The organism is uncultured Agrobacterium sp. (genome assembly GCA_913777615.1).
Taxonomy (GTDB): domain Bacteria; phylum Pseudomonadota; class Alphaproteobacteria; order Rhizobiales; family Rhizobiaceae; genus Agrobacterium.
Genome location: CAJYTK010000006.1, coordinates 1 through 57,671, shown reverse-complemented (window position 1 = coordinate 57,671; position 57,671 = coordinate 1). Strand labels below are relative to the sequence as shown.

Genomic DNA, 57,671 nt, shown 5'->3' with positions numbered 1-57,671 from the left:
GTGTTCGGGCCATTAACCGCGATACGGTGATCGTGCCTCGCGGTGAAATAGTGCGCGCAGTCGAGAAACTGCCGATATCCCTGTTGAGGCTCTCCGACAAGATCGTCCAGGATCTCCGTGTTCTTGGCTTCCATTCGATAGGCGAACTCGCGAACACGCCGCGTGCGCCGCTGGCGCTTCGTTTCGGACCGGAAGTCGGCAGGAGACTGGACCAGATGTTTGGTCGAGTGTCGGAGCCGATCGACCCCATAAGGACAGCGGACCTTGTCGAGGTCTCCCGTTCTTTCCAGGAGCCGATCGGAGCGGCGGAAACGATCGATAAGTACGTCGGTAGGTTGGTGGTCCAACTTGTGGCAGAACTAGAGAAGCGCGGACTTGGCGCGCGACGAACCGATCTCATCGTCCACAAGGTAGACAACACCATACAGGCGATCCGGGCCGGCACGGCGAAGCCCGCACGCGACGTCGGCTGGCTGACGAAACTCTTCAAGGACCGGACCGAGAAGATCGAGCCGGGATTCGGTATCGAGAGACTTGTTCTTGTCGCCGTCGCGGCCGAACCATTAGTGGAGGAGCAGAAGGAATCGTCGCTCGTCGAGGAGGAGCATGGCGACATCACTCCGCTGATCGACATCTTCGCGAACCGTGGACAACGGGTATATCGCTTGGCGCCCGTTGCATCCGATGTTCCTGAGAGGAGTGTCCAGCGGGTCCCGGCTATTGCGGACGCTGTGGAGACTGCATGGGTAAGCCATTGGCGCAGACCCGTGCGGTTGTTCGACCGACCGGAGCAGATCCAGGCGATTGCTCTCATGCCCGACTATCCGCCCGCAAGCGTGACGTGGCGCGGGAAGCGTCACCGCGTGAAGCGAGCCGACGGTCCAGAACGCATTTTCGGCGAATGGTGGATGCGGCCCACGGAACTGGAGGCCGTGCGGGACTACTTCGTCATAGAAAATGATGACGGCGAGCGCTTCTGGATTTTTCGCTCCGGAGACGGGATCGACCCGGAAACGGGCTCGCATAAGTGGTTCATGCATGGGATTTTCGCATGAAGTACGCGGAACTTCAGGTCACGACTCATTTCAGCTTCCTGCGCGGAGCGTCGTCGGCGCAGGAACTGTTCGCGACGGCGAAGGAGCTCGGCATCGAAGCCCTCGGTATCGTCGATCGCAACAGCCTCGCCGGAATCGTGCGAGCACTAGAGGCATCGCGCGACACTGGAGTGCGGCTGGTCGTCGGCTGTCGGCTCGATCTGCAGGATAAGATTTCGATCCTCGTCTATCCGACGGACAAAGCGGCATATTCGCGGCTCACCCGCCTGATCACTTTGGGGAAGGGCAGAGGCGGGAAGGACAACTGCATCCTTCATCTGGATGACCTTGCCGTTTACGCAGAAGGGATGGTCGGCATCCTCGTGCCGGACCTCGCCGACGAGGTCTGTGCCGTCCAACTCAGGAAGATGAACGAGATTTTCGGCCGGCGAGCTCACGTGGCGCTCAGTCTTCGGCGACGACCCAACGACCAAATGCGGCTCCACGAGCTTTCAAATATGGCGGCAAAGTTCAGGGTGAAGACGGTCGTCACCAACGACGTTCTCTTCCATGAGGCGTCTCGCCGTCAATTGCAGGATATCGTCACGTGCATCCGCACCAACACGACTATCGACGACGTGGGTTTCGACAGAGAGCGACATGCCGATCGCTACCTCAAGCCCCCGGAGGAAATGGAGCGGTTGTTTCCGAGATACCCCGAAGCACTTGCTCGGACGATGGAGATCGTAAGCCAGTGTACCTTTAGCTTGGAGGAACTGACGTATGAATATCCTGAGGAAGCGCTGATTGACGGCATGGACGCGCAGCAGTCGCTGGAGCATTGCGTCCGCGAGTGCATCCCCGACCGATACCCGGAGGGACTGCCACAGAGTGTCCTACGAGCGGTTAGACATGAGTTGGATCTGATCAAGGAGATGGGGTACGCGCCCTATTTCCTCACGGTTTACAGCATCGTTCGCTTTGCTCGTTCACGAGGAATCCTTTGCCAGGGGAGGGGATCCGCCGCAAACTCTGCGATCTGCTACATCCTCGGCGTCACGAGCATCGACCCCGAAACCAACGATCTGTTGTTCGAGCGGTTCGTCAGCAAGGAGCGCAACGAACCGCCAGACATCGACGTCGATTTCGAACACGAGCGTCGGGAGGAGGTTATCCAGTGGATCTACAAGACCTACGGCCGCGATCGTGCGGCGCTGGTTTGTACGGTCACGCGTTATCGAGCCAAGGGTGCGATCCGCGACGTCGGCAAGGCTATGGGTTTACCGGAGGACGTGACCAAAGCCCTCTCGTCTGGGCTGTGGTCATGGTCGGAGGAGGTAACGGAGCGCAATGTGCGCGAGCTGAACCTCAATCCCGAAGACTACCGTCTTGTGATGACGCTTCGTCTTGCTCGCGATCTAATGGGTGCTCCTCGACATCTCGGCCAGCATGTCGGTGGCTTCGTGCTGACGCGCTCACGCCTGGATGATCTCGTTCCAATCGAGCCGGCGGCGATGGAAGACCGGCAGGTGATCGAGTGGGACAAGGACGACGTCGAAGCCCTGCGAATGATGAAGGTCGATGTCCTGGCGCTCGGTATGCTCACATGCATGCAAAAGGCCTTTGACCTAATCCGAGAGCACAAGCACGAGGACCTCGATCTCTCCAAGGTCCGGCAGGAAGACGGGGCGACATATGCAATGATCCGCAAGGCCGACACCCTCGGCACATTCCAGGTCGAAAGCCGGGCGCAGATGGCGATGCTGCCGAGGCTGAAACCCCGCACGTTTTATGACTTGGTCGTGCAGGTGGCCATCGTTCGGCCAGGGCCGATCCAAGGCGACATGGTTCATCCGTATCTCCGACGCCGGGAGGGAAAAGAAGCTGTGGAGTATCCGACGCCGGAGCTGGAGGCGGTGCTCGGCAAGACGTTGGGCGTGCCCCTGTTTCAGGAGAGCGCGATGCGCGTCGCTATGGTTTGCGCAGGTTTCACCGCCGGCGAAGCTGACCAGCTCCGAAAAAGTATGGCGACTTTCAAGTTCACTGGAGGCGTATCGCGGTTTCAGACCAAGCTAATCGATGGAATGGTCAATAACGGCTACAGTCGCGAATTCGCGCAGAAGACCTTCTCACAGCTTGAAGGGTTCGGCAGCTATGGTTTTCCTGAAAGCCACGCTGCATCGTTCGCGCTCATTGCGTACGCAAGCTGCTTCATCAAGTGCCATTACCCGGACGCCTTCGCGGCAGCGCTCATCAATTCGCAGCCGATGGGCTTTTACGCCCCGGCACAGATCATCGGCGACGCGCAGAAGCATGGCGTCGAGGTTCGACCGATCTCCATCCAACATTCACGCTGGGACTGCACACTCGAGGAAATCCCCGGCAGCAACCGACACGCCATCCGGCTGGGTATGCGCCAGGTTGCTGGGCTGGCAGCTCGGGACGCCGCCAGAATTGTCGCAGCAAGGATCGAACGGCCGTTCGAGAGCGTCGACGACGTATGGCGTCGATCGGAAGTCCCATCGGAAGCGCTTGTACAGCTCGCCGAGGCCGACGCCTTCAGACCGGCATTCAACATCGAGCGGCGTGATGCACTCTGGGCGATCAAAGCATTACGAGACGAGCCGCTTCCACTGTTCGTGGCGGCGGCAGAGCGAGAGATGAAAACGGTCGCCGAGCAGCAGGAGCCGCAAGTTGAACTCAGGCAGATGACCGAGGGCCACAACGTGGTCGAGGACTATCAACACGTCGGCCTGACTCTTCGTGCGCATCCTTTGTCATTCCTGCGACAGGATCTCACCGCTCGCCGGATCGTCACATGTACAGATGCGATGAATGCCCGTGATAAGAGCTGGCTCTGCGTTGCTGGGCTAGTGCTCGTGAGGCAGAAACCCGGATCCGCGAAGGGCGTCATGTTCATCACCATCGAGGATGAGACCGGACCAGCGAACATCGTCGTGTGGCCGTCGCTTTTCGAGAAACAGCGTCGGATCGTGTTAAGCTCAAGCATGATGGCGATCCACGGGAAAATCCAGCGGGAAGGGGACGTCGTTCACTTGATCGCGCGGCAGCTTTACGACCTCTCTGCCGATCTGTCATCTCTGTCGGACCGCGACACCGAGTTTCGGAATCCGAGTGGGCGTGGCGATGAGTTCGCGCATGGCTCTCATGGCGGCGGCGATGTCCGCGATAGGCCGAAGCCGAACAAGGTTCGTGACATCTATATCCCAGACCTTCACATCGACACTCTTAAGGTCAAGAGCCGAAATTTCCAGTAGGGTGATCTAGCCGTTTAATTATCAGCCTAGTGAAGATGTCCACTGGGTCGGCGGTCCGGGCGTCTTTCCGTCCGGTAGCAGTCGGTGCAGGTGATCGTGAACGACGTCTGCACTGAATGGCTTTCTCCCGAAGGTTGCATCTTCCGGGAGATATCCTCCTTGGGCACGATCTGTCCCGATGCGACTACGATCTCAAATTCCGGACAGGACCCTGCACATTTTTGGGCGAGAAAAGCCGTCGAGCTTGCTCGGCGGCATCTGCGCGTCGGTAAAAGGAGTTTTACGCTGGCGCACGCTGCTCCAGGATCGATATAGCTTGATCGAGCGTAGCCGCCTCCAGCACTCGAAATCCAGCGTCTTCGAGAATATCCGAAGCGTCCGTTCTTACAAGCGCATCGTCGTGATGACCACAGGCGTTCGTGCTAACGCGTGCTGCATGTACGAGGAGACATGTTCTGCCAGCCAGACCGCTCATAGGCCCGCCGGCAGAAAAGGCGCGCATCACGCGCCTTGATTTCGAGACCCGCCCATATGTGCGCGCGGGACAAGATCAGTTCCCACTGGGGCTCTACTGAAGCGGTCGCGGTTGTTATCGAGGGGCGCGCGCGGTTCAGGCAGATGCGGCAAGCTGCGAGGCAAACTCGCGATAGCTATGCAGCGGGCGGCCCAGGATTTGCGTCAGCCGCTCGACATCGCCAGCGTTTGGAACCATGCCGTGGCTGACGTAGCGCTCAGCCATCAGGCGCATTTCATAGGCCATCCACTTAGGCATGATACTGGCGAGGTTTTGTTCGAAGCCGGATGGATCATCGCCGCCATAGACGACAGGGCGGTCCAGAACATCAGACCAGATGGCTGCGAGTTCCAAGCCAGTCAGCGTCTCCGGGCCGACCAGATTGATCGTCTCGCTCGGCAGTTTTTCCGCGGCGCGGTCGAGACGAAGGAGCTCGGACGCAGCAACTTCTGCAATATCTCTGGTGTCGACCATGGCAACACCCTTGCTCCCGATCGGCATCGGGTAGACAGCGTAATTGAAGATGACGTCTTTGATCATGACTTCGTTGTCGATGAAGTATGCCGGCCTCAGGATCGTGGCGCTAAAGCCCATCGCCTCCAGCATGCGTTCGGCGCCAAACTTGACGGCGAAGTGCGGCACATTCACTGCTCGGTCGGCATCGAACACCGAGAGGTAGACGACACGTTCGACGCCGGCTTCGCGCGCAACGTTCAAAGCGATGATGGCCTGGGTGAATTCATCGCCAGCGACCGCGTTCAGCAGGAACAGCGTGCGGACTCCATTGAAGGCGCGGCGGAGCGCGTCGATATCGAGCATGTCTCCCTGCACAACATCGACGTTCGAGGCAAAATTGGCCTTGGCGGGATCACGCACGAGGACACGGACATCCGCATTGCGTGCGATGAGCTGGTCAACGACATGGCGGCCGACACGGCCAGTGGCACCGGTTACAAGAATGGTCATTGGGGTTCTCCTTAGTTTACTGTGAACGACTTCGGTTTCGAAGACACCTCGACTATGGCTGGTTCACATTCAACCCAATAGACGCTAAAAATAGACACATCGTCTCACTGGTGGAACACTCATGGATTTGGCTGCCCTTGTTGATTTTGTCACCGTTGCCCGGCATGGCGGCTTCGGCCGCGCTGCCCGCGCTTCCGGTCGGCCGAAGGCAACGCTTTCGCGCCGGGTCGCTGAACTGGAAGCGAGCCTTGGCCTACGGCTGTTCGAACGCGGCTCACGGATGCTCAAGCTGACGGAGGAGGGGCGGGCGCTTCAAGAGCGGGCGGGTGCTCTGCTGATCGAACTGGAAGAGACTGCTGCCGCCATAGCGTCTGGCGGAGACAGGCCGCGTGGCAGGTTGCGGATCAGCGCGCCATTGCTGTTCTCCCAAACTGCCATGGGCAAGCTGGCTGCCGGCTTCTCCCTCAAGTATCCGGAGGTGCGCATGGAGGTGACGACCGAAGATCGCCCTGTCGATATGGTGGAGGAGGGATACGACCTCGTTATCAGGGTGAACCCCGATCCAGACGAGAGCCTGTTGGGCCGCGCCTTCCTGCGTGACGGGTTGGTGGTCGTGGCGGCACCACAGCTCGCATACGACAGCAGAGCCACTGTGCCAGTCGTCATACGCGGCACGCCGGGTCAAACGAGGTCATGGACAATGAACACACCGACAGGGCGGCTCAGTCTTCAAATCGATCCCGTGCTCAGCCTTTCCTCTATGACCATGGTCCGCGATGCGGTGCGCATGGGCGTCGGCGCGGCGCGCCTTCCCCTGTCTTTGGTAAGCCACGATCTCGCTGAGGGGCGGTTGGTTCGTTGGGGAGATGTCGAAGGGCCGGAAACGGTGCTGTGGGCGCTCTACCCATCACGTCGTCTCCTCAGCGCGAGAGTGTCTGCATTCCTTGACTATCTCAAGCAAGCCTTTCCTCTGGGGACGGCCGATGAGCTAGCAGCCTATGTCGAGGAATAACTTTGAAGGCGTGACGCTTCTCGCCGGGGCGACATCAAAGGATCCGAGGTCGCGCTCTGGGCGCTTTATCCGTCGCGGCTTCTCTTGAGCGCGCGGGTCTCTGCCTTGCTTGATTTCCTGATGCAGGCTTTCCCCAAGGGAACACCTGAAGAGCTGGCCGCCTATATCGGTGGGTAAGGGTCGGACGCGTTAGGCCGCAGCAGCAACTGCGCGTGAATACGCCCCAGGCGGCATTCCCACATGCCGATTGAAGGCGACGCTGAATGCGCTGGTCGATCCATAGCCAACGCGCTGGGCGATGTCGGCCATGGCAACATCTTCGCGGAGATACTCTTTCGCGAGCGCCATACGCCATGCGGTCGCATACTCCATCGGCGCAACCCCTACTTCATTGCGGAAACGATCAAAGAAGGTCGAACGAGACATGGCAGCCTCCTGGGCAAGCGTCTCCACCGTCATGCTTCGACCCGGATCTGCGTGGATGCGTCGCAGGATCGGCGCCAGCAGTGGATCGGCCATGCCACGCAGGAGACCCGGCGGTGCCTTGGCGCTTGCGGCCGATCGTAGTGCATCGATGAACAACACTTCGAGCAAACGGTGAAGCACCATTTCGCGCGCGGCACGATCAGCCCTCGTCTCCTCGTTGATCATGCCGACAAGCGCCATCAGTCGCTCTTCACCATGAACATGGATGACCTCCGGCAGCAGCGATACGAGAAGAGCCTTGTCATCCGAGCCGAAAGCACAATGCCCGACCAGTGCCTTGATCTCAGCCGGCGCTTCCGGGTCGCCCAGGCGAAAGACGCCGGGGCTGGTTTCCAGACGTTGGGGAAGTGCGCCGCGTGGCGGCGGCTCCATGCTGCTCATCGTGAACGAGAAGATCTTGGGGACCAGGACAAAGTCACCCGTAGTGAGCAGCAATGGCTCACGACCGGCAATCGTCATCAGGCAACGTCCTTCGACCACTGCGCAATAGAACGGGCTTCCGAGCTCCGTGCGCTCAACCAGCCACCGACCGCCGCCCGTCACAAGCTTTGAGATCGACGGGCTCGGCTTCAACAAGGAAACAACTTCGGCAACCGGATCGGCCATCAATTCGGACTTCCGCTAAACAGTCTCGGATGTATGCATATAGCACGTCCGGGTGATCAGGTCCATCTTCAGTCTCTTTAAATGTCAGGAGACGGAACATGCCAAAGATCCTCATTACCGGTTGCTCGTCCGGTTTCGGCCTCGCCATCGCACAGAAATTCTTGGACGCCGGGTGGGACGTTGTCGCAACCATGCGCACGCCGCGAAACGACCTGCTTCCTTCGAACGACAGGCTCGAAATCCTGCCGTTGGATGTCACCAGCGCGGACAGCATTGCTGAGGCCGTCGAAGCCGCCGGCACGATCGATGCTCTGGTGAACAATGCCGGCGTCGGCATGCTCAATGTGCTCGAAGGTTCGGAGATGTCGAAGGTTCGCGAACTGTTCGAGACAAATGTCTTCGGCGCGATGGCGATGACAAAGGCTGTCCTTCCGCAGATGCGGGTCCGTCGCTCGGGCGTCATCGTCAACGTCAGCTCCGCCGTCACGATAAAGCCTTTACCGGCGCTCTCAGTCTATAGCGCCAGCAAAGCGGCCCTTAACGCTTTTACGGAGAGCCTCGCGCTGGAAGCATCGCTGTTCGGCATCCGTGCTAAACTTGTCCTACCTGGCTCTGCACCGACGACGGGCTTCGGCAAGAATGCTGTCTCGCGCATGGGCATGGAAATTCCCGAGCCATATGCCGCCTTCGTCGACGACTACATGACGAAGCTGCGTTCGGGCGCGCAAGTCACCACTGCGGAGGCGGTTGCAGAGGCCGTCTGGCGGTCTGTGACAGAGATCGACGCGCCGATGAAGATCCCCGCGGGGGCCGACGCGGAAACCTCATTTCGCGAAGCCGGTCATTTGCTCGCCTGATCATCGCCAATCGAAATCTACCTTTGAAGGTCTGGACCCATGAACAATCTGATCAATCTCGCAAAGCATATTCCGACGCCTGATGCCACTCTCACCGTGGCCTACACGCCGATCCGTCTTTCGATGTCGGGCCGCCAGCCGTTGGAACTGCGTCTGACCGCGCCCGCAAGCGGCGACAAGCTGCCGATCGTGCTGCTGTCGCATGGTTACGGCCCTTCCAACTATATCCCGTCAAAGGACGGCTATGCTCCCCTTGTCCAGTTCTGGGCGGAAAGAGGGTTCGTCGTGATCCAGCCGACGCATGCGAGTTCTCGGGTCGGCGGCCTGCCGTCAGATGGACCCGGCGCGCCTTTCTTCTGGCGTGAGCGTGTCGAGGAGATGAAGGCGATCCTGGACCAACTGCCGGAGATCGAGAGACAGGCGCCGGCCGTTGCTGGGCGGATGGATCATGCACGCATCGGCGCGGTGGGTCATTCCTTTGGCGGCCACACCGTCGGGCTCCTGCTCGGCGCACAGGTGAATGGTGAGGATTTTTCCGATCCACGCATCTCGGCGGGCGTTCTCCTGACAACACCAGGACGCGGCGGCAAGGACATGACGCCTGAGAGTGCTGCCCGGTTTCCGTTCTTCGACGTCAATTTCTCGACCCTGACGACACTCAGCCTCGTCGTTTGCGGTGATATGGACAATCCGCATTTTACCACCCGCGGTCCTGAGTGGCATGCAGATGCATTCCACGATGCACCGGGCGCTGAGGCAATGCTGATGATGCACGGGGTCGGACATGGCCTTGGTGGGATCGCAGCGCTCGACGCGAAGGAGACAGAGACTGAAGCACCGGATGTGCTGGAAGCGACACGGCGTCTGACGCTCGCGTGGCTTCAAAATGCGCTTGGCGCCGACAAGGGCGCTTGGCCGAGCGCGCGCCTCGCACTAGAAAGCGAAGCCGCCCCGCTTGCGACGGTCACCGACAAGCAGATGTAGCCGCGGATGCAGGCGGCTCGGTCAAAACCGAGCCCATCATCAGACACCGGGCGCCACGTGCTGGCGCTCGATGCACTCGACAACCCGAGCCTCCCGGTCCCGATCTACCCAACGCCGATCGAGGTTGAGGGGGAGGTAAGCCTCTCCCTCATCTCGCTCTGATCAAACCTAGACTGATCTGGAATGCCCCGCGCGCCATTGCGCGGCTCTCCAGGGGTCACTTGTTCAGTGCATCCTTGAGCGCCTTGGCAGGCGCGAAGGTCAGCTTGTTGGAAGCCGCGATCTTCATGGCTTCGCCAGTTGCAGGATTGCGCCCTTCGCGCTCAGGCGATGCCTTCACTTTGAACTTTCCGAAGCCAGGGATCGAGGTTTCCGCGCCGGAGCTTGCTGCGTCGGCAATAGCGCGAAAAACGGCTTCGACGATTGCCTTGCCCTGAACCTTTGTCAGGCCGTTGTCGGCGGCGATCTTGTCGGCAATTTCATTGGTGGTAGTCATGGAAATATCCTCGAAAGTGAAACAATACCAAATCCGTGTCAGTTTCTGGCCTGCCTGTCATCAGGGACGAGGGCGGCATCGCTTACATCAGGTGGCTGTCCACAACTCGTTCCGATTTTTATCCGCCTGCGGTGTCTGCGAAGGACATTGAGGAACAGGCATACGGTCTCGCTTTCACTGTCGAAGAGATGGACCATCTGCTGTCCACTCGTTCGATCTCTCGCTCCCCAAGGCCGCATAAGCGCGTCCTCTTCCAGACAGTGTCGGCTGGACAGTCACCGCGTAAATCCGGGCTTCTTTTGATGGGCGTTGCGCTTAACATCATGGTAACAGTGCCGTTCAAGCCTTCACTGCGGAATGGCTGATGAGCATCTTTCTTGTTCGTCGCGGCGAATCGATTGGCAACCTGGATGAACAGACTTCCGGCCAGTTTGGCGATCACATGGTGCTCAGGCCTGTTTTTTCGCTCGTGGCGTTATTTGTCGGAGGACCGGCGCAAATCGGGCCGCGATAAGGCGGTGCGTCTCAGCGTCGGGGTGCAGTCGATCCGGCAGCGGCAGACGCTCATGGTCCAACGCCCCGTATAGCTGCAGCCCATCGAAATAGTACATATTGGCGTCATCGCGAACCCGTTGCTCGACGATGGCTTTGAGATGTTCGCGCACAATGCTCAGATTGAGCTTGCCGGCGCGCGTTTCCTCCGGCTTGCCGAGGGCGACAAACGTCGTCTCGCCCTTGGCCAGGGCGTCGAGGTCAAACGTTCCTGGCCCTGGCGTCATCTCATGAATAGGACAATAAATCGGAGACACAACCAGGAGCGGCGTTTCGGGGTGTCCGTCCCTGATGGTATCGAGAAAGCCGTGCACTGCAGGGACGAAGGCACGAACACGCATCAGGTCAGCGTTGACAAGGTTGATGCCAATCTTGAGGCTGATGATGTCCGCCGGTCGGTCTCGTATGGCTCGGGCCGTGAAGGGATCGAGAAGGGCATTGCCGCCAAACCCCATATTCATCAGATCGAAGCCTGCGGCGGACGCGGCGATCGCCGGCCATATCCCGGTGGGCGAAGCAGCGTTCGATCCATGGCTGATCGAGCTGCCGTGGTGAACCCAGACGGGCTTTTCCGGGCTTTTTGACGGGACGATAGGAGCATTTGCTCTAAGCGCCCCGAGTTCGGTGACTTCGTTATAGGGCAGCCAGATTTCGACGCGCTTTTCTGTGCTTGGCAAATCTTCGAACCGTAGGGTCTGAGCACCCGCCGGTTCCCGAACCGTGGTTCCAGAAGCCATATCAAGGCGCAGGATAGCCGCGTCCCTGACGGATTGCTGGCAGTAAAGGTGACCATCAACACACAGGTCATAAATGCCCACCGGGCGAGGTGGCACGCCCACAATCTGTCGCCGCAAGGTCATGACGTCGAGCTCGATGGCGGTCGCTGCGGTGTCAAAAACCAGCCGGACGCCCGACGGCTCGGCTTCTACCATCGCCAGCGTGGAGTCTGAGCATTGCGCACGGGCCCGGGCGGGAAGCCGGTGAGGGAGCAGTCCGAACTCGGTGTGTTCAAGCTGAACGAAGCCGCGCAGAAGGGAAGGTTCTATTGGCACCGACGTGGTGAGTTCCGAGTTTGTCATCTTTCAAATGCTTTCAGCTATGTTTCTTTGGCCCGCCCAGCTTTGGAGCAGGCCATCGAGACCTTCGACGTCGCGCTTCCATGAGAGTTCGGGCTCAGGGTCGCTGTGACTGAAGCTTCCGGCCAACTCTAGAAGGGAAAAGCCCAGGACGAACGAACCGATCAACCGGGTGGCGTGCACGCGATCCTCATCCCTCAACGAGTATCCGCGCAGCATCGCGTGATTGACCCGGGCTAGGCGCGCCCCGCCGCTGAGGGCCGCGCTTTGCGCATCGAGTGGATAGCGCGAGGCCTGGAACAGCCCTGGGTGCTGTCGCGCAAAGTCGCGATGTGTGTTGACGAGAGCAACCAGGGCATCCTTGCCCGCGCGGCCCGCTATCGCCTCTTCTGTCCTCTCGGCCAGAGAGTCGAGCGCTAAAAGGCCAACACCCTTTTTGAGCTCGTGTAGATTTGCCACATGTCCGTAGAGACTAGGTAGCCGGACGTCGAAGATTCGGGCAACGGCCGCTAGTGTGAGGCTTTCGAAGCCCTCGTCATCTGCAAGCCGACCCGCCGCGGCGATGATCTTGTCTTTGTTCAAACCGGCTCTCGCCACCATAACCTCTAAAACTAATGCTGTTTGTTTATTTCCTAATATCATTAGTTTTGGCGTTGTGAAGCATGAAGTTTGTGGATTGCCGCATAACGGCGGCGTTTTTGGCTTCAAAAGGCCGGCGGGAACGTCAAGTGAGGTCAGATACAGCCCTAGCCGCCAATCGTGTGCCATTTGGGCAACCCAGAGGGCAATTTGCCCCGGAGCGTATGACATGCTTAACGGCGTTTCTAGTAAGGCGGAGGAGCTCTCGCTGAGAAGGTCGCCGGTGTGACACTGCCGAAATAGCCGAAGGCTTTCTTGGCCGCCGACGTTCGCCGTGATTAGTCCGGAGACTTCGTCCTGATTCAAAAACTTTACGGTGACTTTAGCCACAGCGATCGATTTTGGTTTTTGGAGCTAATTCCATACCTGCTCGGCGAGAGCCCGCGACGGCGGCGCTACGCCAGGCGGTTTAGGGGTGAGTGAGTTCCCAACCGTATCCAACTCTCGAGTAGGTTGCGATATGGGCATTGTTGCGCGGAAATCGCGAAACATGACATTGGCGAGGAACTATTCCGCGCGGCGCCCATTCCGTTTTGTGAGGAGAGTGTCGCATTTCTATCCGGCCCAACTGTCGCATTACTAAATGGGCGCTACAAAGTTATATCGCATAACATTTATTATGGAACAAATTCAATGCGTTAGCTGGAATTCCGTTTGCGAAACTTTCCTGGTAACAAGCTTCTTGCTCATCTATCGGGATCGACAGTATGGATCGAAAGCTACCAACACGGAAGATTACCGTAATGACGACATTGTTAGAATGTCCAGCCGAAGAGGAAAAGAATAGTCGTGCGTATCCCTGCGATGAGCATGGACAGTATCGCTGATTTCATCCTCATCGTGGTCCGGGTACGGCGAGATGGATTTTCACACGACCTCAGAGTGGCTTCTCATGTACGAGAAGAAGATAAAGAGCGAAGCATTGACAACCCCGCACCTAGTTATAATGTTTTTGCAAATTCATTATAACTGGATCGATAATGAAACAGATTGACCTCGTTTACAGAACGGCATTCGCTGAACTCGCGCAGCGAACCTTCGATGCTCAGTTTAGGGCAGACTTCCCCCTTGAAGGTCGGTTTGTCTCCGTTCCGGTCAAGGGCCGTAATTACTGGTATTTTGATCTTCCTACCCCTGAAGGCAAGGACAAGCGGACATATGTCGGCCCAGAGGATGATGCAGACATCACTAAACGGGTGCAAGCCCACAAGGAAGTGAAAGACGATATCCGGGAGCGGCGCAAGCTCGTCACTATGCTCCTGCGCAGCGGCGGGTTGTCAGCGCCGGATCGGTTCGCAGGTGAGGTGACCAAAGTCCTTGCCGATGCGGGATTATTCCGTTTAAGAGCGCTCGTCGTCGGTTCCGTGGCTTTCAGTTGCTATGCCGGCCTTCTTGGTGTTCGACTCCCAAGTACCTCTATGCAAACAGGTGACGCTGACTTCGCGCAGGACTTCGCCATCTCGGCCGAAGTCGAGGACAGCCTGCCTCCGATCCTCGACCTCTTGAGATCGATAGACAGCACGTTCCGGGCAGTCCCCCACCACGCCGACAAGGCAAAAATCGTTTCGTTTTCGAATTCGGTTAACTACCGGGTCGAGTTCCTGACGACGAACCGTGGATCGGATGACTACACGGGCAAGCCATCCCCTATGCCTGCACTTGGAGGCGCCTCTGCCGAAAACTTGCGGTTCTTGGACTTCCTGATTTACGAGCCCGTGCGGACCGTCTTGCTCCACCGGGAGGGCGTGAGCGTAAATATCCCTTCTCCCGAGCGGTATGCCGTGCACAAGTTGATCGTGGCGTCTAGGAGGCGCACAGACGTCCTTGGGCGTGCCAAGAGGGACAAGGACCTCGTACAGGCTTCTTTACTGTCTGAGGCGCTTGCCGAAACGCGGCAAAGCTATTTGCTAGCTGACGCGTACCACGAGGCGTGGGGGCGTGGAGAAGCGTGGCAGGAGGCTATCCGGTCGGGCCTTAGGTTAATGCCGGACCACGGCAGGCTGGTGTTGGCAGATGCCCTCGGAGTCACAGTAGATCAACTCGGTAACGGGTAAGTGAATCTAAGTCCACGTCTGCAAACCATTGCCGCCATCACCCGGTAGCCGACGAAAGCCATGGCGTGGTTGATAGCGAAACGGAGAAGGCGACGACTTCGCCGTCAGGCACGAAATGGTGTCAGCTATCCTTCCCCAAGAACGTAGGGTTTTGATGGTGCTGGATCGGCGATACGATAGCGCCGTGTCCTGCCGGCGTACATACTTCCGGGGAGGTACTGGAATTTGCAGTTTTGTTCGACCATAACGCGTCCGCCACACTTACTGCCAATCCTTCAAATCAGGTGTCGCTCTTTTGCTGCCGCTGTTGCTTGAGCGAGAGATACGGCTCCCAGTGCCTCTTTCGCGTTTTGAATGACGAACCGCACGCCTCCATAGGAAAGGCCTTCCAGATCAGCTACGACAGAAATACTCTTGCCTTCGGCGATCCAACGCAGGCACCTTGTTTCTTTTGGATTTAGGCTTGCAGTCGTTTGCGTCCGCGCGTGTTTCAGGCGGACGTGAAGTTGCGCTACCGCTGTCGCTGCTAGAACCGGATCGGTACCAGAGATGTCTGCTGGCACCTCGGATGGTGAATAAAGCGAAAAGATCGCTTGGTGACCAAAACCGGTCGCAATCGGTACGGTCACTCCACTTCGGATACCCAATTTTCTCGACACCTTTCGCATTGATTTCGTCGTCTCGGATGGATTTTTCTGTTTCTCCTGTTCCGGCCATGAATAGATCACGCGTCGCCGCCGTGCATTTATGACCTCTGGGGCTTGGAGTATTCGTCTCTCCCTCAGGAATGTCTCTTGCCACTCAAGAGGCAGATTCGTTTGGTAGTCGATGATTTCGCACTTGAGCTTAAGGTAACAAAAATATGCGAAGCCCCCTTCCTGGGTAAGTTGATCCAGCCTTTCGCATATCTGTTCTACGTCACCTGGCAGCGCAGTCAGGTCGAGAAGCTTGGTGAACCATGCATTCATGCCATGGGTCTCCTCAGACTGTGAAGTGATGTTCTCATGACGCATGCTGAATGGCTGGAGTCAGCACTTTGCTATAGCTTCGCAGAGTCGTCGAACGTCCACTTCGTCATGGGACGCAGTAAGACACACTCGAACCCCTGCCCTCCCCTTGGCAACTGTGGGAAAGAATATCGCGGAGGTGTAAAAATCATCATCCAGCAACTGCCGCACGACGGACACCGCCCGATCTTCCGAACCCAGTTGGATCGTCCGGATGGGGAGCAATGCCCCTCTTTGCTCCGTGTGCACCAGGTCGTCGAAGATTGCGAGATTGGCTTGGAGGATAGCTTGTCGATGGGCCAACACATCCGTCTGATGAAGCAGAGCCGAAGCATTCGCCGCGCCAATCGCTGCGACATTGAGCGAGGCTGAAAAAGCATGCGCTATTGAGTATCGTCGGAACAGCTCTTCCTGCCGAGCTGTCGAGAGCATCAGAAGCCCTCCTGAAGCGCCGAAACCTTTGCCTAGAGACGCCGCTATGATTGTTCGTTCGTGCAGTTGTCCTGCCAACTGCGATCGTGCGAAACCTTCACCGCTTTTGCCCCAAATTGAAACTCCGTGGGCGTCGTCAATATAGAGGAACAGGCCGTATCGATCTTGGAGCGTTCTCAGGTCAGCAATCGGAGCGCTACCGCCCATCGAATAGACTCCGTCGCAGATATAAGCCACCGTTTCGTTTGCACGACACAAGTCTTCAAGCGCGTTCATGTCGTTGTGAGAAATGGTCTCCACTCGTGTTTCGAGCGCAACAGTTCCTTTGTGAAACGCCAGCGTTGCGTGGGCGTGACGGTCGAACACCATGAGGGGCTTTTTCCCCGATGTGAGATGTCCCGACGCGATGATCGGTAAAGCTCCCATGTTGGCTGCAAGCACGGTGGTGTAGGTGACAACGCGCGCTTGAAAAAGACTGGAAAGCCGTTCTTCCAGGTCAGCAAGAATTGCGAAATTAAGCCGGGTTCGCGCGCAAGACCAGTGAAGGGCGCCATATCTTCGCATGGCCTCGATAGCACCTTCGACAAGGGTTGGATGGTTGTCCAGGCCGAGGTACGAGCACCTTACGAAATCGGTCACCTTTCGCACGGGCTGGCCGTCGTCGATGATGTCCACCGTACGCCCTTCACCGGGGATGGCGTAGAGTGCCATCAGGCCCTGATTATGAGCTGCCGAAAAATAGCTCTGCGCGTGATCGATGAGATCTCGAGTGTTGCGCGTGGGGTGATAAGACTCCCGTCTATCAGTGGTCATTGGTTCGCTCCTCCGCATTTTCAACATGCTGAGGAGCTTGAGCTAAAATCTATGTCGTTCAACAAACGGCGTCGAAATGTTAAATGAAAGCTTTGCGACACCCGATTTCATAATTCGGTTGATGTCCGCCCCCCTTCTGGCATGTCGAACTCGATGGCATAGCCGTTGGTCCTGGCGGTCCGGATCACATTTCTACCTAGGGCAGTCTGAAGTTGTCGTCTGAGACGACCGACGTGCACATCTACGGTGCGTAACTGCACATACACCTCGGGTGGCCAAGCGTTTTCTATCAGGTCCTTTCTACTGAACACTCTCCCTGGGTCGCTCAATAGGTGTGACAGGAGTTTGAATTCGATTGGACCGAGATGCAGTGACTTGCCGTTCACAATTGCCTGTTTACGGCTATGATCAACCTCGATTGGCCAAAGTTGAGATGCTTCAACGGCCGACGGTCGATCGTGTTTGCTTCCGGGAGCGAAATTTATGCTTCTTAGAAAGGCGATGAGATGTGGCGGCCAGAAGGGTCGGACGAGGCACTGGTCCGCGCCCTCTCTCATCAGCGACATGTAGAGCTCCGTATTCCCATTGGGGATTGCAGCGAGAAGCGGGAGAGCTGTGGTGGCTTCCTTGGACTTTATCAACCGACAAACGCTGACAGCATCGTCGACTTCTGCGTCCAAGACGATGCCCGCAACTCCGCAGACTGACAATTTTTCTTCCAGATCCTTTCGATTGCACAAAAGAGCGCTGAAGCCTGCGCCGTTGAGAATATGTTTCAGGATGGTGAAATAGTCTGGATTGTTCGTGTAGACTGCTATCTTCGACCACTCAGTCGCGTTCTCGGTCATTGATATCCTCGCAAGCTTTATCCTGCACATCAATTTTGATGTCACAAAATCTTCGAAAATATCGCTTATGATATTTGATGTCCTATTATAACTGTCAGAAATCATCTGAAAAATTTATATTCGGTTGAAATCGTCAAAAATTTGTGACATCAAAAAAATACGTGTGTGTTGTGTCACTCCGCTAATATTCGAAGTCACGCTGCAAGGAAGCCAAGGGGCGAAAATACAGCGAATGCCTGTATCTCATTTATGAGCCAAAACGCCCGGCTTCATCCAAATTCCTGCGTCTGGGCGTAGGAGGCACAATGACATATTCGAGCTACACGGCGGGACATTCGCGCCGTGCCTACAATCAAGTCAACGACGCGCGTCTCAATTCAGCGGCTGACTTCGTTCGCGGCCTATTCGGTGAACAGGCAGCCACAGCTGTTGCGTTCTGCGCTCTGGATGCGCGACTTGACGGTGACGCAGAAGAATTCAGGTTTTGGACCGCCGTGTTTAAGAAGCTCACAACGTTAAACTAGGTTGGTGTGGCAAATTCCTGGGTTCTTGATCGACGTCGATATGACGATGCGACCTGTCGCTGCGGTTCGCTACAAAACTCAAACTGGTGGAGTTTGGCGTCACCGCAGCAGCGCCAATTGCGCATCAAGACGTGAAGAGGGTCGGCGAACTGCGTGAAATGACTATCCACTCGATGACGGCGTCGAGCACACGCGCGGCAGTAGCAAACTTATTTGATGAAGGCTAACGTACTGAACAACTTGCGATCAATGGCATTATTTGAGGACGTAGCCCTCTCCACGAATGGTCCTGATCAAGTCGCTCCCACATGAGCACAGCTTGTGCCTTATCCGACCAATATGAATATCTACAGTTCGCGGCTCGACGTTCGCCCCCGCGGGCCAGCAGGCATCAATAAGATCGTCACGGCTGACGACACGCTCGGTATTCTCGGCGAGATGCTGCAAAAGCCTGAAATGAAGCGGTGTAAGTTCAATCTGAGAATTGCCGCGTTTCACCCGTCTTGCCGCAACATCTATCTGGACATCAGCAAAACGAATTATGTCTGAGCCGCGTGAGCCGCCACGTTCAACTTGGTCGCTGCGCAAAAAATCCAGAAGTTCTTGCGGTTCGAATGGGCGGTTGATGACAAAGTCGAAGAGTTGATTTGCATTGTAAGCCAAGCGCTCTTCGGCAAACGGAAAAGCGACCAGGTCCAAATGAGTTCGGTCAACTTGAAGCCGATTTGCTGCAGCCATAAGAGTACATGCGGGGAGTGCAAGTATGGCTGCACCCTTACCTGCCATCGCCTTAGCTTTGGAGACTATCCCGTCGATGCTTGAGGCAATTTCCACCGTATGCTCTGCCTGCTGAAGCACGTATCGGAGTATGAGGTAAAGTTCAGGGTCGGTGGTGTGAACGATGATAGGACGCACTATCGCTGCTCCCAAAAGGCCTCAGGTTGGTACGAACTCGCCGCCGTTGACGTCCAAAATTGCCCCGTTAATGAAGCTTGCCTCTTCCGAAACTAGAAAAGCAACTGCGGCGGAAACATCGTCCGCCACCCCCAATCGACCTGCAGGGATGCGTTTCATTGCCTCGATATTCACAGGGCTTTCTGGCGACCCGGACATCGGAGTTATAATTCGGCCAGGAGCAATCACGTTTACGGTAACGCCTTTGCTCGCAAATTCGCTGACTAAAGCCCTCGCAAGTCCGCCCAGTCCAGCTTTTGAAACAGTATAAGCGACACCAGCGACTTGAGGTCTGGTGCGAGCTGCAAGCGAGCCGATCAGAACGATCCGACCGAAGCCTTTAGTTGCCATCGGCCCAATCGTCGCTCGCGTGCACAAGAACGCTCCCGTCAAGTTCGTGGCAATGACCTCATCCCATTCGCCGGGTTGCACGTCCCCGAACCTTCTTGCATTCCCATTCGCGTCTTTGGGGGAGATGCCGACACAGTAGACCATCGTATCGGCACTTCCCCAGACGGTGTTGACCTTCTGGCAGAACTGGTTGATCTCCCGTTGGGATTTGACATCCACTTTCTCGATCAGCGCCCTGCCTGAGGCAAGCGCTTCGGCCAAAGTGGAGCGCGCCACTTGCGACGCGCTCTCCGTATGTCCGAATGCGGCTACCCTGTAGCCAAGACCAAGAAGTCGTTGGACGATCGAGAGTCCGATCCCTGACGTGCCCCCTGCGACGATTACGGTCCTGCTCTTCCGGTCCTCGGTCATGCCGCGCTATCCATTTGCGCGAATAGGGACAACGCCGGATGGGCGTCGGGATCCGTTTTGACTTCAATCAAGAGCGGCGATGTCCGGCCTTTGATCCGCGCAAGTGTGTTGGTGAGCTGGTCCGGCCCGGACACGTGAACCGCTTCACACCCGCACGCGCGAGCAATGGCGCCGTGATCGACGTCGACGAAGTGGCACGCCGTCGTGTACGCCCCAAATTTTACGGTCTCTGCGTCTTTCTGGAAGCCAAGGATACCGTTGTTCAAGACGATGATCGTGATTGGGATGTCCATGCGCACAAGAGTCTCGATTTCCGCCCAGCTGTGAGCGAAGCCGCCGTCGCCCACCAGCGCAACAACGTCGCTCGAGGGCGCGGCCACTTTCGCCCCGATAGCTAAAGGCACTCCCCAACCAAGCCCTGCAAGGCCCCGAGGCGTTATGATACGTGTCTGAGGAGATGAGATGCGTAATTGACCGATCACCCACATCGATGAGTAACTCGCGTCCGCGACGACCGTCGTATTCGGGCCGAGGAGCGTTTGAAGCTCCGCCATAACGCGCTCAGGCCTCATAGGAGTTTCTTCGCAGGCTGAGTAGACCTGCCGCTCTGCATTGAATGCTTCCCAGCATTCGCTGAGCTTCTTCTCGACTCCGTTCCGTGACTTCATCCGACCGTCTGGATCGAGCGACTCTACTTTTTGCCGCAGAGCTTTGAGCGTCTCATGCGCGTCGCCAAATAGCCGGATTGCTTCGTAGTTTCGGCCAATCTCCTGTGGGTCAGCGTCGATGTGTATAATCGTTGCGTCCTGCCCATAGTGTCTCCAACTGTCGGTTCCGTTCTGGTTAGTTCTTGTGCCGACCAAGAGAACGAGATCCGCATTTTGAACGATTGGAAGCGTATGGCGGCCAAGTGACTTAGGACCCACCAACGACGCTAGAACGCCTCCAGAAAGGGGGTGAAATTCATCTACCGCCCCCTTCCCCATATTGGTTGTGAAGACTGGCAGAGAGCATCTGTCCTGCAGAAGCCTCAACTCATCGATCGCATTTGAAGTGATGACGCCACCGCCTGCTATGACGACGGGGTTGCGGGCTGCGGCGATCGCATGGGCGGCAATGTCGATCTGCTCATCTGAAGGTCTGAATCGGTCAAGTGGCCAATTACCGAGACTTCTGCGTCTCAGTCTCGTCTGCGTTGCCGAAGTCGCCCTCAGCAAATCAGCCGGAAGGAGAAGGGCGACAGGGCCTGGTCTTCCGGATGTCGCTGCCGTGAACGCTGCGTCCAGGTAATCGTCGACGCGTTCCGCTACATTGATGCGTTTGACCCATTTCGTGCAGGATTGAAAGAGGCTGATCTGATCGAGGTCCTGGAATGCGTTCCGGTCCGTCTGATCACGCTCGACATCTTGTACCAATGCGATGACGGGAACGCTTGCTTTCATCGCTTCCGCCAGGGGCGCTACCAGAAGTGCTGCGGCTGGGCCATTTTGAGCCGCAACAATTCCTACTTTCCCAGAACGACGGGCGTATCCATCTGCCATCGCCCCGCCCATGTTCTCCTGCCGGTAGGCGACTTGCCGGATGCCTAGTTTCTCGGCCGCGAGTATCACTGCTGACGGGAGGCTTTGACCGAAAATAAATTCGACTCCATGCCTCATCAGGCCTGTGGCTATCTGCTCCGCAACCGTGCAGTTTGTAGTATTCGTCGTCATTATGCGGCCTCCCCGGCTTTGTTAGAATCGGAAGCTAAAAAGTCGTCAAAGACAGAAATGATCTGGTCAGCATCCCCTTCGCTCATCGGAGTAGAGAGCGAGGCTGCCGCTCCTCGTGGCAAAATGATGCCATGCGCTGCGAAATGGCGGTGCAGGCGGCTTAGTGTCTTTGCATCGTTAGACACGGCGTGCTTATGTCGGGAACTACTCGACGCTGTTGAACTGACATGGACGCGAAATAATGAAGCGGCGCCAGTCACGAAAAAAGCTGCGTCGTGATGGGCAATGCGTGACGCCAAACCGCCCCTGACGCGGTCACCCAGCTCTTCGAGCCGTTCGAATGTGGCTCTCGTCAATGCCTCCATTGCAACCTTGCCCGCCATCATCGAGACAGGGTTCGCTGCAAAAGTGCCACCTTGTGGGAGTCCAGCAACCCCATTGTCACTTGCAAAGAGGTTCATGATCTCAGCGCGTCCACCGACCGCACCTATAGGGAAGCCGCCGCCGATAATCTTCCCCATCGTAATCAGGTCCGGTTCGAGACCGTATCGATGGGAGGCTCCGTGAAATCCTTGCCGCAAGTTGAGAACCTCGTCGGCTATCAGTACCACACCATGTTTCTTGGCCAGGAGGTTAGCGGTCTCAAGGAATTCGGGAAGCGGCTGCATAAGGCCGGCGCGGCTAGGCATGGGATCAATGAGAAGTGCCGCAAGACGATGCGCGTTCTCCTCCACTTTCAGTTTCAAATCCGCTACATTGTTAAAATCGATGACGATGACGTCGTCGAGGACATAACTCGGCGTACCGGTGAAGCTCGAAACCGGCATACCAGCAGCGGTTGTCTGTCCGGCTTCCGCCCAGTCGTAAGCGCCGTGATAAGCGCCTGCCAGTCGCGCAACAGCGGTCCGTCCCGTTGCTGCTCGCGCCGCTTTGATCGCAAACATGACGGCGTCGGTACCGCTGGTGACGAAGCGGATTTTTTCAACGGCAGGAATTCGATCAACAAGCAGCTCTGCAAGTTCGATCTCATGTTTCATTGGATTAGCGAAGCATGTACCGCGGCGGAGTGCTGCGGCGGTCGCCTCAACGACGGGTGAAAATCCGTGACCATGGATGAGCGTCGTGAAGTTGTTGTTCAGGTCGAGAAAACGGCGCCCGTCGACATCTGTTAGATATGCGCCCTCGCCAAAATCCGCGAAGACGGGAAAAGGATCTCTCTCAACCGTCGCCCTCGTGATGCCGCCCGGAAACACTAATCGTGCACGTTCGAAGAGTTCCTCCGATAGCTTTCCTCCGGTCGTGTGAGCCGGCGCTGCCCTGCGATCTGATGTCATAATCTCTGTCCTCACCAAGTTTGAAAGAACAGGTTTGCCTGCTCTTCACATTTTTGTTGCAACAAAAATAGGAAGAGTCAATATGTGACATCAATCTTTAGGTTGTGTCTTATCCTTGTTTGTCTGGCGCTTCTCGCCGTAATTTTCTGTAACCGTCGCGAATATCGTTCTCAAACGCAGCTTTGACGCTAATCGGATCCTGCTCGGTGAGGGCCTCAATCACGACGAGATGATTGTGTACGCCGCTCCGTGTTTCGGCGAATTCAGGATAGAGATTGAGGAGGGTCGGGCCAATGCGTACCCATAGCGATTCTATTATCTCAAGAAGGCCGCTCATGCCGCAAAGATTGTATACCTCGAAGTGAAATTCCTTATTGTGCCAAAGTGCGTCCTGATACCTGCCTTCTTGCAGTGCAGTGTTGATAACTATCTGAATTTCCTGCAGTCGCTGAATAGTTTCCGCTGTCGCATTCCGCGCCCCATATTCAGCAGCGGTGCCCTCGAGAGCGATCCGCGTGACTGTTATGTCCTTCAGCTGGCTGCGATTTATGGTCGGCACAACCAGTGTTTTGGGTCCTGAGAATACGAGCGCCGACTCCGTTATGAGTCGATTGAGAGCGTCGCGAGCCGGCGTGGTACTAACGTCCAGCTCGGCGGCTACACCTCTGACGGTGAACTTGTAGCCGGGGGCGTAGCGTCCTCTGATCATTCGTTCGCGGAGAACGTCGTATACGGCGTTCCCCATACGCTGCCCCTGGGCAGCTACATCACCCTCATCACGCGCACTACCTGCCATATTCCCTCGATCCTTGTTGACTCGCTCATTTTTTGATGTCACAAAAATCAAATGTGAAGTTAGTGTAAAGCTTATGTGACGCCAATTGCGGGTTTCTACCACGCTTTGGACGTCTCGTCGCCGGGTCTGTCTCGTTCTGACAAACTGGCTGATTCATAAGCCGATCTGCACCCACGAGATGAGGAGGATACAATTTGATCGGGGAAGCCTTACAACTTAATCGCCTGGTGAAACGATACGATGACACGCTCGCCGTCGATGATTTGAATTTAACCGTCAACGCTGGTGAGTTCATGTCTGTGCTCGGTCCGTCCGGCTCCGGCAAGACGAGTATCCTGTCCATGGTCGCCGGGTTTGAGCGGCCGAGCAGTGGGGAAATCATTATCGGTTCGAAGGAGGTGACGCAGCTTGCTCCCAACGACCGCAACATCGGAATGGTGTTTCAGAAGTACGCCCTCTTCCCCCACCTGACGGTGAGACAGAACATCGCCTTCCCATTGAAGTTGAAAAAAAGATGGAAGGAAACATGGAAGTCACGGGCAGACGAGATGCTTGAACTTGTTCAGCTGGCATCATTTGCGGACAGACTGCCAGCTCAATTGTCGGGCGGTCAGCAACAGCGCGTTGCGGTCGCGCGCGCGCTCGCTTTCGAGCCGCCTCTTATGTTGATGGACGAGCCACTGGGAGCTCTTGACAAGAAGCTTCGAGAAGCCATGCAGATCGAGATTAAACGTATCCAGCAATCTGTCGGCGCGACAATCCTCTATGTTACGCACGATCAGGAAGAAGCTCTGACTATGTCGGATCGCGTCGCCATCATGAAGAGTGGAAGGGTGATGCAGATTGGCACCCCTATTGAGCTTTACCGATCGCCAAAATCGACTTTCGTTGCGGATTTCGTGGGGAGGATGAATTTTCTTGAGGGCGAAAGCTTCGCTAGGCAGGACGGCGGACAGGATATCCGTTTGTGCGAAAATATTACTCTCACTATGCCAGCCGACTACAGAAGTCACACGGTTTCATCAGGCGGACAGGAGCGGGTCACGATTGCCTTGAGGCCTGAAATGATTGGTATCGACGCACGCGAGGAAACAAAACCTAATCGAATTCCAGGTGTAGTAGAACATTCAATCTTCATGGGCGCCCATGAGGTCCTCATAGTCCGGCTTAGTCTGCCAGGCCGGCCAGCAGTCGAGGCGCAGGTTCCACACGTCTTTAGCGCAGCGCCCTTCAAGCCGGGGCAGGAGGTCGATGTCATAGTCGAACCAAATGCAATGTGTTGTTTTTCCGCTTCCGAGAGGTCCGCTGCATGAGGATCTTTCGAAACAAGTCACGTTGCTCGACTTGGCAGAGCGTTTTGCTCGCACAGTCTTCGGCAACGACGTACTCTCATTTCACAGCCACGCTGTTGCTCTTGCCGTTCCTTTTGGTGATGCTCGCTGGTTTCGTTTATCCGCTCTTCAAATTGGTCGCTCTGAGCCTGCCTGATTTGAGCTTCTACCACTACATCAGGATTGTGGACGAACCGCTTTACCTAGCTGTTCTGCTTTCAACAGTCGCTGTCGCTGTTGCAGTTATGGGCGCTGCGCTTCTCCTTGGATTCCCAGTCGCGTATACGATGACGCGCCTCAAAGGGCGATTGGCCACAATCGTAGCAGCCTGCGTTATCATCCCCTTGTGGACGTCCGTACTCATCAGATCATATGCCTGGATCGTGCTCCTGCAACGCAACGGCTTGATCAACGAACTACTTAATTCTGCAGGCATGATCTCAAGTCCTTTAAAGATGATTTACACCCAGGGTGCAGTCATCTTGGCAATGACGCATGTTCTGCTTCCCTTCATGATCCTTCCCATTTACGCTGCCCTGCGTGCAATACCGGAGCACTTCGTAAATGCGGCGCGAACCCTCGGGTCAGGACCTGTCCACGCATTCGTCAGGATTACAGTGCCCCTAGCGCTCCCTGGGATATTCGCAGGATGCGTCATGTGCTTCGTGCTGGCCCTCGGCTTCTACGTCACGCCAGCTCTGGTCGGTGGACCGGGTTCATTGATGATGGCGACACTTATAGGTCAGCAAACGACGGTTCTGCTGGATTGGCCCTTCGCCGCAGCGCTGTCCACTGTTCTGTTGGCGTTCACGCTGGCAGTCATCATCCTCTTTAGAAAGACGTTGGCACTTAGCAAAGGATTGACCAGTGGTATCTGACAACCTCAGCCTCGCCTCGCACGATCTGCTGACCAAGCAACCTCATTCTCATACTCCTACAAGAGCGGTCATGGGGACGATGCTTTCAGCATCAATCGTCACAGCAATACTAGTATTCCTCGTTCTTCCGACATTGCTGGTGGTTCCGTTAAGTCTGAATGATGGGTCTTACCTGGAGTTTCCGCCGCGCGGCTTAACCCTGAAATGGTATCAGGCATATTTTGCTGATGCCGACTGGATGAGTGCCACTCGCTTTAGCTTGAAGATCGCCATTCTGACAGCAACGTTGTCCACGCTAATCGGAACTATGGCATCTTTAGCGATCTCGAAAAGCACCCTTCCTGGCAGGGAGTCACTCCAGGCGCTCGCGCTCGGTCCCATGATCGTTCCGCATGTGGTCGTCGGTGTCGCACTCTATCTGGTGTTTTCGCCGCTACGAATGACTGGCACGACTGTCGGTTTCGTGCTTGCGCACACAGTGCTCGCTGTTCCGTATGTCGTGATCGTCGTCGGCGCTGCATTGCAGAAACTCGACACCACCCTCGAACTGGCGGCAAGAAGCTGCGGAGCAAGCCGCGTACAGGCATTCTTCTTAGTAGAATTGCCCATTATCGCCCCGAGTGTAGCGGCCGCCGCGGTCTTCTCTTTCCTCGCATCCTTCGACGATGCGACGGTATCGTTTTTCATCTCGGACATCGGAGGCAAGTCCATAGGAAGAAAGATGTTCGAGGACATCGACTTCAATCTCACACCTATAATAGCAGCTGCATCAACCGTGCTTATCGCAATTTCTCTTGTTCTCATGGCTTGCGCACAGCGGCTGACAGCGAATCGCTCGAAATAGAATAGTCAACAGCTCGAAAGGACTTTAAAATGACCCACTTAGGTCAGACGCCGAAGGTTTGCCCAATTGCGGTCGGGTATTCGGTCGCAGTTACGCTGCTTGCCACAGTGCTCATGCCACTTTCCGCAGAAGGGGCTGAAAATGTTGTAATTGCCACAACAGGGGGAACTTACGAAAAAGTTTTACGTGAAGAATGGTTCGAACCCTTCACGGAAGCGACCGGAATCGAAGTAATAGCTGTTTCTGCTACCGACGCTGAAAAGCGAGCCAAAGCGTCAGCAATGGTGCAAACCGGGAACGTGACTTGGGATCTGTTCTTGGAAGGAGAAATCCAGGCTGGATCCCAGCGCCACTTCGACATCACCGAGGATTTGACCGAGTTTTGTAAGCATTACACCCAAAACATCGATCTGGTCTCCGATACTTGTGCGAGAGGGGGCGCGCGTCTTCAGTCGACTGCGACGCTTCTAGCTTATAAGCCGAGCGAAGGCGGTGATAATCCTAAAAATTGGGCCGACATGTGGGATACCGAGCGGTTTCCTGGAGGAAGGGCGTTCCCCAACTTTGACGACCCTTGGCGGGTGTTAGCCGCTGCTCTGCTAGCGGATGGTGTCAATAAGGAAGACCTTTTCCCTTTGGACGTCGAGAGAGCTCTGCGGAAACTTGAAAACATCCGCCCGGCGGTTGAGCTCTGGTGGAAGACAGGCGACCAAAGCGTTCAAGGCTTTCGAAACGGCGAGTACAGTCTCGGTCAGATTTGGCTGACAAGGGCGAAAGCCCTCCAGACCGAGGGCTTTCAAATTGGCTGGAGCTACGATGGCGCATTTCTGGTTGGCGACCGCATCGCGCTCATCAAGGGAGCAAAAAACCACGACAACGCTCTTAAACTCGTGGCTTTCTGGCTCGATCATCCCGAAGCTCAAGCGAAAGTCTGCGAGCGGCTTTCCTGTACGCCTCCTAGTCGCCGCGCCCTCGGGATGATGTCAAAAGAAGCGCAAGAAGGGTTGCCATCTGCGGAGGAGATGGACAGCAAGGTCATCACTCCCGATGCCGAGTGGATAAACGCAAACATGGGATTGCTTGTCCAACGGTGGAACAGCTGGATCCGCTGAGCGCGAAATTTGTCTCAAGGCCGAGAGCGGCTGTCCATTCCACATGAATAAGGGCTCAAGTTGGCGAGATGTCACAGGGCACTCCCATCGAGCTTGCCTCCGCGACCCTCTAACGTTGTCCAGCTGGAGGACATCGCAAAGTCAAGGCCTCCAAACTCTCATCGAGATTTCCTCCCGCTATTACAAGGTGGGAGGCTCACCCAACATTCAGATCATCGTATTCGCAGCTGTGAGACGCTGCGCTTTCTAGGGAGCGACATCGTGGGAAACTTTGACCTCGCATCGAAATTGGAAGATCCAAGCCTTTTTGTACAAAAGGCGTTCGTTGACGGCGAATGGATCGCGACCGGAAGCGGAGCAACATTCGATGTTCTCGACCCTGCGACGGGTCGTAGGATCGCATCGGTGCCAGATCTCAATGCAGACGATATTGAAAGAGCGATTCACGCTGCCAGCCACGCGCAGAAGTCTTGGGCTAAGCTGACGGGCAAGCAACGTGCTTCAATGCTGCGCCAGTTCCACGATCTTGTTGTGGCAAACGTAGATGATTTGGCGATCATTCTAACAGCTGAAATGGGCAAGCCACTCCAAGAAGCCCGGGGAGAAATTCTCTACGGCGCCGCTTACATCGAATGGTTCGCAGAAGAGGCAAAGCGTCTGAACGGCGATGTAATCCCGGCTCATCAGGCCGATAAGCGCATCCTTGTACTAAGAAGGCCAGTCGGCGTCGTTGGAGCCATCACGCCATGGAATTTTCCGAACGCAATGCTTGCTCGCAAGTTGGCGCCCGCCTTGGCAGTCGGCTGCTCGATTATCGCTAAGCCAGCCGCACAGACTCCGCTCTCGGCCCTGGCTCTCGCCGTCCTTAGCGAACGCGCCGGAATATCAAGAGGTATCTTCAATGTCGTCACATCAAGCGACGCAGAGATGGTCGGACAAAGTTTCTGCGCAAATGAGTTGGTCGCGAAGATTTCATTCACCGGCTCGACCAATGTCGGCCGCATTCTGATGCGTCAGGGTGCCGATCAGATCAAGAAGCTCAGCCTTGAGCTTGGTGGTAACGCGCCTTTCATAGTGTTTGACGATGCCGACATTGACGCAGCCGTCGAAGGGGCTGTTGCGGCTAAATTCCGGAACGCAGGGCAAACCTGCGTTTGTGCAAACCGCATCTATGTCCAATCAAGCGTCTATGATGAGTTTGCGGCCAAGCTCGCGAAACGCGTTGACGCCCTCAAGGTCGGGAATGGCTTTGACGCTGGCGTAGAGATCGGACCTCTGATTGACGGCAACGCGATGAAGAAGGTCAAGAGTCATCTCGACAACGCTCTGGCAAACGGTGCACGCGTGGTAGCCGGCGGTTCTTCAGTCCAAACCGGCGGGCAGTTCTTCGCTCCCACGGTGCTTGTCGCTGTGACCTCGGACATGAAAGTTACTCGCGAAGAAACCTTTGGGCCTTTGGCCCCACTCATCTCGTTCGATACGGAAGAGGAAGTGATCCGTTCGGCCAATGACTCAGAGTTTGGACTGGCCGGCTACTTCTATTCGAAGGATCTTGCTCGCATTTTCAGGGTCGCCGATGATATGGAGACTGGGATGGTCGGCGTAAACACAGGTCTTATCTCCACAGAATTGGCCCCTTTCGGAGGTGTCAAGCAGTCTGGACTCGGACGCGAGGGATCGAAATACGGTGTAGATGACTACACCGAACTCAAATACGTGTGCTTGGGTCTTTAAAGGCGCCGGCACGTTGCCAAAATAGGTTCTCAGTAAGGCATGGAGTCTATTTGGAGGCGGCGGGTAACCATATGCTATGCCGGTCAAACGAGGTGCCAGACCGTCACGCTATAGGCAATCAGTCTACGGGTACTCGTGCAAAACAGAATGGCCGTGCGCTCGCCGACAATGTCGACTCCGACCCGTACCGGCTTCGTCGCGAACGATCTGCAGGATGGCGGCTGGCACTGTAGCTATTCGAGGTTCAACTCGCTTCACACCCAAACAAGGAAGGTGTCGCCACTCGTGCATAGCTGCGTTGCACAATAAATGTTGTTAGGCTGATCAAAAATCGTGCATAATGGCGTTAGTTGTTGCACATGGCGGTAGCCTCCCAGTTCCGCCGCAGCAGCTGTTCCCCTCTGGAGGTTTCAAATCTCCGCACTTCATGGGCCGCGATTTCCGCTGGCCCATTTTTTTATCTTTCGTTTGACTTTGCTGGCGATCACGACCAGGCGATGACGAGATCGCGTTTGGTCAACCAACTCATTGTCCTTGCGAGCACCAGGTCAGAAATGTTTCGGGGCTGGCGCCTTCCGACGGCCTTCATCGTCATGTTCAGGAAGGCGCTTTGTACCACGCCATCTCGCTACTTTGCTGGTCGGCTCTTGAGCCATGAACGCACATCTGCCTTGGTAAATGACTCTGGATCCGCGCTTTCGGCTTGAAATAGCTCTCCATCGATAACATCTAAGGACTACTTCCCGATGAGCCGATGTCCTGCTCGCTGCAATCGCCGCGGCGTTCGACGTTGTCCCGGGATACAGAAGAAGGCGCTCCCCTTTCGGGTTGAGCGCCTTTTTTTGTCTGATGCGACCGCAAATGTGATGCTGCACCTTGACCGCGCAGCCTTCGCGAATGAGATCTGCATTAAGAAACTTCGTGGACGAACATGCCTTTTTTTCTCGTGACGCAGACATCGCTGGTCGAAGCACAGGATGAGCAGGAGGCCGCTCAGATAGGCGTCGGCCGCCTTCGCTCTGGAGGACAGGTCACCGTCGCGGTCAAGTCGGATGAGACGACAATCACGCATGTCGTTGTCTCCTCAGTGGCCGAAGAACCTTTCAAGCTCTCAAATTCCGGGGCCGCCGACCCACCGCCTGCTGCTGTCGCTATCGCCGAAGCTGGTCCTGCTTCAGCGGAAAGCAGGAAGCTGATCTTGAAGCGTATGCTTTCAGATGGTCTCGCCCTTCTCGGGCGCCGAACCTAGTCCCATCATCGGGTTATGGCTGATGCTAGCAGTCTCGTCTTCGAGCGTCGGTTCGAATCGAAAGTGAGGATCGAAAAATTGATCCTGCAGGCCGCGATTCGCGGATGCACGATATCGCACGAGGCATAGCGGGCAAGCAGGCCAGTGTTCGGGCCGTCTCGTTTCCCCAACTGAAGTGAGCGGTGACGGCGGCGCGAGCGAGGTGATGGAACGGATGCCAGTGTGCTCGGGGAAAATGCCGAGGCAGGCTATTGCAATATCCCTTTACGACAGGGTTCCCGGCAACCCATCTGCGGCTCGATGAGGCATGTCTGACCGGAGACCGGCTGCGCCTCGATCGCCTTCCCGCAACGACAAGGCTCAGATTTCTTACCCCGTATCCCTCACGGGCTCCTCCTCGCCCACTAACAAATATGCGACTTGCCGCCCTTCATTGCATTGCGGCCTTATCAGGTGCGGTCCGATCGTCTCCGGTCTTGTCGACTGCCATCGAGGCCGCGGTGGGCGCGGCCCCAACACGAGAAAAGGAATACGACAATGGCTACCATCGGCAACTTCACCTCCACCGAAAACGGCTTCACCGGCTCCATCCGAACTCTCGCCCTGAACGTCAAGGCCCGCATCGCTCGGGTCGAGAACCCATCCGACAAGGGCCCGCAGTTCCGCGTCTACGCCGGCAGCGTCGAGCTGGGCGCCGCTTGGCAGAGGACCTCCGAGCAGGGCCGCGACTATCTCTCGGTTAAGCTCGACGATCCAAGCTTCCCGGCTCCGATCTACGCGACGCTCGCCGAGGTCGAAGGCGAGGAAGGCCTCCAGCTCATCTGGTCCCGCCCGAACCATGACTAATCAGAATCACGAGGCTCCGCCACTGGCGGGGCCTTCTTTCCTACCAAGAGATCAGAGCCTGATCAGGCATTGAGCCGAGTCCGGATTTAGGGGTGGCATACGGAGCAGGAAGCTGCTCAGAATGTATGATTGTGTCAGGTGAGTGCGCCGGCCTCTAGGATGGGCAGTGCCCCCAATTTGCTTTACCCGTCTTTGAGGGCAGCTGCCGCAAATCGGCCCCCACTCCACAGATTTCCGGTCGATGGCGCGATCCTTGGCCTTGCCATCCCCTCCCGGACTCGTCTGTCATAGTTCACAAAGGTCGAGGAGACGAACACGACCTACGAACTCGAAATCCAGATCCAAGACTACGGTCCTTTTTGACCACGACGCGACGCTTGCGGCCATATCGGTCGACATCACAGCCAGGCCCCGCTTAAATCTCTAAGGGACCTCCGTTGATCAGCTTGAGCATCATGTCTGTCGCGCTGTTGCCAAGTGCCGGCTCCACGAGCACCTTGGCTCGCCCACATCCGGCGTGTCGATTTTGGCGATCAAATCTTCTGGCGGGTTTGCCAATTAGTATCTCTATCGACGACGCAGGCCATACGCCAGACCGCAACGCATTATTGGAATTGGAGGCTTACCTCGAGGCTTTTGTCGCTCAAGTAAGCTGGATGTTGATTGACGTGTTGGAAGCTGAAAACGCCACGACCAAAGCCAACAAGGTCGCTCGGATTGATCTCGACGCTCTCCTATCAGCACCCACTCCTGTTCTCGTCTTCATCCTCGCCCTTCAAGGTTACGAGCCCTGTCATCTACCCGCGGGCTCCTGATGGGCCACGGATGAGTAGCCGCGACGCTTTTTCTGACGGAGAAGCTCTAAAAACAGATCGACTGCCTCCTGCTCAGTCTCGAAATGGTGACTCATCGTCTGGCCGCGCGTTCCGATACGACCCCAACGTCGCATCAGGCAAGCTTCCCCAAAAAGGTTTGGCTCGATCGACATCGCATAGAAGCGAGCCATGTTTCTCGTGGCGTCTGAGCGCTCGATATAAAGGTTATAGGGCTGGATGATCATCTCGGCATGATCGTGCTTTTTGGAATCTTCGTCCAACGACAGTTTTGAATCGCTCGGGAGTGATTGATTCATTTTCGTGATCTGGCGATGCAGTCGTGCTTGGCCGGTCCGCCTCCGGCGTACGTGTCTATGCGCTGTCGCGAACGAAGTCCCCGTTCGATCTTCGCTATTGGCCAAGCCATCAGCAACGCGGTGACGGAGGTCTTCGGCGGACTGACCGAAGGGGGTACCCGACCAGTAGACGGCTTTCTCAAGCAGAATGCCTCGGTCGGGGGCAGTCGGTCCCGGCTTCCGCTAACGCGGCGCTATGCTAAGCCTCCTGCGGCTGCCCGATAACCGACCGAAGCATGACGAGAATTCCCGAAATCACGCCCTGGCGGTCGTCGCTATGCTGATTTCTCCGATGCTCTTCATTTTGAATGGCGGGGCGCTGCGCGCGGCGAGAATCTGCTCTGCGCCACGCAAGCTTTCATATCGTTTCGCCGGAACCAGATGGCGCGACCGCACCTGAGCGGCGGGTTTCCTGCCGTGAAGACGATCTGCTCGTCAGCTCTCATCCGCAGCACTTCATGCGGCTGGATGAGCGGCCGAGCGGCAACCTGCTTTGACCGGGTACGTGACGACCCGCGCGACTGAAAGCTGCGGCTAACCTGATCGATCTCGACGGTCGTCATACCGCAGCGGCGAGAAATGTAATCTGCTGTTTCCGGATCGTTGATTGCGGCAAAGCTGATCCAGCTCGCGCTCTCGAACCACTTGCTGGACGCGTCGCGCCCCCCATAGGTTTCGCGCAACTGGCCGATCGACTGGTAGATCATTGTCAGCGTGATGCCATACTTGCGGCCAGCATCCCGGGCGGTCTCCAGAATGCGCATGTAACCGAGCCGCGCGACCTCATCGAGCAGGAACAGCGCCCGCCCTTCCATCGCGCCATCGCGATTATAGATCGCATTCAGGAATGAGCCGATCACGACACGCGCCAATCCGCTATGGGTCTCCAGTGTCTTCAAGTCGATGTTGATAAACACGTCTGTCGTTCCGGATGCGATGTCCTCAGTTCGAAATGTCGAACCCGAGACCAGCGACGCATAGTTCTGGTAAGAGAGCCAGTGTGTTTCCTTGATGGCGTTGGCGTAGACGCCGGAGAATGTTTCCGGCGTCATGTTGACGAAACCGGCGACGTTCTCTTTCACGAAGTCCGAATCCGAATTGTTGAAGATATCCTGGAGTCGCTGGCGAAGCTTCGTTTCGGGTTCTGATAGATTTCTGCGTACCTGGCGCAGCGTCTGTTGGTCCTTCGGCGTATGACCGGACAGGCAGACGTCGGCGATGATTGCGGTGAGGAGTTGCAAGCCTGAAGCACGGAAGAAGTCGTCGCGCACTCCGTACGCGCGACCGCTATCGCTCATGATCCATGATGCGACCGAGGCGATGTCCTCCTCTTTGGTGCCGCCATACTGACCGATCCAGTCGAGGGCGTTGAAGCCGTTCGCGGGCATGCGCGGATCGAGGATCCTGACGCGCCGGCCGGCGTCTTCACGATGTTTCGAGACCATGGGCGCGACCTCGTTCGACGGATCGAGCACGACGAGCGGTCCGCCCCATTTCAGAGCAGTCGGGATTGTGACCGCGGTCGTTTTGAAACCGCCCGATCCAGCGAAGACGATACCATGCGAGGAGCCGAACGATCCGTCGAAACAAAGCAGGGGCGACTGGCCTCCAGCACCCCACGTCTCACTGTTATCTGCACGGAAGGAAACACCGCTGGCACCGTCACGGTCGACGCGATACCGCTCACCGACGACGATGCCGCCGGTCGTCGGGAACAGCTTTTCGGCTCTGGCAAGTGTCATCCAGTCGGCCTCGCCGTGCAGAGCGCGTTTGCCAACGATGCGCTTCGGCGTAGCCCGCGCAAATGCGGCGTTGCCGACCATCGCCACCCGCACTGCAAAGCAGCCTGACATCAGTGCAGCGGCCGTGCCGATCATGGTCGGGCCATCGAGGTAGGATAGCGCAGACTTTCCGGCTGGGACCTGGGGTGAGAGCACTGCCAAGCGTATTCCTTCCCGCAAGCACGCCACCAGGATGACCACCGTATTGCCGATAGCGGCTCCAAGGCCTGCAGCGCGAATGCTCGGCGACCCAGCCGTTCCGAACAGGAAAATCAGGCCGAGCGCAGCCGCCAACATATAGGGTGCGGCGACCCCTACCCGTCCAAGAGTAAGCCTTGCCGCTTCGGAGTTTCCTAATCCGGCAAGCCGCGTCTCAAAGCCTGTCATCGCGAGCATGGCAGCGCTCATCATGGCCACAGGCAGAACGATGAAAACGATCCTATTCGCCTTCATTGCCGAACGCCTCCTCCCCGATCGCCGTCAATCGTGTTCGCTCCTTTTCGTCGGACTTCAGCCGCTTCTGCAGGTCGATCAATGCGCCGAGCAAAAGCGCCCGCCCCTCAAAACGAAGGCCTGCTTTGACGATCAGGCCGCCGAGCTCAATCTTGTCACGCGTATCCTTCTTCCGGGCATCGGACGTAGCTTTCCTCCTCATCCTTTCAAGCCTCACGATCGCTGCCCGAAGTCGCGCCAAACGAGAGCGCTTGTGAACGCCCACTGCCCGTGGCGCTTTCCCCTGTGCCGTTCCGTCCGCTCGTGCCCGGCTTGCCTCCGCGAAAGCGTTTGGCCAGTTCATCGAACACTGCCTGAAGCTCGCTCTCCTCGATTTCTATCTCGCCGAGGCCTGCCCGAAGTGCGATGCGACCAATACGCTCGGCCTCTCTCGTTTCCGCGTGCTTGAGCTGTTCCTGAAGCTTGGCGATTTCTTCGCGGATCTTGGATGATGGCTTTTTCATCTCTGGATTGTCCTCTGTTGCTGCATTACGTGGTTCACGCATCCAGAGTCCTTCAGATCGGCATGCCGATCTACTAGCAGAAATGCGAGTAGGCGGAGCCTACGCTTTTGAGCATCATCCCGACCGTTCGAAGGACGGATCCGAAGGGCGCAATTATACGTCGCTGATGCGACGCCATGCTTCTAGGCCCTGGCGGGGCCTTCCGCTCCTCATGAACAAGTTGATTTCGTTGGGTTGAAGGAGCTCGTCCGGTAATGGCCGTTCCGCATTTCTCAGTCAGCATCGTTACGCGCGGCTCCGGCCGCAGCGCAGTGCTGTCGGCGGCGTATCGGCATTGCGCTAAAATGGACTACGAGCGGGAAGCCCGCACCATCGATTACACCCGCAAGCAGGGTCTGCTGCACGAGGAGTTTGTGATTCCGGCCGACGCACCTGATTGGCTGCAATCCTTGATTTCCGATCGATCCGTATCTGGCGCCTCCGAATCCTTCTGGAATAAAGTCGAGGCGTTCGAAAAACGCTCCGATGCGCAGCTCGCCAAGGATGTCACCATCGCCCTGCCGATCGAGCTGTCAACCCAGCAGAATATCGAGCTCGTCAGGGATTTCGTGGCACGCCACCTCACCGCCCAGGGCATGGTGGCGGACTGGGTTTTCCACGACGCACCGGGCAATCCGCACATTCATCTGATGACCACTTTGCGGCCGCTGACCGAAGACGGTTTCGGCTCGAAGAAGGTGGCGGTTAGGGGACCGGATGGCAGAGCGCTGCGCAACGATAGCGGCAAGATCGTCTACGAGCTTTGGGCTGGCGGGCTCGATGATTTCAATGCGTTTCGCGACGGCTGGTTCGCCTGCCAGAGCCGACATCTCGCGCTTGCCGGACTCGATATCAGGATCGATGGCCGGTCCTTTGAGAAGCAGGGCATCGATCTGACGCCGACTATCCATCTTGGCGTCGGCACGAAGGCGATCGAGCGGAAAGCAGCCGGTGGGAATGGACCTGCGGGGGAAGAAGCTGCGCTCGAACGACTGGAGTTGCAGAAAGAGCGACGAGCAGAGAACGCCCGTCGGATCCAGCGTCGTCCGGAGATCGTGCTTAATCTTATCACCCGGGAGAAGAGTGTCTTCGACGAACGAGACGTCGCCAAGATCCTTCATCGCTATATCGATGATGCAGGTCTCTTCCAAAGCATGATGGCGCGCATCCTGCAGAGCCCCGAAACCATCCGGCTTGATCGCGAACGCATTGACTTCGCGACTGGGGTCCGTACGCCGGCAAAATATACGACACGCGAACTACTCTGTCTCGAAGCCGAGATGGCTAATCGGGCGATCTGGCTCTCGCAGCAGTCGTCGCATGGTGTCCGGCCGACGGCGCTCGAAGCGACGTTTGGACGTCACCAACGGTTGTCCGAAGAGCAGAAGACCGCAATCGAACACGTTGCCGGTGGTGCGCGGATCGCCGCCGTGATCGGCCGCGCTGGCGCCGGTAAGACAACGATGATGAAGGCGGCGCGCGAGGCATGGGAAGCAGCCGGTTATCGTGTCGTTGGTGGTGCCCTCGCCGGCAAGGCGGCGGAAGGTTTGGAGAAGGAAGCGGGTATCGTTTCACGCACGCTTTCGTCCTGGGAGCTCCGCTGGAGCCAAGGTCGCGGGCAGCTCGACGATAGAACGGTCTTCGTGCTGGACGAGGCCGGCATGGTTTCGTCACGGCAGATGGCGACATTCGTCGAAGCCGTCACAAAAGCTGGCGCCAAGCTCGTGCTTGTCGGCGATCCGGAGCAGCTTCAGCCGATCGAAGCCGGGGCTGCGCTCCGGGCGATCGCCGATCGCATCGGCTATGCGGAACTCGAAACGATCTATCGCCAGCGTGAGCAATGGATGCGCGATGCATCGCTCGATCTTGCGCGCGGTCATGTCGGCAAAGCCGTCTCAGCCTATCAGTCGAATGGCAAGATGATCGGCTTTGAGCTGAAGGCCGATGCTGTCACCAACCTCATTGCCGATTGGAACCGGGATTACGATCCTGTCAAGTCGACATTGATCCTAGCACACTTGCGCCGTGACGTCCGAATGCTGAATGAGCTGGCGCGCACGAAGCTCATCGAGCGCGGCATCATCGAACATGGTTCGCCGTTCAAGACCGCCGACGGTGTCAGAAGTTTTGCTGCCGGCGACCAGATCGTCTTCCTGAAGAACGAAGGCTCGATCGGCGTCAAGAACGGCATGCTGGGCAAGGTGGTGGAAGCAGCACCTGGTCGTCTCGTGTCCGTCATCGGCGAGGGTGAGCACCTGCGCCAGGTTATCGTCGAACAGCGCTTCTACAACAATGTCGATCATGGATATGCCACAACGGTGCACAAAAGCCAGGGCGCGACCGTAGACCGGGTCAAGGTGCTGGCGTCCCTCTCGCTCGATCGTCACCTCACCTATGTGGCAATGACCCGCCACCGCGAGGATCTTGGCGTCTATTACGGCAGCCGATCCTTCGCCAAGGCCGGCGGTCTGGTCGAGATCCTGTCGCGCAGGAATTCCAAAGAAACGACGCTCGATTACGCCGGCGGCAGCATCTACCGGCAGGCATTGCGCTTTGCCGAGGCGCGCGGCCTTCACATCGTCAACGTTGCCAGAACCGTTGCGCGTGATCGTCTCAAATGGACGATCCGGCAGAAGCAAAAGCTTGTCGATCTCGCCGGCCGGCTCACGGCCATGGGCGCCAAGCTCGGCTTTGCCTCCTCGACGGCCAGCACAATTCGAACGTTAGCAAAGGAGAACAAACCAATGGTGGCCGGTATCACCACCTTCCCGAAATCGATCGATCAGGCAGTTGAGGACAAGCTTGCATCCGATCCGACATTGAAGAAGCAATGGGAAGAAGTCTCGATGCGCTTCCATCACGTCTACGCGCAGCCGGAAAGCGCGTTCAAAGCCGTCAACGTCGACGCGATGTTGCGCGACCAGGTGGTTGCCGAAAGGACCATCGCTAAGATTGCGAGCGAGCCTGAAACCTTCGGTGCACTCAAGGGCAAGACGGGTCTACTCGCCAGCCGCGGCGACAAGATCGACCGGGATCGGGCGCTGAAGAATATCACGCCGCTCGCCGACAGCATCAGCGATTATCTCCGCCAGCGTGGCGATGCCGAACGGCGAAATCGGGCCGAGGAGCTTGCGGTCCGCAGGCAGGTCGCGCTGGAGATCCCTGCCCTCTCGTCCAATGCAAAAAGCGTGCTGGAACGCGTCCGTGACGCCATCGACCGTAACGACCTGCCCTCGGGGCTCGAATATGCGCTTGCCGACAAAATGGTGAAGGCCGAACTCGAAGGTTTCGCCAAGGCAGTCACCGAACGCTTCGGAGAAAGAACCTTCCTGCCCCTCGCAGCGAAGGACACAGCCGGTGAGACTTTCCAGCGCGTGACGTCCGGCATGAACGCCGCCCAGAAGAGTGAGGTGCAGCAGGCCTGGAACACGATGAGGACGGTGCAGCAACTGTCTGCCTACGAGCGCAGCGTGACGGCACTCAAACAGACTGAAGCAATTCGGCAGACAAGGTCTCAGGGGCTCACTCTCCAATGAAGATGCGTCATCGACAAAGAGTGCCGTGGCGCATGAGACGGCTCGTCTGGTTCTATCGGTTCTGCAGCGTCAGCTTGATAACGCTTGGCCTCATTTTGCTTCTCGGAGGGGCAGGTTTTCGGGTTAATCTTACACCCAGCGAGCCCTTGGGTTTGTGGCGGATTGTCAAGCCCAATCGCCCGATCTTGGTCGGTGATCTAGTTTTCATTTGCCCACCGGACACCGACGCGATGCACAAGGCGCGGGCGCGGGGATATCTCCGCTTCGGGCTCTGCGAAGGCCTCGTCGCACCATTGATCAAAACGGTTGTTGCGACAGCCGGACAGGCGATCCAAATCAGTGACGTCGTGCGCGTCGATGGCCGCCCGCTCCCTCATTCGAGGGTTTCCGGCGTGGATGGCCAAGGGCGCGAGATGACGCCTTATGACGGTGGTGTCGTTCCGCCCGGCACGGTCTTTCTCCATTCCGAGTTCCCCGGTTCGTTCGATAGCCGGTACTTTGGTCCTTTGTCGATGGATGGCGTCCTCGGATTGGCGCAGGAGGTCTGGACCTATGCACCGTGATTTCTTCCGAACGGGTCTCCTCTTCATTTTATCGGCTGGCGCCGGATGGATCGGTTGGAGTGGTCAGGCGCTCCTTCTCCCCGTTGCATGTGCCTTCCCCGTGCTTTGGTCCCTTGCACGGACACGACTTCAGGCAGCCGGAATCTCCGCAGCGTATTTCCTCGCTGCATCGCGTGGACTACCGCAAGGCGTGGCAAACTTCTATGGTCAGGATATCTGGCCCGGACTTCTGCTCTGGTTCGTCGGCTCTTCCGCGTATGTGGCAGTCCATGTGGCGCTCTGGACCAATCGCGAGGGCTGGCAGACACCTTCGCGATACATCGCCGCGTGTCTGATGATGGCGGTGCCACCTTTTGGCATTCTGGGATGGGCGCATCCTATCACCGCCGCAGGTGTTGTGTTCCCAGGGTGGGGATGGTGGGGTCTGGCCGTGATGGCAGCCAGCCTGGGCGTCCTGACAACGCGATACAGGCCGGCTGCAGCCATGGCCATAACAGGCTTCTGGCTCTGTTCCGCCGCTCAGTGGACGCCGCTAAACCTACCTGCGTCGTGGATGGGTGTCGACCTCCAAATGGGCGCGTCTTTAGGACGCGAAGCTGGTATCAACCGGCAAAAAGAGCTGATCGACGTTGCTCTTGCCCAGCCGCCTGGCACAACCGTTGTGCTGCCGGAAAGTGCTCTCGGTTTCTGGACGCCGACGGCTGCTCGCGTCTGGCACGAAGGGCTCGCCGGGACCGGTATCACCGTCGTCGCTGGAGCGGCTCTCATTGATGGTCGCGGCTACGACAACGTGCTCGTGATGATATCCGCTGGGAAGACGGAGGTTCTCTACCGGGAGCGAATGCCGGTGCCCGGATCGATGTGGCAGCCTTGGAGGGCCTGGATTGGTGGTGATGATGAATCTGGCGCGCGGGCACATTTCTTTGCGAATGCCGTCGTAGAGGTCGGCACTTCAAAAGTCGCGCCGCTGATCTGCTACGAACAACTCCTCGTCTGGCCAGTTTTGCAATCGGCATTCCACCGCCCCGACCTTATCATTGCAGTCGGAAACGCTTGGTGGACCGCGGGGACGTCGATCATCGACATTCAACGGGCGAGCAGCGAGGCTTGGGCCCGCCTGTTCAATCTTCCTCTCGTCATCTCATTCAACATCTGAAACATGGAGTTTGCATGCTTGATGCTGCGTTGATCAACGAATGTGCCGATCCTTCGTTGAAGCCTGTAATCGTCGAGCAGTTTGTCCAGGCGGTCGGTTCGGACGATCCGCTTGCCATAACGGTGAAGTCCGGTGGCCGTCTGATCCTCATTCCCAAGCCGAAAACACCCGAGGCAGCGATCGAGATCGTCCGTGAGAACATTGCTGGCTCTATCGTGCGGGTTGGTCTCACCCAGATCCCGGCGGGCATTGGTCTGAACCATGCTTCTGAATTGAAGGTCGATTTGGTCGAACCCTGCGCCAATCTGCGGATGGGCACAGGGATGTTCGCCAAGATCCTCCGCATCGTTGCGAAGTGGTATGGAAATCCGACCAGCGAAGAGGTTTTCCCGCAGCTGTTCGATGATGCGATCCACGCCTGGCGGACCGGTAAGTTTGAGGGTGAGAGCGTGTTTGAAGCTGAGGATCCGGGTGAAGCGGTCGTGCAGCGGTCGGAGGTGGAGGTCGAGAATGCTGACAAGGCCAAGGATGATGCACCCTCCGAAACGCCGGGAGAAACGCCGATCAAGCCCGACGACGCCGGCATTCGGATCGATCTGACGAGGATCGGAGGACAGAAATAGTGGCCGGACTGCACCTGAGCTTCTGGAATGGGCGAGTTGGGATGTTCTCAGATTGCCGGCAGAGAGTACCGTGTGAGAACCGCCTCATCGCCCTCGATGCTTATCTCGATCACCTCGTTCAGGAGCTGTTCGCCGCCGGTTACCTCCTGCAGGATGAGTGTGAATAGGTCGCGCTGCAATGCCGGAACGACTTGAGGCACGATGATGACCAAGCCGGCATGGATCTCCTCATTGCCGTAGAGTTTTCTGAAATCGCGCGCGTTGTTGGTTACGAATGTGTAGTCCTCCGCAACAATGCGGGGCATCAGATCCCAATCCTTTTCACCGCTCAATCCCAACCAGTTGACATGGAAGCCATCGTGACCGTTATCCTGAGCAACGGCCACGAGAGAGGTGTGCAGGCATCCATCAATCAGGAACTTCACGATATTAGCTGCCGGGAGTTTTGATGATGGCCTTCGGAAGTGAGAGACGCTTTGCAGATTTCACGGTTGCGCCAAGGTCGGAAAGCTTGCGCGGCCGGCCTCGTGCCGGGTGAGCGGCAGTCCAGATCTCCGCGAGTTCGACCATACGCGTGGTGAGGGAAGGATAGCCCTGGACGATTTCCTCGGTGGTCGCGCCCTGAGCCTTCATAGCGGCAATCGTCCTAACGGGAACGCGCGTTTTGCAGAAAACTGGTTCGCCGCCAAGAACACCCTTTACGCTTTTGATAACCCGCTCTGCTTCCTGAAGTGCCTCCGCACGTGCCGCAAGCTGTTGACGTGCGCGGGCAACGTCCACGATCAGATAGTCATCCGCTCGAACTGTGTCGGCATCTGGATTCTGGTCTATAGTGTCGAAGAGCCTCTGGCGACGCTCGGCTGACAGGATCGAGCCGACCCCGTACCAAAGCTTGAGCCGCAGCAGGTCATCGTCAGATAAAGCTCGCCCTTCATCTTCACCAAGACGCCGAGCGATGATCCGCTTGTCGATTGCGTTGTGCACCGATTTCACGGCAATCTCGCTGACAGCGGCTGCTTCCGCAGGCGTGTAGGCGCGAACCAACTGGGTCATAATTGTTCTCCTTGTGGAGAACATATAATAGACTTGGTACGGGAAGTGAAGAGGCCCTTCCACGATCTGTCAAAACAAGCGTACAGAGGACATCTGGATGACAAAAAAAAGCGTTTTGGGACTAGTTGGGCGTGGCACACGCCAAACGCTTGGGCAATCTCGTCTATCACAATGAAAGAAGAATTGCGCTTCCCACATTCAGCGAAGGTGTGAGCGCAGCTAGGCTGCACTCATGTGTGGCAGTACACCTTATCGAGGGCCGATAGCTCTTAAACGGACGCGAGGCGCACAATTGCTTCCGCAACGATTCAATTACATAGGAGATGAGCGGTTTACAACGAGGTGGTTTCTATTGGCGATACGAGTTCGGAAAGATGATGTCGTGATCGACTAACACGTTGAATCTGTAGCCAGGCCGAATGCTGATAGTAGGCTGTACATTTAGGTTCTTTGAAATTGTCTGCTCGGCCACTCTTCCGAAACTCTCGGCAAAATTCCGGCGTGCCGCATCAGAGGCCGTATCCTGTGTTGCCAGTGTCGAGCTTTCCGGCATCGACATATCGATCCCCGTGCCGATGATGGCAACAAGCGCGGCAGACCCAAAGGTGCGCCAGAGGTGACGATCAACCTTGTCTTTAAAACCTCCATACCCCTCGGCATCCGTTCCGGACATGCCGCCGATCTGAAGTGTCGACCCGTTAGGGAAAATCAGGTCAGTCCAAACGACGAGTACCCGCTCCTGGCCGAATGATACCTTGGAGTCGTAGCGACCAAATAGCTTCGCACCCTGCGGAATGAGCAGCCGGTATCCGGTGGCACTGTCGTAGACATTCTGGCTGACCTGCGCCGAAATCCTGCCCGGAAGATCTGAATTCAAGCCGGTGATCATCGTGGCCGGGATCACCGATCCGCGCTTCAACTCGTAAGGCGAGAACTGCGGCACCACTTGGTTCGGTAGGTAGCCAAGATCCTTGATGTCCTGATTGAAAAAGTCCTCCTTCGAAGTCTGACCGTTCTGATCAATGTTCTGTCCAAGCAATCCGGATTTCATCGCGGCGGTGTAGATATCCGAAGCACTGTTCGTCGTGGCAGTGAGCGGTTGACGGGTGTCCGCCCTGCTTTCGGAAGCGTTCTTCTGGACCTCGGAAACGTCAACCTTAAGCGGGGAATCGAGTGCAGTCGCGCGTGCCTGGAGGCTTGCCATCCTCTGACGCTGGGTTTCGCGAATGACTTGCTCGTCCTGTTCTCGCTTCAGCCGCGCCTTCCACTCGGCTTCCGGCTCAAGCTGCGATTGCCGTTCCGTTCGAATCTCGTTTCGCCGCTCCACGACAGCATCTCTCACGGGCTCGCGTTCGACAACGACCGGCGTCGGTTGAAACACTTCGCGTTGCTCCGGTTCGCCGATGATCCCGTCCGTCACGCCTCGTTTCAGCTGATCGCCAAATGTGGTCGCTGGTGTCTTGGAGGTAGTGTCGAGTTCGTTTCCACTGTTGAAGGAAAGACCGCGCCATGACAGGCCGACAATCACGACTCCAAAGAACAGAACCATGACGACGATCACGACGATGATCGGCAGGCGATTTAGACGCCGCATGCTCTGTTGATCGTCAGCATTACGCGCCGTGCCGAGCTGGAGCGATTGAACCATGATCTAGCTTCCCCTCAATTTCGCTGCATGATCGAAAGCGGACTAGCCGGCTTGGCACCGCCTGATGTCGCTGTGTAGGCGCGTCCGAGCGCGATGGCCGGTGTGCTGACCCGGGCAAGGACCTGTCCGTCGAAACTGTCGATCGACCACGCAACCTCGACGGGCTTTTGATCCTTGCCAACCTTCCCGTCGGTAATGACCGCGTATCCCCATCCTTTCAGAGCAGCCTCAAGCGCAGCCGCATAGTCGGATGTATCCTTGTCCATCTTGAGGGTCGTAGTCGCGGCCGGACCAACCTTTTCGGCAAGACGGCTTGCCATGTCGCCAGCGATTGCACTTGCGGTGCCGCCGGTGACAGCGATCGTAGTAGAGCTTGTGCTCAACGACTCTTCCGTTGTCTGGCAACTGGAGAGGATGGAGGCGATCATGATAGCAGCGGTGGTCTTCTTCATGTTCAGCCTCCCCGACGGATCGTGATCTTCTGCTGTCGCCAACCAACACCTGAGACGAGCACGGCCTTGTCGACGGCGTAGTCGACGATCATCATGTCGTTCCTCATGCGATAATTGACGATGCGGTTCTGGCCGCCGCTGACGACGAACAGCACTGGCGCATCCTGGCCCGAGATTGATCTGGGAAACTGGATGTAGGTCTTGGTGCCGTCGGAATAGACGCGCTTTGGCCGCCACGACGCGCTGCCTCTAACCGAATAGGAGAAGTTCAGCTTGTCCGGCGAGCTTCCAGGAATGCCGCCGGTCTCAAGCCGGGCATTGATGTCGGTCAGCTTGGTCGATACATCCTCTGGATACTCGAAACCGATCCGAGCCATGTACTGGCTGGGATGGGATTTGAGCTGGATATGGTAGGTCCGCCGCGAGGTCGTGACGACCATCGATGTGACGAGCCCAGCCTCCGACGGCTTGACGATCAGGTGGATTGCCTGCCCGCCGGTTGCCCCTGATGTCGCCGGCTCGACTTTCCAGCGGACCGTATCGCCGACAAGCACGTCTCGGACGATCTCGCCGCCTTGCAGCTCGATGTCGCAAACTTGAAGCGGTGAGCACACAACCGAGGGCTGGACTTCGCCAAACAGAAAGATGACTTTGCCATCGGGCCCGGTCGTTACGAGACCAGGCGTCCCCCGCCATTTGCGAGAGATGTTGGTCCCCTTCACCTCGTTCGACGTCATGCTCTGCGCCATCGTGCAGTCCGCAAGGACGAGTCCGGCCATGCAGCCGGCGGCCGCGATCAATCCTGTTCTGTGCATGTGAATCTCCCTGCCCCTAAAGCTGTGCGGTCCACTCGAAATCCCGGACATAAAGACCGATCGGGTTGAGGCGGATGATCGCCTCGTCCTGTGGCGCGGTGAGCGCGACCGTCGCGATGCCGCGAAAGCGGCGCGTTCCGGTCTCCTTGCCCTTGCGATCGCGCTCGTATTCGGTCCAGTCGATCTGGTAGGTCTGGTTGGACAGCGCCACGATGTTGTTGACCTCAACGGCGACAGTCGATGTCTTGGCCTTTTCGAACGGCGAATTGCCGCGAAACCAGGCATTGATCTTCTGGGTCGAGGGATCCGATGTTCTAAGTAAAGCATAGGTGCGGTCGATATATTGCTTTTGCACCACCGCATCCGGTGTGATCGACTTCAAGCTCGTGACGAAATTTCCCAGTGTCGCGCGCACGACGCGGGCATCGGCATACTCGATCTGCTGGGGGAAGCCGGCTGTAACCGACGTGCCGAGCTTGTCGACCTCAACGATGTAGGGCACCAACCTGACCTGTGTGCTGAGATACATGGCATAGGTGAAGCCTATCACGGCCATCGATAGTCCAAGTATCCCCACTATCCGCCATGCCCGCGCGGACTGAACGTAGGATCCATATCGTTCCGTCCATTCCTGCCGCGCGGCAAGGTAGGGGCTATCGGGCGGCCGGTTTGCTGCCATCGCTTGTCGCCTTTCTGATGATTACTTATAGTTTTGCTCTGGCGGCATTTGGGGACCACTCTGTCCGGTTCGGCTCTGATCGAGCTTGGCGTTGGCCAGCCCCATGATCGAACCGGCATAGGCTCCGGGCGAACCGATCGCTTTTTCCCTTGCGGCCAAGCCAGCTGCTTTACCGGCAGACGTGGCCCCGGCTCCCGCACCGCGAAATTCTGCACCGATCGCAGAGGATCCTGATGCGCGTGCTGACTGAGTTGCGGCGGCTTCAGCGCGAAGAGCCGCAACCGCGAGCGACGCCCCACCAAGAACAGGCGACGCCGCTTGTCCGCCATGCCGAATGGTTTCCATTCCGCCAGTGACCGATGCTCCTTGAACGACACCTTGGATGATGTTGGGGACATACATGGCAATGATAAACACGACCACCGAAATGCCCGCGATCGCGAGCGTGGTGATGAACTGATCGGTTTCTGCTGTCGGTGCTTGAGCCAGGCCGAGAAGGACCTCCGATCCAATCTTTGCAATCATGACCAACGCCATGAGTTTCATGCCGACACCGAAGGCATAGACCAGGTAGCGGATGGCAAAATCCTTGGTGAAGGACGAGCCGCCAAGACCGAGCATGATCATCCCTGCGAGCAGCCCCACATACATTTCCACCATAACGGAGACGAAGATTGCGGCGACGAGTGAGAAACATATGACGACGATGCCCATTGCGAGGACGGCGGCCATAGCTAGCACATTGTCTTCGAAGACCCCGAACTTGGCCTGCGTGGACATCTGCGATGCTACCCGAATACCAGCGTCAAACACCTCGGCTGGCGAGGCAGATCCACCCCCTGCGCCGATCTGGTAAAGACTGTCGACGACATTCCTCGCAAATGCTGGCCCCTGGTTCATAACGAACGCAAAGAAGCCTACGAACATGATCCGACGGACGAGTTCGGCGAACCAGCTTTCAAGGGATGCGGCCTGTATAGCAAGCCAGACCGCAGCGATACCGACCTCGATCCCCGCAAGGATCCAGAACAGTGACCTTGCGGCATCCATGATGGTTATCTCCCATCCCTTAGCGGCAGCAGAAACTTGGTTCTCGAGCTCTGTCAGAACTTGCCCATGCTGTGCAAACGCTGGGGTGGAGAGGGTCAAACAGGCAATGCCTCCGAGTAAGACAGCCTTCTCGAGATTTCGCTTCACCATCTCGGGCGCATCTCCTGACCTCTTTCGATCGGAAGCAGTTCCTTCGCTGTCCCGAAGAATTTCTCGCGCGTGGTTCGTTGCTCCTCGCTTATCTTTGATGACGCCGGGGTGTTTGCGTGGACGAAATAGAATGTCGTAGCGGAAGCCGCCGCAGCGAGCATGACCAGCACCGTGACAATGAGGACCGAGCGGTTCACCAGCGGGGCTCCATCTTCTGGCCACTCGGGATCGTGGTGACGTCGGCATTAAAGAATTTCTCTCGTCTGGCCTGCGCGAGGTCCTTGTCCGACTGCTCGGTCTGAAGCCACGTGCCCATCATCGTCATCTGTTGGGAAACCAGGCCACGCAGCTTCTGCATCTGTGAAACCTGCTGAGCGGCGATCTGGTGTCCGACCTGGAGCGCCTTCATCTGGCCGTCGGCCGACTCCGACTTGGATCGCAGCGAACTCATCGTGCCCTCCTCCGTGTCGAACTGATCCGCTGTGAGGCTCGCAGCCTTCAGTGTGCTGCCGATCGTGTCCCGGTTCGTGTCCGACCACGATTGATAGGTGTTCGAGAATGTCTCGGCGTTCGGCAGGTTGGTCTTCAGGTTCGAATAGCTCTTGAACCGCTGTTGAAGGACATCATCGGCATTGCCCATTGAGAATGAAATGCTTTGCCCCTGATCGACAATGCTGCGCAGACGGTTGAGATCGCTTTCGACCTGGCCCCAGATGTTGTCGGGAAGCCGCGCGGTGTTCTGCAGCATGTTCTCATAGATCTTCAGCTGATTCTGGATCTGCTCCGCCAGTTGGGTGATTTGGGTCAATTGATTGTCGACCTGAATGCCGGAGCTTTTCAGAAGGTCGATGAGCTGAGCATTGTTGGCAAGCTGCGTCCATTCCGTGGCAGCGCCCGTCGCAGACCCTGCATGGGCGGAAGCAATAGGCGACAGCGCGATTGCCGCGGTCATGGTGATGATGATCCAGCTACTGGGCGTTGAGGTGCGACGTGGCATCGTGAACTCCTCTCAATTCAAGCCAATGGTTAGGCCAATCCTGGCCATGTTCCGCCTTCAGCGCACGGATCCGCTTCAGATCTTCCTTTCCGGATGCGCCCACAAAGCTCAGCGTCACCGGCCCGAGCGACATGTCGAAAAGCCGCCGTCCGTGTGGCGTGGCGACGTAGTATTCGCGCTTAGGGATGGCGCCCGAGACGATTTCGATCTGGCGCTCGTTGAAACCAATCCGCTCATAGAACTCGCGGGTGCCCGGCTCACGCGCGGCACCATTCGGCAAGCAGATCTTGGTCAGGCAGGATTCTTTCAGCACGTCGATGATGCCGGAGCGCTCGGCGTCGGAGATGGATTGCGTCGCCAGAACAACGGCGCAATTGGCTTTACGGAGAACCTTGAGCCACTCCCGGATCTTGTCACGGAACACGGGATGACCGAGCATCAGCCAAGCCTCATCGAGGAGGATCAGGCTCGGAGAGCCATCGAGCCGCTTCTCGATCCGGTGGAAGAGATAGGTGAGGACAGGGACGAGATTACGCTCGCCCATGTTCATGAGCTCTTCAATCTCGAAGCATTGGAACGCGCGAAGCGTGAGGCCGTCTTCTTCCGCGTCGAGAAGCTGACCCATCGGCCCGTCGACGGTATAATGATGAAGGGCATCCTTGATCTCTCGCATCTGTACGCCGCTGACAAAGTCCGACAGCGATTTTCCAGGTGCTGTCGCCATCAGGCTGATCTGGCGTGAGATTGCATTGCGATGGTTCGGCGTGATGGTGACGCCCTGGAGAGCGACAAGCATTTCGATCCACTCGGTTGCCCAGGCTCGGTCGCCATCTGTCGAAAGATCAAAGAGCGGGCAGAACGCCAGTGCTCTCCCCTCTCCGCTCATGTTATTGCCGATTTCGTAGTGGTCGCCGCCGGCAGCAAGCGTCAGGGGAAGGAGCGAGTTGCCCTTGTCGAATGCGAAGATTTGCGCGGACTCGTATCGGCGGAACTGAGCGGCGATGAGAGCGAGAAGGGTTGATTTACCCGAGCCCGTCGGTCCGAAGATCAGGGTGTGGCCGACGTCGTCGACATGCAGGTTGAGACGAAACGGCGTTGAGCCCGAGGCCACCTGCATCAAAGGCGGTGAATTAGGCGGATAGAACGGGCATGGCGCCACCGGATTGCCTGACCATACCGAGTTGAGCGGAACGAGGTCCGCCAGATTGCTTGTGTTGATCAGCGGCTCACGGACATTGGCGTACCAGTTACCCGGCAGGCTGCCGAGAAACGCATCCGTCGCGTTCAGGCTTTCGATGCGTGCACCGAACCCCTCCGCCTGGACCAGTCTACGGATGGCTTCCGCCTTTTCCTGCAAGGCGTCGCGGTTTTCATCAAACAGGATCACGACCGGTGTGTAGTAGCCGTATGCGACAAGCTGCGACGAGGCTTGAGCGATGGCGTCCTCGGTCTCGGCGACCATCGTCATTGCATCCTGATCGACCGATCTACTCTGCGTCTGGAAAAGCTGGTCGAAAAAAGGGCGAACCTTCTGCTGCCATTTCTTGCGCGTGCGTTCGAGCTTCTGGCGCGCCTCTTCCGCATCGAGGAAGATGAACCGTGACGACCATCGATAGGTCAGCGGCATCAGATCAAGATTGTTGAGAATGCCGGGCCAGCTCTCGGCTGGCAGGCCATCGATGGCAACCACCGCGAGGAACCGGTTTTCGACCTTCGGCGTCAGACCATGCTCGAGCTCCGCCGTCACGAGCCAATCGAGATACATAGGGACGTCGGGCAAACGAACCGGATGGCTTTCCCCCGTGATGCAAAATCGAACAAATTGCAGGAGGTCGTCGTAGCGTGCGACCCGCTCCCCTCTTCTCTCGCGGATCTCGCGGGTCTGCATACGGGCAATCGACATGGTGTTGGTCAGATACTGTTCGATTTCCCGGATCGCGTTGAGGAACACGAACAGGACGGTATCGGCGTAGGATTTCTTCCGACTCTCCTCGTCCGAATAGATGTATTTGCTTAGTGCCGTCTTCTTCGACTCGAGCGGCCGGTAGGTCAAAATGATCGCATGTTTGCTCTCGAAATGCCCCTGCTCGCGCTGGAAATGGGTTCGGCGTTCGGCATCGATGGCGCGGGTAACGGGATCTGGAAAATGGCAATGGGCCGGCGACGGATAATCAACCGTCGGCACCCGGACCGCTTCTACTTGGATCATCCAGCCTGTTCCCAGACGCGACAGGATCGCATTGATCTGCCGGGATAGCTCGTTGCGCTCGTAGTTGGTTGCGCTTTCGGAGTCCGGGCCTGCGAAGTACCATCCGGCCATGAGGCTTCCATCCTTCAAGAGAAGAACCCCATTGTCGACCAATCCGGCATAGGGAACGAGTTCAGCGAACGAGGGGCCGGTCTCGCGGAAACGTTTGAGGGCAGCCATCGGGACACCTCTAGAATTTGCGCCACGGCGAGGCCGTTGGCCGATAGTGGGCGTTGTAGGAAATGTGACGGGCATAGACTTGCCGCATCAGCGGATCGGATTTGGCCATCAGGCGGAGTAAACCGACGATGACGATCCATACGGCCACGCCAAAGAGCACCGAGTAGACGGTCAGCACGACGAAAATCAAAATCGCGGCTGCAAGCCCGGTGATCAACACCAGCTCACGGTCGGCGCCCATCAAGAGGTTCGGTCGCGACAGCGCGCGATAGATGCGATTGCGTTGGAGGCTCACAACGCCCCCTCATCCGCTCCGTCCGAAACGACCTGCGTGACCCGCTCTTTAGGCATGCCGATCGACGCACCCGTGGCCCCAAACAGGCCGACGATCGTCGTCGCGCCGAGCAAGATGCCAGCGACCAGGACGACATAGACCAGCCTGCGAGCAAAATCATTGAGCTCACCACCGAAGATCAGCATACCGCCGGCGATTGCGACGGCTGCCAATGCGATATAGCCGGCGACGGGGCCAGTGATTGATTGCTGAATCTGTTGAAGCGGCCCTTCCCATGGAAGACTCCCTCCGGAACTGGCAAAAGCGGGGGAAGTAGCGAAAGCAATAGACAAGGCCATGGCGGCAAGCGCCAGGAGTGATCTCTTATGCGGCATCTCGGCTCTCTTCTGCGAAGGCTTCCGTCTCGTACTGGCCCTCTGCAAAGCGGGTTATGTGAACAATTTCGCTGACGCGCCTGCCTTTCGCGGTTCGCTCAATCGAAATGATCAGATCGACCGCGTCTCCGATAACGGCCTGCATCGGATGGTGGCTGGCCTCGGCAGTCAGCTGCTCAAGCCGCTGAAGCGCGGAGCGTGCGCTGTTAGAGTGAATCGTTGCGACGCCCCCCGGATGCCCCGTATTCCAGGCCTTCAGCATGGTGAGCGCGGCGCCATCACGGACCTCGCCAACGATGATCCGATCTGGTCGCAGGCGCGTCGTGCTTTTCAGGAGACGCCACATGTCGACTGCGTCACTGGTGTGCAGGCTGACAGAATTGTCCGCAGCGCATTGGATCTCCGCGGTATCTTCAAGGATGACCAAGCGGTCGTTTGGTGCCTGATCTACGATTTCTGCGATGATCGCATTGGCAAGTGTCGTTTTGCCCGAGCCGGTCCCGCCGGACACAAGTATGTTCAGTCGAGATGTCACGGCGTGTTGGATAATTCTTGCCTGCGCAGACGTCATCACTTGGCTTGCTACATAGGCATCGAGCCTGATGAGCTTGGACGCGCGTCGCCGGATCGTGAAGGTCGGCGCAGAAACGACGGGGGGCAGCAGGCCTTCGAAGCGGTGTCCACCTATCGGCAGTTCACCCGATACGATTGGACGCGCGTCATCGACTTCCGATCCGAGCAGATGAGCAACGCTGCCGATGACCGTTTCCGCGGCCTCTACGGTAATTGTGCCCTCTTGGGATATGCCGGATCCGAGCCGCTCGATGAAGAGTCTACCATCGGGGTTTGCCATTACCTCTACGACGTTGGGATCGCTTAAAGCGTCGCACGCCTGGCTTCCGAGAGCGTCCTCCAATTTGCGGATGAGGCGCGGCAGTGATGAAGGACGCGTCATTGCTGCGGCTCACTTGAGGAAAAGGTTGTGTCTTTCGCTTGCCTGCTGCTCAACTCGATGTCCGTCATATGTCTGGCAAAGCTCCTCTCATGTGATTGGAGAAGGTTGCGCTATGGCGGGTCGATCAATCCACTAGCAAAAGTGTTAGTGATCGGCGTTGATACGGCTTGTCTGAATGGTTGCGTATCTGCCACTGAGGGAATTCAACGATATCGACCCTGGCCCGGCCGTACGCTCGAGGTTGAGCGGGGACGATCCCCTGTCGTTATGCAACGTGGCGCTGACGATCGTGACGGTCGTCGAGTGAGGGGCGCCTATTGCTGCTTTCAATATCCGTCCCGAATCGGTGTGCCGCTTCATACCGAACTGTGGCGCTACGGACTGACGTGAAATGGCAGCTTGCGGCGCAACTGACTAGCAAATGTGCTAGTAGCGGTTGCGTTATAAATTCTGGTTTAAATGGTGCTAAGTTGCTGAATTGAAACGACGATAACGGACTGCAGCCACTCGCGTTATACTGGTGGATTAAGGTTTCGTTAACGCTATAACGCTGGACGACAACGCAGAATCGTGATGTACCTTTGGCGGGTTGAAGTCGGCAAACCGGCAATTGCCCGCCAAGAGGAAATTATGGCGATAGCGGAACGAGCAGATATGACAGGTGGACAGAAGGAAGATGCCGGCAGCAAGATCGCGCGGCACGCAAGCCTTTTGTCCCAGCAATTGCAGGAACTCCGCACGCGCATGTATCCTCCGAAGTCGGAGAAGAGCCTGCGTCCATTCCTCACAAATGAAGTTTCCAAGCTTACTTCCATACCTGATTCCACTCTCAAACTCATGTCGAGTGAGGGGCGCGGGCCTCTGCCGGGCCGCCTTGAAAACAATCACCGCGTTTACTCCCTTTCACAGATCAACGAGCTGCGGGAATTCTTTGCAGGCCAAAAGCCATCTGAAGCGCTCCGTTTCTCCCCAAGAAGGCGCCCCGGCGAGCATCTCCAGGTTATTGCCATCGCAAACTTCAAAGGCGGTAGTGCAAAGACCACGACCTGTGTCCATCTAGCGCACTATCTTGCTCTGCAGGGCTATCGCGTGCTTGCACTCGATCTCGATCCGCAGGCATCGCTGTCGGCTCTCTTCGGTGCGCAGCCGGAGTTTGACGTCGGTGCAAACGAGACCATCTACGCCGCACTGCGTTACGACGAAACGGAACGTCGGCCGATCCGCGACATCATTCGCAAAACCTATTTCGATGGCATCGACCTGATCCCAGGTAACCTCGAGGTCATGGAATATGAGCACGAAACACCGCGGGTTCTGGCGCAAAAATCTGGCTCTGGAGCAATCTTCTTCGAGCGTCTGAAGCTTGCACTCGAAGAGGTCGACGAGGATTACGACGTCGTCATTCTGGATACTCCGCCGTCTCTCGGCTTTCTGACGCTGAGCGCAATCTATGCTGCAACCAGCATGATCATCACGGTTCACCCAGCGATGCTCGACGTGGCATCTATGAGCCAGTTTCTTCTGATGATGGGGGACCTGATCAGTGTCTTGAACGAAAGTGGCGCCAAGCTTGATCAAGATTTCATTCGCTATCTGGTCACTCGTCACGATCCCAATGATGCGCCCCAGTCGCAGGTAGTTGCGATGATGCGTCACCTTTTTGGATCGGATGTGCTTCTCCCGACTCTGATCGAAAGCACTGCGGTAGAGGCAGCAGGGCTCGCGAAACGCTCTATCTACGAGCTAGAGATGGGGCAGATCGGCCGTGATACGCATAAGCGCGCTCGTGAGGCGGTCGATGCCGTCAATGAAGCGATCGTAAAACTCATCAACAATAGCTGGGGGCGCACATGACCTCGAAGTCGTCGCGTAAATCTATCGTTGCGAATTTTGGTTTGCTGTCGGCTGAGCTCGAAAATCGACTCTCGACGACGGCGTCTGAGACGCCTCAGCAGCCAGCTGCGCCAGTCCCTACGCGCGTAGGCGCTGGTGTCATCGGCGCGGCGCATCGGGCGATCGACGACATAAAGTCCGAGCGAGATCGACTGAAAGCGCTTCTGGAATCGGGTGGTGGCGCCATCCGCGAAATCGATCCTTCTATGATCGACCCATCGCCGTTCCCCGATCGCCTACCCGATGACGACGCGTCTGATTTTGAGACGTTTCGCAACTCGGTCAAATCCGAGGGTCAGAAGGTCCCGATCCAGGTTCGCCGATCGCCGTCGTCTCCAGATAGATATCAGGTTATCTATGGCCATCGCCGTCTACGCGCAGCCAAGGAGCTCGGAATTCCGGTCAAGGCGATCGAAGTCGAGATCTCCGATGTCGAGTTGGTCATCTCCCAAGGTATCGAAAATGCCGATCGCCAGGATCTCACTTGGATCGAGCGTGCATTGTTTGCTTCTCGCATGGACGACGCCGACGTCAAGCCACGCGATATCAAGGCCGCGTTATCGATCGATGATCCCGAACTTGCGAGAATGCGTGCCGTCTATCGTACGGTTCCGCTGGACGTTATCGAAGCCATCGGTCGAGCTCCGAAGGTTGGACGTCCAAGGTGGGCTGAGTTCGCCAAAGTCTATTCTGAGCAAGCCGAGCTGCATGATCAACTGCGCTCAGCGCTTTCTGAAGCAACGGCTAAGCGCCAGGCTTCTGACCAGAAGTTCCTAGCGGCTTTTGATGCACTGCGGATATCGCAGCCGGCTCAAAGCAATGGCACCACGATTGTAAGCGCTGCTGGGGAAGAGCTCGGAAGGTTTATACGGACCAAGAAAGATATGCGTATCTCTGTCAGCACAGCGGCAGGCGCACAATTCCTCTCGTTCATCGAGGCGACGCTACCGGAACTGGCAGAACGCTTCAAGCGCGAGCGGCCGAAAGATTAATCAGGTCGCCAAGGCAACCGAAAAACTGACTTCAAAGGAAGGAAAACGCGCAAAAGAAAAAGGCCCCCGAAACGTTGCCGTCATGGAAGCCCTTCTCGATGTGTGACAACGAGAGAATCGCATTTCCCTGAATCCCAGTCAAGAGTATTTGGCACCGTTTTGGTGAGCGTTCTTCTTTTGCCTTTTTGATGGGGCGAGGACATGGAAGACGGACAGGTATCGACGCCTTTTGGGCGGCGGCCGGTAACGCTTGCGCTTGTGAAGCGGCAAATAGCCACGACGAAAATCAAGCAGGGCAAAACAGCCGACAAATGGAAGGTCTTCCGCGACGCGTCCGAAGCGCGTGAAACGCTAGGGCTACAGGATCGCAGCCTCGCGGTCCTTGACGCGCTGCTCAGCTTCTACCCGGAAAACGAATTGCGCCAGGACGCCCAACTGGTCGTGTTCCCATCAAACATTCAATTGTCCATTCGTGCCCATGGCATTGCAGGTGCAACACTGCGCCGGCATCTGGCTCTTCTTGTCGAAGCGGGACTAATCATTCGCAAGGACAGCGCAAACGGCAAGCGTTACGCGCGTAAGGATGAAGATGGTTCGATCGAGCACGCCTATGGCTTCGATATTTCGCCGCTCTTGACGCGCGCGGAAGAACTCGCCTTACTCGCTCAGCAGGTGGCTGCGGAACGGTTAGCGTTCCGTCGAGAAAAAGAGGCCCTGACGATCTGCCGGCGCGACATCCGTAAGCTGATATCGGCTGCTCTTGAAGAGGGTTCTCCGGGGGACTGGGTTAAAATGGAAGAGCGCTATCTTGACCTTGTTAGACGGATTCCACGCAATCCTACCCTCAACGACCTGAGGAATATTGCCACTGAGATGAGCGTTTTGCGTCAGGACGTACTCAAACTCCTGAATTTCGAAGATATTTCTGCAAATACGAACACCAATGATGCTCATAATGGGCGTCACATACAGAATTCAAATACCAACCCCCTTAATGAACTTGAACCTAGCTCCGAAAAAGAGCAGGGAGCGAAGCCGAGCGAGAAGAAGCAGGCCGAGAGTGTGCCGATCAAGGCGTTCCCTATCGGACTGGTACTTCGGGCTTGCCCTGAAATCTCGAACTATGGTCCTGATGGCAGGATCAGTAACTGGCGCGAGCTCATGACGGCCGCGGTCGTGGTGCGATCGATGCTGGGGGTCAGCCCCTCCGCGTATCAGGAGGCGTGTGAGGCGATGGGGCCGGAAAATGCGGCGGTCACGATCGCCTGTATCCTCGAGCGCGGCGGTCATATCAATTCGCCTGGGGGATATTTGCGAGATCTTACCAACAGGGCAAAGCGTGGCGAGTTTTCGCTTGGCCCTGTGCTCATGGCGCTGTTGCGTGCAGCCGGTAGGTCGGAGAAGGCGACAGGATGACAGGGCGATCGTCATCAGCCGGAGGGCGTTCTGATAATCTTGGGTCAGGCTGCGAAATGCTCGGCGAATATCAGCAGCGATAGTTGAACTTCCTGTTGTTGATGCACTGTCATCACAGGCCAGCATGAAAATTCTGTCTCGGTCATTTACGCTGCGCCGGTATTTGTTGACGCTTTGCAGGTTCCCCGGCAACCTCGCGCCATGACCCGGACAAATAGTTTCATTGCTGAGCTTGTCGTTGATGCCAATCGAATTCACCTTCTGGATGGCTATCAGAGACGCCGTATGCTCGAGAGGGCTGTAGCCACAGTACGGGACCTTCGCGAAACAATCGGAATGCCAGCAGGTCCAGGTCGTGACCGTCTGCTCGACATTCATACAATCGCTCTTTCTGTCGAGCGAGGATGGCAAAGCGACGACGACGTGCGAGAAGCTTTTCTACAAGCTGCCGGGATGATCCGTGACCTTCACATCATCGTCGCCAGCAAAACCGAGATTAGCTTCGTCGAAACGGCTGATTGATTAGCAGGAACGCTTAAGGGATATCCCTGTGGCTGTGATAGCTGATGCTACCTCACACAATAGACGTTACCTACACGGGCATTGTACCGCTAATATCCTATCGAGCTGCATTAAGAGTTTGTTAACCATACGGGCACAGGCTTCTAGAACAGCAACGATGGAGGTTGGCTATTGCATATCATTGGGATCGCAATGAACGCGACGAAGAGTTTGATGAACTGGGTGCGGCAGTTATACTCTTTACGCTAGTCAGCCTGATTGTATCAGCAGTGACGTTGCCCCCAAGTTTTATCCAGTTTTGAGTTCGCTCCAGCGGTTTTGGGTTGCTGTATTCGGGGCGGTAGCGGCGGGTTGCGGTGCGGAGCCATTCCGGCTGCGCAGCACCGCATCACGTCGC

Annotated in this window: 52 protein-coding genes and 1 pseudogene (1 of these 53 running past the window's edge); 23 read left to right on the top strand and 30 right to left on the bottom strand. The window is 57.0% G+C overall.

Annotation, left to right across the window (positions count from 1 at the left end; all coding sequences use genetic code 11):
- Together QZ862_RS04740 and QZ862_RS04735 are read left to right on the top strand one after the other, a co-directional pair.
- Positions 1-1,055, top strand: the 3' portion of a protein-coding gene (locus QZ862_RS04740; protein WP_296097838.1) for a DNA polymerase Y family protein. The gene continues 457 nt to the left of window position 1, outside the view; the window shows 1,055 of its 1,512 coding nt (coding positions 458-1,512); its start codon lies off the left edge, out of view; the stop codon is at positions 1,053-1,055.
- Positions 1,052-4,312: an error-prone DNA polymerase gene (locus tag QZ862_RS04735; protein ID WP_296097835.1), complete on the top strand. Its 3,261-nt coding sequence runs from the start codon at positions 1,052-1,054 to the stop codon at positions 4,310-4,312. Before QZ862_RS04740 ends, QZ862_RS04735 begins: the two co-directional genes overlap by 4 nt.
- A 610-nt stretch (positions 4,313-4,922) precedes the next feature.
- Here the strand turns inward: QZ862_RS04735 and QZ862_RS04725 are convergent.
- Complete coding sequence (locus QZ862_RS04725) at positions 4,923-5,792, bottom strand: NmrA/HSCARG family protein (RefSeq protein ID WP_296097831.1); 870 nt, start codon at positions 5,790-5,792, stop codon at positions 4,923-4,925.
- Between the two features lie 121 nt (positions 5,793-5,913).
- On the opposite strand from QZ862_RS04725, the gene QZ862_RS04720 reads away from it, so the two are divergent.
- Positions 5,914-6,804 carry a LysR family transcriptional regulator gene (locus tag QZ862_RS04720; protein ID WP_296097829.1) on the top strand — a complete coding sequence of 297 codons (891 nt, stop codon included), beginning with the start codon at positions 5,914-5,916 and terminating at the stop codon, positions 6,802-6,804.
- A gap of 27 nt (positions 6,805-6,831) precedes the next feature.
- Positions 6,832-6,981 (top strand): annotated as a pseudogene (locus QZ862_RS04715) (LysR family transcriptional regulator); the annotation flags it as partial.
- 12 nt (positions 6,982-6,993) lie between these two features.
- Here the strand turns inward: QZ862_RS04715 and QZ862_RS04710 are convergent.
- The gene (locus tag QZ862_RS04710) at positions 6,994-7,896 is read right to left on the bottom strand and encodes an AraC family transcriptional regulator (protein WP_296097824.1); all 903 of its coding nucleotides are present in this window, start codon (positions 7,894-7,896) and stop codon (positions 6,994-6,996) included.
- A 98-nt stretch (positions 7,897-7,994) separates the two neighbouring features.
- Here QZ862_RS04710 and QZ862_RS04705 point away from each other — a divergent pair, with 98 nt between their 5' ends.
- Complete coding sequence (locus tag QZ862_RS04705; protein ID WP_296097822.1) at positions 7,995-8,753, top strand: SDR family oxidoreductase; 759 nt, start codon at positions 7,995-7,997, stop codon at positions 8,751-8,753.
- Between the two features lie 39 nt (positions 8,754-8,792).
- A complete protein-coding gene (locus QZ862_RS04700) occupies positions 8,793-9,737 on the top strand; it encodes a dienelactone hydrolase (RefSeq protein WP_296097820.1) in 945 nt (314 codons plus the stop codon).
- Between the two features lie 217 nt (positions 9,738-9,954).
- Here QZ862_RS04700 and QZ862_RS04695 read toward each other — a convergent pair whose 3' ends face one another.
- The 3 genes from QZ862_RS04695 to QZ862_RS04680 form a co-directional block, all read right to left on the bottom strand.
- The gene (locus QZ862_RS04695; RefSeq protein WP_296021786.1) at positions 9,955-10,233 is read right to left on the bottom strand and encodes an HU family DNA-binding protein; all 279 of its coding nucleotides are present in this window, start codon (positions 10,231-10,233) and stop codon (positions 9,955-9,957) included.
- Positions 10,234-10,682: 449 nt separating this feature from the next.
- On the bottom strand, positions 10,683-11,645 hold the full coding sequence (locus QZ862_RS04685; RefSeq protein WP_296097818.1) for an SGNH/GDSL hydrolase family protein: 963 nt from the start codon (positions 11,643-11,645) through the stop codon (positions 10,683-10,685).
- Positions 11,646-11,867: 222 nt separating this feature from the next.
- Positions 11,868-12,629: a TetR/AcrR family transcriptional regulator gene (locus QZ862_RS04680; RefSeq protein ID WP_296021789.1), complete on the bottom strand. Its 762-nt coding sequence runs from the start codon at positions 12,627-12,629 to the stop codon at positions 11,868-11,870.
- Between the two features lie 851 nt (positions 12,630-13,480).
- On the opposite strand from QZ862_RS04680, the gene QZ862_RS04675 reads away from it, so the two are divergent.
- Entirely contained in the window at positions 13,481-14,554 is a 1,074-nt protein-coding gene (locus tag QZ862_RS04675) for a GSU2403 family nucleotidyltransferase fold protein (protein WP_296097816.1), read from the top strand.
- Positions 14,555-14,829: 275 nt separating this feature from the next.
- Here QZ862_RS04675 and QZ862_RS04670 read toward each other — a convergent pair whose 3' ends face one another.
- From QZ862_RS04670 to QZ862_RS04635, 8 genes are all read right to left on the bottom strand, one after another.
- Positions 14,830-15,522: an autoinducer binding domain-containing protein gene (locus QZ862_RS04670; protein ID WP_296097814.1), complete on the bottom strand. Its 693-nt coding sequence runs from the start codon at positions 15,520-15,522 to the stop codon at positions 14,830-14,832.
- A 60-nt stretch (positions 15,523-15,582) separates the two neighbouring features.
- The gene (locus QZ862_RS04665) at positions 15,583-16,806 is read right to left on the bottom strand and encodes an aminotransferase class I/II-fold pyridoxal phosphate-dependent enzyme (RefSeq protein ID WP_296097811.1); all 1,224 of its coding nucleotides are present in this window, start codon (positions 16,804-16,806) and stop codon (positions 15,583-15,585) included.
- A gap of 107 nt (positions 16,807-16,913) precedes the next feature.
- On the bottom strand, positions 16,914-17,759 hold the full coding sequence (locus QZ862_RS04660) for a response regulator transcription factor (protein ID WP_296097809.1): 846 nt from the start codon (positions 17,757-17,759) through the stop codon (positions 16,914-16,916).
- Positions 17,760-18,433: 674 nt separating this feature from the next.
- Positions 18,434-19,093: a response regulator transcription factor gene (locus QZ862_RS04655; protein WP_296021805.1), complete on the bottom strand. Its 660-nt coding sequence runs from the start codon at positions 19,091-19,093 to the stop codon at positions 18,434-18,436.
- Positions 19,094-19,114: 21 nt separating this feature from the next.
- Complete coding sequence (fabG, locus tag QZ862_RS04650) at positions 19,115-19,894, bottom strand: 3-oxoacyl-ACP reductase FabG (protein ID WP_296021807.1); 780 nt, start codon at positions 19,892-19,894, stop codon at positions 19,115-19,117.
- Complete coding sequence (locus QZ862_RS04645; RefSeq protein ID WP_296097807.1) at positions 19,891-21,606, bottom strand: acetolactate synthase catalytic subunit; 1,716 nt, start codon at positions 21,604-21,606, stop codon at positions 19,891-19,893. Before QZ862_RS04645 ends, fabG begins: the two co-directional genes overlap by 4 nt.
- A complete protein-coding gene (locus QZ862_RS04640; RefSeq protein WP_296021809.1) occupies positions 21,606-22,940 on the bottom strand; it encodes an aspartate aminotransferase family protein in 1,335 nt (444 codons plus the stop codon). The genes QZ862_RS04645 and QZ862_RS04640 overlap by 1 nt, the downstream gene beginning before the upstream one ends.
- A 109-nt stretch (positions 22,941-23,049) precedes the next feature.
- Positions 23,050-23,736, bottom strand: a complete 687-nt coding sequence (locus tag QZ862_RS04635; protein WP_062597711.1) for a GntR family transcriptional regulator — start codon at positions 23,734-23,736, stop codon at positions 23,050-23,052.
- A 194-nt stretch (positions 23,737-23,930) separates the two neighbouring features.
- Between QZ862_RS04635 and QZ862_RS04630 the strand changes: the two genes are divergently transcribed.
- The 8 genes from QZ862_RS04630 (at position 23,931) to QZ862_RS04595 (ending at position 32,545) form a co-directional block, all read left to right on the top strand.
- Positions 23,931-25,049, top strand: coding sequence for an ABC transporter ATP-binding protein (locus tag QZ862_RS04630; protein ID WP_296021813.1), 1,119 nt, complete (start codon positions 23,931-23,933; stop codon positions 25,047-25,049).
- 119 nt (positions 25,050-25,168) lie between these two features.
- A complete protein-coding gene (locus tag QZ862_RS04625) occupies positions 25,169-25,945 on the top strand; it encodes an ABC transporter permease (protein WP_296021848.1) in 777 nt (258 codons plus the stop codon).
- 70 nt (positions 25,946-26,015) lie between these two features.
- Complete coding sequence (locus tag QZ862_RS04620; protein ID WP_296021851.1) at positions 26,016-26,789, top strand: ABC transporter permease; 774 nt, start codon at positions 26,016-26,018, stop codon at positions 26,787-26,789.
- A gap of 113 nt (positions 26,790-26,902) precedes the next feature.
- Positions 26,903-27,901: an ABC transporter substrate-binding protein gene (locus QZ862_RS04615; protein WP_296021852.1), complete on the top strand. Its 999-nt coding sequence runs from the start codon at positions 26,903-26,905 to the stop codon at positions 27,899-27,901.
- A gap of 258 nt (positions 27,902-28,159) precedes the next feature.
- Complete coding sequence (locus QZ862_RS04610; protein WP_296098103.1) at positions 28,160-29,635, top strand: NAD-dependent succinate-semialdehyde dehydrogenase; 1,476 nt, start codon at positions 28,160-28,162, stop codon at positions 29,633-29,635.
- Positions 29,636-30,566: 931 nt separating this feature from the next.
- Positions 30,567-30,884 (top strand): hypothetical protein, encoded by a 318-nt coding sequence (locus QZ862_RS04605; RefSeq protein ID WP_153312772.1) that lies wholly within the window; start codon positions 30,567-30,569, stop codon positions 30,882-30,884.
- Positions 30,885-31,421: 537 nt separating this feature from the next.
- Entirely contained in the window at positions 31,422-31,730 is a 309-nt protein-coding gene (locus QZ862_RS04600; RefSeq protein ID WP_062597706.1) for a DUF736 domain-containing protein, read from the top strand.
- Between the two features lie 437 nt (positions 31,731-32,167).
- Positions 32,168-32,545 (top strand): hypothetical protein, encoded by a 378-nt coding sequence (locus QZ862_RS04595; RefSeq protein ID WP_210251745.1) that lies wholly within the window; start codon positions 32,168-32,170, stop codon positions 32,543-32,545.
- On the opposite strand, the gene QZ862_RS04590 is transcribed toward QZ862_RS04595, so the two are convergent.
- The 4 genes from QZ862_RS04590 to traC all read right to left on the bottom strand — a co-directional run bounded on the left by QZ862_RS04590 (position 32,524) and on the right by traC (position 35,638).
- Positions 32,524-32,862 carry a WGR domain-containing protein gene (locus QZ862_RS04590; RefSeq protein WP_296021823.1) on the bottom strand — a complete coding sequence of 113 codons (339 nt, stop codon included), beginning with the start codon at positions 32,860-32,862 and terminating at the stop codon, positions 32,524-32,526. The two genes, QZ862_RS04595 and QZ862_RS04590, sit on opposite strands and share 22 nt — an antisense overlap.
- A 338-nt stretch (positions 32,863-33,200) precedes the next feature.
- Complete coding sequence (traG, locus tag QZ862_RS04585; protein WP_296021825.1) at positions 33,201-35,135, bottom strand: Ti-type conjugative transfer system protein TraG; 1,935 nt, start codon at positions 35,133-35,135, stop codon at positions 33,201-33,203.
- Entirely contained in the window at positions 35,122-35,337 is a 216-nt protein-coding gene (locus tag QZ862_RS04580) for a type IV conjugative transfer system coupling protein TraD (RefSeq protein WP_153312769.1), read from the bottom strand. Before QZ862_RS04580 ends, traG begins: the two co-directional genes overlap by 14 nt.
- 4 nt (positions 35,338-35,341) lie before the next feature.
- The gene (traC, locus tag QZ862_RS04575; protein WP_112360148.1) at positions 35,342-35,638 is read right to left on the bottom strand and encodes a conjugal transfer protein TraC; all 297 of its coding nucleotides are present in this window, start codon (positions 35,636-35,638) and stop codon (positions 35,342-35,344) included.
- Positions 35,639-35,892: 254 nt separating this feature from the next.
- Between traC and traA the strand changes: the two genes are divergently transcribed.
- From traA to QZ862_RS04555, 4 genes are read left to right on the top strand one after another with little or no spacing between them, the layout of a single operon-like run.
- Complete coding sequence (gene traA / locus QZ862_RS04570) at positions 35,893-39,213, top strand: Ti-type conjugative transfer relaxase TraA (RefSeq protein WP_296097805.1); 3,321 nt, start codon at positions 35,893-35,895, stop codon at positions 39,211-39,213.
- Entirely contained in the window at positions 39,210-39,776 is a 567-nt protein-coding gene (gene traF, locus QZ862_RS04565; protein WP_363315898.1) for a conjugative transfer signal peptidase TraF, read from the top strand. The genes traA and traF overlap by 4 nt, the downstream gene beginning before the upstream one ends.
- The gene (locus QZ862_RS04560) at positions 39,766-40,932 is read left to right on the top strand and encodes a conjugal transfer protein TraB (protein WP_296097801.1); all 1,167 of its coding nucleotides are present in this window, start codon (positions 39,766-39,768) and stop codon (positions 40,930-40,932) included. Before traF ends, QZ862_RS04560 begins: the two co-directional genes overlap by 11 nt.
- A 14-nt stretch (positions 40,933-40,946) precedes the next feature.
- The gene (locus QZ862_RS04555) at positions 40,947-41,555 is read left to right on the top strand and encodes a TraH family protein (RefSeq protein ID WP_296097799.1); all 609 of its coding nucleotides are present in this window, start codon (positions 40,947-40,949) and stop codon (positions 41,553-41,555) included.
- A 47-nt stretch (positions 41,556-41,602) separates the two neighbouring features.
- Here QZ862_RS04555 and QZ862_RS04550 read toward each other — a convergent pair whose 3' ends face one another.
- From QZ862_RS04550 to trbB, 13 genes are all read right to left on the bottom strand, one after another.
- Positions 41,603-41,980, bottom strand: coding sequence for a DUF5615 family PIN-like protein (locus tag QZ862_RS04550; protein ID WP_296097797.1), 378 nt, complete (start codon positions 41,978-41,980; stop codon positions 41,603-41,605).
- A gap of 4 nt (positions 41,981-41,984) precedes the next feature.
- Positions 41,985-42,608: a DUF433 domain-containing protein gene (locus tag QZ862_RS04545; RefSeq protein WP_296074405.1), complete on the bottom strand. Its 624-nt coding sequence runs from the start codon at positions 42,606-42,608 to the stop codon at positions 41,985-41,987.
- A 349-nt stretch (positions 42,609-42,957) separates the two neighbouring features.
- Entirely contained in the window at positions 42,958-44,256 is a 1,299-nt protein-coding gene (gene trbI / locus QZ862_RS04540) for an IncP-type conjugal transfer protein TrbI (protein WP_296097795.1), read from the bottom strand.
- A gap of 14 nt (positions 44,257-44,270) precedes the next feature.
- Positions 44,271-44,708 (bottom strand): conjugal transfer protein TrbH, encoded by a 438-nt coding sequence (trbH, locus tag QZ862_RS04535; protein ID WP_296097793.1) that lies wholly within the window; start codon positions 44,706-44,708, stop codon positions 44,271-44,273.
- 2 nt (positions 44,709-44,710) lie between these two features.
- Positions 44,711-45,523: a P-type conjugative transfer protein TrbG gene (gene trbG, locus QZ862_RS04530; protein ID WP_296097791.1), complete on the bottom strand. Its 813-nt coding sequence runs from the start codon at positions 45,521-45,523 to the stop codon at positions 44,711-44,713.
- A gap of 16 nt (positions 45,524-45,539) precedes the next feature.
- Positions 45,540-46,202: a conjugal transfer protein TrbF gene (locus QZ862_RS04525; RefSeq protein ID WP_296097789.1), complete on the bottom strand. Its 663-nt coding sequence runs from the start codon at positions 46,200-46,202 to the stop codon at positions 45,540-45,542.
- Between the two features lie 21 nt (positions 46,203-46,223).
- Positions 46,224-47,402: a P-type conjugative transfer protein TrbL gene (trbL, locus tag QZ862_RS04520; protein ID WP_296097787.1), complete on the bottom strand. Its 1,179-nt coding sequence runs from the start codon at positions 47,400-47,402 to the stop codon at positions 46,224-46,226.
- Positions 47,396-47,563, bottom strand: coding sequence for an entry exclusion protein TrbK (trbK, locus tag QZ862_RS04515; RefSeq protein WP_363315900.1), 168 nt, complete (start codon positions 47,561-47,563; stop codon positions 47,396-47,398). The genes trbL and trbK overlap by 7 nt, the downstream gene beginning before the upstream one ends.
- Positions 47,564-47,595: 32 nt before the next feature.
- Positions 47,596-48,354: a P-type conjugative transfer protein TrbJ gene (trbJ, locus tag QZ862_RS04510; RefSeq protein WP_296098101.1), complete on the bottom strand. Its 759-nt coding sequence runs from the start codon at positions 48,352-48,354 to the stop codon at positions 47,596-47,598.
- A gap of 16 nt (positions 48,355-48,370) precedes the next feature.
- Positions 48,371-50,827, bottom strand: coding sequence for a conjugal transfer protein TrbE (locus QZ862_RS04505; protein ID WP_296097782.1), 2,457 nt, complete (start codon positions 50,825-50,827; stop codon positions 48,371-48,373).
- 10 nt (positions 50,828-50,837) lie between these two features.
- The gene (locus tag QZ862_RS04500) at positions 50,838-51,122 is read right to left on the bottom strand and encodes a conjugal transfer protein TrbD (protein ID WP_296097780.1); all 285 of its coding nucleotides are present in this window, start codon (positions 51,120-51,122) and stop codon (positions 50,838-50,840) included.
- On the bottom strand, positions 51,119-51,496 hold the full coding sequence (locus QZ862_RS04495) for a TrbC/VirB2 family protein (RefSeq protein ID WP_296097778.1): 378 nt from the start codon (positions 51,494-51,496) through the stop codon (positions 51,119-51,121). The genes QZ862_RS04500 and QZ862_RS04495 overlap by 4 nt, the downstream gene beginning before the upstream one ends.
- Complete coding sequence (trbB, locus tag QZ862_RS04490; protein WP_296097777.1) at positions 51,486-52,451, bottom strand: P-type conjugative transfer ATPase TrbB; 966 nt, start codon at positions 52,449-52,451, stop codon at positions 51,486-51,488. The genes QZ862_RS04495 and trbB overlap by 11 nt, the downstream gene beginning before the upstream one ends.
- A 630-nt stretch (positions 52,452-53,081) precedes the next feature.
- On the opposite strand from trbB, the gene repA reads away from it, so the two are divergent.
- The 4 genes from repA to QZ862_RS04470 all read left to right on the top strand — a co-directional run bounded on the left by repA (position 53,082) and on the right by QZ862_RS04470 (position 57,274).
- Positions 53,082-54,305 (top strand): plasmid partitioning protein RepA, encoded by a 1,224-nt coding sequence (repA, locus tag QZ862_RS04485; protein ID WP_296097775.1) that lies wholly within the window; start codon positions 53,082-53,084, stop codon positions 54,303-54,305.
- Positions 54,302-55,336 (top strand): plasmid partitioning protein RepB, encoded by a 1,035-nt coding sequence (repB, locus tag QZ862_RS04480; RefSeq protein WP_296097773.1) that lies wholly within the window; start codon positions 54,302-54,304, stop codon positions 55,334-55,336. The genes repA and repB overlap by 4 nt, the downstream gene beginning before the upstream one ends.
- Before the next feature lie 201 nt (positions 55,337-55,537).
- Entirely contained in the window at positions 55,538-56,752 is a 1,215-nt protein-coding gene (repC, locus tag QZ862_RS04475; protein ID WP_296097770.1) for a plasmid replication protein RepC, read from the top strand.
- Between the two features lie 201 nt (positions 56,753-56,953).
- Positions 56,954-57,274, top strand: coding sequence for a hypothetical protein (locus QZ862_RS04470; RefSeq protein ID WP_296097767.1), 321 nt, complete (start codon positions 56,954-56,956; stop codon positions 57,272-57,274).
- The last annotated feature ends 397 nt before the right edge of the window (positions 57,275-57,671 follow it).

What these genes read in the sequence shown, in the direction of transcription:
- QZ862_RS04635 (WP_062597711.1), bottom strand. Translation starts at nt 23,736, where the DNA reads ATGGCAGGTAGTGCGCGTGATGAGGGTGATGTAGCTGCCCAGGGGCAG.
- traC (WP_112360148.1), bottom strand. Translation starts at nt 35,638, where the DNA reads ATGAAAAAGCCATCATCCAAGATCCGCGAAGAAATCGCCAAGCTTCAG.
- QZ862_RS04640 (WP_296021809.1), bottom strand. Translation starts at nt 22,940, where the DNA reads ATGACATCAGATCGCAGGGCAGCGCCGGCTCACACGACCGGAGGAAAG.
- QZ862_RS04555 (WP_296097799.1), top strand. Translation starts at nt 40,947, where the DNA reads ATGCTTGATGCTGCGTTGATCAACGAATGTGCCGATCCTTCGTTGAAG.
- QZ862_RS04470 (WP_296097767.1), top strand. Translation starts at nt 56,954, where the DNA reads ATGACCCGGACAAATAGTTTCATTGCTGAGCTTGTCGTTGATGCCAAT.
- QZ862_RS04685 (WP_296097818.1), bottom strand. Translation starts at nt 11,645, where the DNA reads ATGACCTTGCGGCGACAGATTGTGGGCGTGCCACCTCGCCCGGTGGGC.
- QZ862_RS04605 (WP_153312772.1), top strand. Translation starts at nt 30,567, where the DNA reads ATGCCTTTTTTTCTCGTGACGCAGACATCGCTGGTCGAAGCACAGGAT.
- QZ862_RS04670 (WP_296097814.1), bottom strand. Translation starts at nt 15,522, where the DNA reads ATGAATGCATGGTTCACCAAGCTTCTCGACCTGACTGCGCTGCCAGGT.
- traA (WP_296097805.1), top strand. Translation starts at nt 35,893, where the DNA reads ATGGCCGTTCCGCATTTCTCAGTCAGCATCGTTACGCGCGGCTCCGGC.
- QZ862_RS04705 (WP_296097822.1), top strand. Translation starts at nt 7,995, where the DNA reads ATGCCAAAGATCCTCATTACCGGTTGCTCGTCCGGTTTCGGCCTCGCC.
- QZ862_RS04675 (WP_296097816.1), top strand. Translation starts at nt 13,481, where the DNA reads ATGAAACAGATTGACCTCGTTTACAGAACGGCATTCGCTGAACTCGCG.
- trbL (WP_296097787.1), bottom strand. Translation starts at nt 47,402, where the DNA reads ATGGTGAAGCGAAATCTCGAGAAGGCTGTCTTACTCGGAGGCATTGCC.
- QZ862_RS04645 (WP_296097807.1), bottom strand. Translation starts at nt 21,606, where the DNA reads ATGACGACGAATACTACAAACTGCACGGTTGCGGAGCAGATAGCCACA.
- QZ862_RS04695 (WP_296021786.1), bottom strand. Translation starts at nt 10,233, where the DNA reads ATGACTACCACCAATGAAATTGCCGACAAGATCGCCGCCGACAACGGC.
- QZ862_RS04590 (WP_296021823.1), bottom strand. Translation starts at nt 32,862, where the DNA reads ATGAATCAATCACTCCCGAGCGATTCAAAACTGTCGTTGGACGAAGAT.
- QZ862_RS04545 (WP_296074405.1), bottom strand. Translation starts at nt 42,608, where the DNA reads ATGACCCAGTTGGTTCGCGCCTACACGCCTGCGGAAGCAGCCGCTGTC.
- QZ862_RS04620 (WP_296021851.1), top strand. Translation starts at nt 26,016, where the DNA reads ATGGGGACGATGCTTTCAGCATCAATCGTCACAGCAATACTAGTATTC.
- traF (WP_363315898.1), top strand. Translation starts at nt 39,210, where the DNA reads ATGAAGATGCGTCATCGACAAAGAGTGCCGTGGCGCATGAGACGGCTC.
- QZ862_RS04735 (WP_296097835.1), top strand. Translation starts at nt 1,052, where the DNA reads ATGAAGTACGCGGAACTTCAGGTCACGACTCATTTCAGCTTCCTGCGC.
- trbB (WP_296097777.1), bottom strand. Translation starts at nt 52,451, where the DNA reads ATGACGCGTCCTTCATCACTGCCGCGCCTCATCCGCAAATTGGAGGAC.
- QZ862_RS04700 (WP_296097820.1), top strand. Translation starts at nt 8,793, where the DNA reads ATGAACAATCTGATCAATCTCGCAAAGCATATTCCGACGCCTGATGCC.
- QZ862_RS04560 (WP_296097801.1), top strand. Translation starts at nt 39,766, where the DNA reads ATGCACCGTGATTTCTTCCGAACGGGTCTCCTCTTCATTTTATCGGCT.
- trbK (WP_363315900.1), bottom strand. Translation starts at nt 47,563, where the DNA reads ATGCTCGCTGCGGCGGCTTCCGCTACGACATTCTATTTCGTCCACGCA.
- repA (WP_296097775.1), top strand. Translation starts at nt 53,082, where the DNA reads ATGGCGATAGCGGAACGAGCAGATATGACAGGTGGACAGAAGGAAGAT.
- QZ862_RS04525 (WP_296097789.1), bottom strand. Translation starts at nt 46,202, where the DNA reads ATGGCAGCAAACCGGCCGCCCGATAGCCCCTACCTTGCCGCGCGGCAG.
- QZ862_RS04495 (WP_296097778.1), bottom strand. Translation starts at nt 51,496, where the DNA reads ATGCCGCATAAGAGATCACTCCTGGCGCTTGCCGCCATGGCCTTGTCT.
- repC (WP_296097770.1), top strand. Translation starts at nt 55,538, where the DNA reads ATGGAAGACGGACAGGTATCGACGCCTTTTGGGCGGCGGCCGGTAACG.
- QZ862_RS04625 (WP_296021848.1), top strand. Translation starts at nt 25,169, where the DNA reads ATGCTCGCTGGTTTCGTTTATCCGCTCTTCAAATTGGTCGCTCTGAGC.
- QZ862_RS04615 (WP_296021852.1), top strand. Translation starts at nt 26,903, where the DNA reads ATGCCACTTTCCGCAGAAGGGGCTGAAAATGTTGTAATTGCCACAACA.
- QZ862_RS04665 (WP_296097811.1), bottom strand. Translation starts at nt 16,806, where the DNA reads ATGACCACTGATAGACGGGAGTCTTATCACCCCACGCGCAACACTCGA.
- fabG (WP_296021807.1), bottom strand. Translation starts at nt 19,894, where the DNA reads ATGACCGAGGACCGGAAGAGCAGGACCGTAATCGTCGCAGGGGGCACG.
- QZ862_RS04680 (WP_296021789.1), bottom strand. Translation starts at nt 12,629, where the DNA reads ATGGCACACGATTGGCGGCTAGGGCTGTATCTGACCTCACTTGACGTT.
- QZ862_RS04580 (WP_153312769.1), bottom strand. Translation starts at nt 35,337, where the DNA reads ATGAGGAGGAAAGCTACGTCCGATGCCCGGAAGAAGGATACGCGTGAC.
- QZ862_RS04725 (WP_296097831.1), bottom strand. Translation starts at nt 5,792, where the DNA reads ATGACCATTCTTGTAACCGGTGCCACTGGCCGTGTCGGCCGCCATGTC.
- trbH (WP_296097793.1), bottom strand. Translation starts at nt 44,708, where the DNA reads ATGAAGAAGACCACCGCTGCTATCATGATCGCCTCCATCCTCTCCAGT.
- QZ862_RS04710 (WP_296097824.1), bottom strand. Translation starts at nt 7,896, where the DNA reads ATGGCCGATCCGGTTGCCGAAGTTGTTTCCTTGTTGAAGCCGAGCCCG.
- QZ862_RS04660 (WP_296097809.1), bottom strand. Translation starts at nt 17,759, where the DNA reads ATGATTTCTGACAGTTATAATAGGACATCAAATATCATAAGCGATATT.
- trbG (WP_296097791.1), bottom strand. Translation starts at nt 45,523, where the DNA reads ATGCACAGAACAGGATTGATCGCGGCCGCCGGCTGCATGGCCGGACTC.
- QZ862_RS04720 (WP_296097829.1), top strand. Translation starts at nt 5,914, where the DNA reads ATGGATTTGGCTGCCCTTGTTGATTTTGTCACCGTTGCCCGGCATGGC.
- QZ862_RS04600 (WP_062597706.1), top strand. Translation starts at nt 31,422, where the DNA reads ATGGCTACCATCGGCAACTTCACCTCCACCGAAAACGGCTTCACCGGC.
- traG (WP_296021825.1), bottom strand. Translation starts at nt 35,135, where the DNA reads ATGAAGGCGAATAGGATCGTTTTCATCGTTCTGCCTGTGGCCATGATG.
- trbI (WP_296097795.1), bottom strand. Translation starts at nt 44,256, where the DNA reads ATGGTTCAATCGCTCCAGCTCGGCACGGCGCGTAATGCTGACGATCAA.
- QZ862_RS04505 (WP_296097782.1), bottom strand. Translation starts at nt 50,827, where the DNA reads ATGGCTGCCCTCAAACGTTTCCGCGAGACCGGCCCCTCGTTCGCTGAA.
- trbJ (WP_296098101.1), bottom strand. Translation starts at nt 48,354, where the DNA reads ATGACCGCGGCAATCGCGCTGTCGCCTATTGCTTCCGCCCATGCAGGG.
- repB (WP_296097773.1), top strand. Translation starts at nt 54,302, where the DNA reads ATGACCTCGAAGTCGTCGCGTAAATCTATCGTTGCGAATTTTGGTTTG.